This window comes from Kitasatospora sp. NPDC059827, from assembly GCF_042731675.1.
In the GTDB taxonomy this organism is placed as follows: Bacteria; Actinomycetota; Actinomycetes; order Streptomycetales; family Streptomycetaceae; genus Kitasatospora.
Genome location: NZ_JBHWIV010000009.1, coordinates 51251 through 108040, shown reverse-complemented (window position 1 = coordinate 108040; position 56790 = coordinate 51251). Strand labels below are relative to the sequence as shown.

47 protein-coding genes and 2 tRNA genes (1 of these 49 running past the window's edge) are annotated in these 56790 nt (G+C 73.6%); 20 read left to right on the top strand and 29 right to left on the bottom strand.

Annotated elements, in window-relative coordinates:
• Positions 1–292, bottom strand: the 5' portion of a protein-coding gene (locus ACFV8H_RS08475) for a hypothetical protein (protein ID WP_380397582.1). 140 nt of this gene lie to the left of the window's left edge; only the first 292 of its 432 coding nucleotides appear in the window; its start codon is at positions 290–292; its stop codon lies off the left edge, out of view.
• 229 nt (positions 293–521) lie between these two features.
• On the bottom strand, positions 522–1391 hold the full coding sequence (rsmI, locus tag ACFV8H_RS08470) for a 16S rRNA (cytidine(1402)-2'-O)-methyltransferase (RefSeq protein WP_380397580.1): 870 nt from the start codon (positions 1389–1391) through the stop codon (positions 522–524).
• Positions 1392–1496: 105 nt separating this feature from the next.
• Between rsmI and ACFV8H_RS08465 the strand changes: the two genes are divergently transcribed.
• Positions 1497–3302: a dolichyl-phosphate-mannose--protein mannosyltransferase gene (locus ACFV8H_RS08465; RefSeq protein WP_380397578.1), complete on the top strand. Its 1806-nt coding sequence runs from the start codon at positions 1497–1499 to the stop codon at positions 3300–3302.
• A gap of 213 nt (positions 3303–3515) precedes the next feature.
• Positions 3516–5282 carry a penicillin-binding transpeptidase domain-containing protein gene (locus ACFV8H_RS08460; protein ID WP_380397576.1) on the top strand — a complete coding sequence of 589 codons (1767 nt, stop codon included), beginning with the start codon at positions 3516–3518 and terminating at the stop codon, positions 5280–5282.
• A gap of 70 nt (positions 5283–5352) precedes the next feature.
• Here ACFV8H_RS08460 and ACFV8H_RS08455 read toward each other — a convergent pair whose 3' ends face one another.
• The 6 genes from ACFV8H_RS08455 to ACFV8H_RS08430 all read right to left on the bottom strand — a co-directional run bounded on the left by ACFV8H_RS08455 (position 5353) and on the right by ACFV8H_RS08430 (position 13192).
• A complete protein-coding gene (locus ACFV8H_RS08455) occupies positions 5353–6777 on the bottom strand; it encodes a glycosyltransferase 87 family protein (RefSeq protein ID WP_380397574.1) in 1425 nt (474 codons plus the stop codon).
• A gap of 143 nt (positions 6778–6920) precedes the next feature.
• Positions 6921–8408 (bottom strand): amino acid permease, encoded by a 1488-nt coding sequence (locus ACFV8H_RS08450; RefSeq protein WP_380397573.1) that lies wholly within the window; start codon positions 8406–8408, stop codon positions 6921–6923.
• 247 nt (positions 8409–8655) lie between these two features.
• A complete protein-coding gene (locus tag ACFV8H_RS08445) occupies positions 8656–10164 on the bottom strand; it encodes a penicillin-binding transpeptidase domain-containing protein (protein WP_380397571.1) in 1509 nt (502 codons plus the stop codon).
• Positions 10164–11501, bottom strand: a complete 1338-nt coding sequence (locus tag ACFV8H_RS08440; RefSeq protein WP_380397569.1) for an FtsW/RodA/SpoVE family cell cycle protein — start codon at positions 11499–11501, stop codon at positions 10164–10166. The genes ACFV8H_RS08445 and ACFV8H_RS08440 overlap by 1 nt, the downstream gene beginning before the upstream one ends.
• 165 nt (positions 11502–11666) lie before the next feature.
• On the bottom strand, positions 11667–12350 hold the full coding sequence (locus ACFV8H_RS08435; RefSeq protein ID WP_380397567.1) for an ABC transporter: 684 nt from the start codon (positions 12348–12350) through the stop codon (positions 11667–11669).
• Entirely contained in the window at positions 12350–13192 is an 843-nt protein-coding gene (locus ACFV8H_RS08430; RefSeq protein WP_380397565.1) for an ATP-binding cassette domain-containing protein, read from the bottom strand. Before ACFV8H_RS08430 ends, ACFV8H_RS08435 begins: the two co-directional genes overlap by 1 nt.
• 173 nt (positions 13193–13365) lie before the next feature.
• Between ACFV8H_RS08430 and ACFV8H_RS08425 the strand changes: the two genes are divergently transcribed.
• The 3 genes from ACFV8H_RS08425 to ACFV8H_RS08415 all read left to right on the top strand — a co-directional run bounded on the left by ACFV8H_RS08425 (position 13366) and on the right by ACFV8H_RS08415 (position 16099).
• Positions 13366–14688, top strand: coding sequence for a VWA domain-containing protein (locus ACFV8H_RS08425; protein ID WP_380397563.1), 1323 nt, complete (start codon positions 13366–13368; stop codon positions 14686–14688).
• Between the two features lie 2 nt (positions 14689–14690).
• Positions 14691–15569, top strand: a complete 879-nt coding sequence (locus ACFV8H_RS08420) for a peptidase (RefSeq protein WP_380397561.1) — start codon at positions 14691–14693, stop codon at positions 15567–15569.
• 71 nt (positions 15570–15640) lie between these two features.
• Positions 15641–16099 (top strand): universal stress protein, encoded by a 459-nt coding sequence (locus ACFV8H_RS08415; protein ID WP_380397559.1) that lies wholly within the window; start codon positions 15641–15643, stop codon positions 16097–16099.
• An 11-nt stretch (positions 16100–16110) separates the two neighbouring features.
• On the opposite strand, the gene ACFV8H_RS08410 is transcribed toward ACFV8H_RS08415, so the two are convergent.
• The 10 genes from ACFV8H_RS08410 to ACFV8H_RS08365 form a co-directional block, all read right to left on the bottom strand.
• A complete protein-coding gene (locus tag ACFV8H_RS08410; RefSeq protein WP_380397557.1) occupies positions 16111–17733 on the bottom strand; it encodes a DUF2079 domain-containing protein in 1623 nt (540 codons plus the stop codon).
• A gap of 40 nt (positions 17734–17773) precedes the next feature.
• Positions 17774–19015: a glycosyltransferase 87 family protein gene (locus ACFV8H_RS08405; protein WP_380397555.1), complete on the bottom strand. Its 1242-nt coding sequence runs from the start codon at positions 19013–19015 to the stop codon at positions 17774–17776.
• A 354-nt stretch (positions 19016–19369) separates the two neighbouring features.
• Positions 19370–19443 (bottom strand) — tRNA-Ala (locus tag ACFV8H_RS08400).
• 72 nt (positions 19444–19515) lie between these two features.
• The gene (locus ACFV8H_RS08395) at positions 19516–20520 is read right to left on the bottom strand and encodes a hypothetical protein (protein WP_380397553.1); all 1005 of its coding nucleotides are present in this window, start codon (positions 20518–20520) and stop codon (positions 19516–19518) included.
• Positions 20521–20670: 150 nt separating this feature from the next.
• Positions 20671–21255, bottom strand: a complete 585-nt coding sequence (locus ACFV8H_RS08390; RefSeq protein ID WP_375892754.1) for a GNAT family N-acetyltransferase — start codon at positions 21253–21255, stop codon at positions 20671–20673.
• 38 nt (positions 21256–21293) lie between these two features.
• Positions 21294–21812 (bottom strand): molybdenum cofactor biosynthesis protein B, encoded by a 519-nt coding sequence (locus ACFV8H_RS08385; protein WP_375892755.1) that lies wholly within the window; start codon positions 21810–21812, stop codon positions 21294–21296.
• 73 nt (positions 21813–21885) lie between these two features.
• A complete protein-coding gene (moaC, locus tag ACFV8H_RS08380) occupies positions 21886–22326 on the bottom strand; it encodes a cyclic pyranopterin monophosphate synthase MoaC (RefSeq protein WP_380397647.1) in 441 nt (146 codons plus the stop codon).
• Positions 22327–22487: 161 nt separating this feature from the next.
• Positions 22488–23822: a gephyrin-like molybdotransferase Glp gene (glp, locus tag ACFV8H_RS08375; RefSeq protein WP_380397551.1), complete on the bottom strand. Its 1335-nt coding sequence runs from the start codon at positions 23820–23822 to the stop codon at positions 22488–22490.
• 27 nt (positions 23823–23849) lie between these two features.
• Positions 23850–24770, bottom strand: coding sequence for a UTP--glucose-1-phosphate uridylyltransferase GalU (galU, locus tag ACFV8H_RS08370; protein WP_270144670.1), 921 nt, complete (start codon positions 24768–24770; stop codon positions 23850–23852).
• Between the two features lie 51 nt (positions 24771–24821).
• Positions 24822–25727 carry a GGDEF domain-containing protein gene (locus ACFV8H_RS08365; RefSeq protein ID WP_375892758.1) on the bottom strand — a complete coding sequence of 302 codons (906 nt, stop codon included), beginning with the start codon at positions 25725–25727 and terminating at the stop codon, positions 24822–24824.
• A 61-nt stretch (positions 25728–25788) separates the two neighbouring features.
• Between ACFV8H_RS08365 and ACFV8H_RS08360 the strand changes: the two genes are divergently transcribed.
• Complete coding sequence (locus ACFV8H_RS08360; RefSeq protein WP_380397549.1) at positions 25789–26379, top strand: 5-formyltetrahydrofolate cyclo-ligase; 591 nt, start codon at positions 25789–25791, stop codon at positions 26377–26379.
• A 136-nt stretch (positions 26380–26515) separates the two neighbouring features.
• On the opposite strand, the gene ACFV8H_RS08355 is transcribed toward ACFV8H_RS08360, so the two are convergent.
• Positions 26516–29236 carry a penicillin acylase family protein gene (locus tag ACFV8H_RS08355; RefSeq protein WP_380397547.1) on the bottom strand — a complete coding sequence of 907 codons (2721 nt, stop codon included), beginning with the start codon at positions 29234–29236 and terminating at the stop codon, positions 26516–26518.
• 357 nt (positions 29237–29593) lie between these two features.
• Here ACFV8H_RS08355 and ACFV8H_RS08350 point away from each other — a divergent pair, with 357 nt between their 5' ends.
• The 4 genes from ACFV8H_RS08350 to mscL all read left to right on the top strand — a co-directional run bounded on the left by ACFV8H_RS08350 (position 29594) and on the right by mscL (position 34263).
• Positions 29594–31078 carry a potassium/proton antiporter gene (locus tag ACFV8H_RS08350; RefSeq protein WP_380397545.1) on the top strand — a complete coding sequence of 495 codons (1485 nt, stop codon included), beginning with the start codon at positions 29594–29596 and terminating at the stop codon, positions 31076–31078.
• A gap of 361 nt (positions 31079–31439) precedes the next feature.
• On the top strand, positions 31440–32816 hold the full coding sequence (locus ACFV8H_RS08345; RefSeq protein ID WP_380397543.1) for an MFS transporter: 1377 nt from the start codon (positions 31440–31442) through the stop codon (positions 32814–32816).
• Positions 32817–32942: 126 nt separating this feature from the next.
• Positions 32943–33275 (top strand): FmdB family zinc ribbon protein, encoded by a 333-nt coding sequence (locus ACFV8H_RS08340; RefSeq protein ID WP_380397541.1) that lies wholly within the window; start codon positions 32943–32945, stop codon positions 33273–33275.
• 571 nt (positions 33276–33846) lie between these two features.
• The gene (gene mscL, locus ACFV8H_RS08335; RefSeq protein ID WP_380397539.1) at positions 33847–34263 is read left to right on the top strand and encodes a large conductance mechanosensitive channel protein MscL; all 417 of its coding nucleotides are present in this window, start codon (positions 33847–33849) and stop codon (positions 34261–34263) included.
• Positions 34264–34271: 8 nt separating this feature from the next.
• On the opposite strand, the gene ACFV8H_RS08330 is transcribed toward mscL, so the two are convergent.
• Together ACFV8H_RS08330 and ACFV8H_RS08325 are read right to left on the bottom strand one after the other, a co-directional pair.
• Positions 34272–34583 carry a hypothetical protein gene (locus ACFV8H_RS08330; protein WP_380397537.1) on the bottom strand — a complete coding sequence of 104 codons (312 nt, stop codon included), beginning with the start codon at positions 34581–34583 and terminating at the stop codon, positions 34272–34274.
• A 136-nt stretch (positions 34584–34719) separates the two neighbouring features.
• Positions 34720–35706 (bottom strand): sigma-70 family RNA polymerase sigma factor, encoded by a 987-nt coding sequence (locus ACFV8H_RS08325; RefSeq protein WP_375892770.1) that lies wholly within the window; start codon positions 35704–35706, stop codon positions 34720–34722.
• A gap of 425 nt (positions 35707–36131) precedes the next feature.
• Here ACFV8H_RS08325 and ACFV8H_RS08320 point away from each other — a divergent pair, with 425 nt between their 5' ends.
• On the top strand, positions 36132–36935 hold the full coding sequence (locus ACFV8H_RS08320) for a phosphatase PAP2 family protein (RefSeq protein ID WP_380397535.1): 804 nt from the start codon (positions 36132–36134) through the stop codon (positions 36933–36935).
• Positions 36936–37039: 104 nt separating this feature from the next.
• Here ACFV8H_RS08320 and ACFV8H_RS08315 read toward each other — a convergent pair.
• A tRNA-Arg gene (locus tag ACFV8H_RS08315) sits at positions 37040–37112 on the bottom strand.
• Between the two features lie 146 nt (positions 37113–37258).
• The gene (locus ACFV8H_RS08310) at positions 37259–39673 is read right to left on the bottom strand and encodes a D-alanyl-D-alanine carboxypeptidase family protein (RefSeq protein ID WP_380397533.1); all 2415 of its coding nucleotides are present in this window, start codon (positions 39671–39673) and stop codon (positions 37259–37261) included.
• A gap of 297 nt (positions 39674–39970) precedes the next feature.
• Between ACFV8H_RS08310 and ACFV8H_RS08305 the strand changes: the two genes are divergently transcribed.
• The 3 genes from ACFV8H_RS08305 to ACFV8H_RS08295 all read left to right on the top strand — a co-directional run bounded on the left by ACFV8H_RS08305 (position 39971) and on the right by ACFV8H_RS08295 (position 42341).
• Positions 39971–40723, top strand: coding sequence for a GPP34 family phosphoprotein (locus ACFV8H_RS08305; protein WP_380397531.1), 753 nt, complete (start codon positions 39971–39973; stop codon positions 40721–40723).
• Positions 40724–41271: 548 nt separating this feature from the next.
• A complete protein-coding gene (locus ACFV8H_RS08300; RefSeq protein ID WP_380397529.1) occupies positions 41272–42135 on the top strand; it encodes a helix-turn-helix domain-containing protein in 864 nt (287 codons plus the stop codon).
• Positions 42132–42341, top strand: coding sequence for a DUF397 domain-containing protein (locus ACFV8H_RS08295; protein ID WP_350505095.1), 210 nt, complete (start codon positions 42132–42134; stop codon positions 42339–42341). Before ACFV8H_RS08300 ends, ACFV8H_RS08295 begins: the two co-directional genes overlap by 4 nt.
• A 173-nt stretch (positions 42342–42514) precedes the next feature.
• On the opposite strand, the gene ACFV8H_RS08290 is transcribed toward ACFV8H_RS08295, so the two are convergent.
• Positions 42515–43630 carry an ADP-ribosylglycohydrolase family protein gene (locus ACFV8H_RS08290; protein ID WP_380397527.1) on the bottom strand — a complete coding sequence of 372 codons (1116 nt, stop codon included), beginning with the start codon at positions 43628–43630 and terminating at the stop codon, positions 42515–42517.
• Positions 43631–43924: 294 nt separating this feature from the next.
• Positions 43925–46531: a bifunctional FO biosynthesis protein CofGH gene (locus ACFV8H_RS08285; RefSeq protein ID WP_380397525.1), complete on the bottom strand. Its 2607-nt coding sequence runs from the start codon at positions 46529–46531 to the stop codon at positions 43925–43927.
• Between the two features lie 181 nt (positions 46532–46712).
• On the opposite strand from ACFV8H_RS08285, the gene ACFV8H_RS08280 reads away from it, so the two are divergent.
• The 3 genes from ACFV8H_RS08280 to ACFV8H_RS08270 are packed head-to-tail and all read left to right on the top strand — an operon-like array spanning position 46713 to position 50034.
• Positions 46713–48035 carry an outer membrane lipoprotein carrier protein LolA gene (locus tag ACFV8H_RS08280; protein WP_380397523.1) on the top strand — a complete coding sequence of 441 codons (1323 nt, stop codon included), beginning with the start codon at positions 46713–46715 and terminating at the stop codon, positions 48033–48035.
• Positions 48036–48038: 3 nt separating this feature from the next.
• Positions 48039–49082 (top strand): ABC transporter ATP-binding protein, encoded by a 1044-nt coding sequence (locus tag ACFV8H_RS08275; RefSeq protein ID WP_380397521.1) that lies wholly within the window; start codon positions 48039–48041, stop codon positions 49080–49082.
• Positions 49069–50034: an ABC transporter permease gene (locus ACFV8H_RS08270; protein ID WP_380397519.1), complete on the top strand. Its 966-nt coding sequence runs from the start codon at positions 49069–49071 to the stop codon at positions 50032–50034. The genes ACFV8H_RS08275 and ACFV8H_RS08270 overlap by 14 nt, the downstream gene beginning before the upstream one ends.
• Here ACFV8H_RS08270 and rarD read toward each other — a convergent pair.
• Positions 50024–50965, bottom strand: a complete 942-nt coding sequence (gene rarD / locus ACFV8H_RS08265; RefSeq protein WP_380397517.1) for an EamA family transporter RarD — start codon at positions 50963–50965, stop codon at positions 50024–50026. The two genes, ACFV8H_RS08270 and rarD, sit on opposite strands and share 11 nt — an antisense overlap.
• 178 nt (positions 50966–51143) lie before the next feature.
• Positions 51144–52037: an SDR family oxidoreductase gene (locus ACFV8H_RS08260; RefSeq protein WP_380397515.1), complete on the bottom strand. Its 894-nt coding sequence runs from the start codon at positions 52035–52037 to the stop codon at positions 51144–51146.
• 110 nt (positions 52038–52147) lie between these two features.
• Here ACFV8H_RS08260 and ACFV8H_RS08255 point away from each other — a divergent pair, with 110 nt between their 5' ends.
• The gene (locus tag ACFV8H_RS08255; RefSeq protein WP_380397513.1) at positions 52148–52567 is read left to right on the top strand and encodes a winged helix-turn-helix transcriptional regulator; all 420 of its coding nucleotides are present in this window, start codon (positions 52148–52150) and stop codon (positions 52565–52567) included.
• Here the strand turns inward: ACFV8H_RS08255 and ACFV8H_RS08250 are convergent.
• A complete protein-coding gene (locus ACFV8H_RS08250; protein WP_380397511.1) occupies positions 52554–53366 on the bottom strand; it encodes a TetR/AcrR family transcriptional regulator C-terminal domain-containing protein in 813 nt (270 codons plus the stop codon). The genes ACFV8H_RS08255 and ACFV8H_RS08250 overlap by 14 nt on opposite strands.
• 42 nt (positions 53367–53408) lie before the next feature.
• On the opposite strand from ACFV8H_RS08250, the gene ACFV8H_RS08245 reads away from it, so the two are divergent.
• Positions 53409–53600: a DUF6011 domain-containing protein gene (locus ACFV8H_RS08245; protein WP_380397509.1), complete on the top strand. Its 192-nt coding sequence runs from the start codon at positions 53409–53411 to the stop codon at positions 53598–53600.
• Positions 53601–53620: 20 nt separating this feature from the next.
• Here the strand turns inward: ACFV8H_RS08245 and ACFV8H_RS08240 are convergent, their stop codons facing one another.
• A complete protein-coding gene (locus tag ACFV8H_RS08240) occupies positions 53621–55651 on the bottom strand; it encodes a tetratricopeptide repeat protein (protein WP_380397507.1) in 2031 nt (676 codons plus the stop codon).
• Between the two features lie 277 nt (positions 55652–55928).
• Here ACFV8H_RS08240 and ACFV8H_RS08235 point away from each other — a divergent pair, with 277 nt between their 5' ends.
• On the top strand, positions 55929–56654 hold the full coding sequence (locus ACFV8H_RS08235; RefSeq protein WP_380397505.1) for a chitinase: 726 nt from the start codon (positions 55929–55931) through the stop codon (positions 56652–56654).
• Positions 56655–56790: the final 136 nt, after the last annotated feature.

The following is a 56790-nucleotide window of genomic DNA, read 5'->3' as shown; positions in this document are numbered from 1 at the left end:
GGCCCTCGCGCATGATCCGGACGGTGTGTCCACCGCAGCCCGGGCAGGTCGGCTTGAGCAGCGGGGACGGCACCCGGACACCGTTGGCGTGGTACTCGAACACGATGTGACCGTCCCGGGCCACGTGGTGCTCGATGTCGTACGCCTGCTCCCAGCCGTACCCGCAGCGCAGGCAGGCGAAGGAGTAGGCCTCCCGGACGGTCTCGACGGGAGTGTGCGCCCGCCCCGCCAGGCCGGGGGCGTTCAGCGCGTTGCCACTGCGGGGGCTACCGATCGTGTCGCTCATAGCCAACTCCCAGTGCCCGTCGGGCGCTCGCCCGGCTGGGTCTTTCCGTTCAAGGAAATGCCCGTACCGCCCTGGCTGACGCCCTTCTTGTGAAGACTTGGATGCGGGTTGGCGAGCCCTATACAAAGGGCGCGTCGGGAACCGGAATCCGGGGTCGAACCTTCATCGCAGCGGGCGTTTAGCCGGGCCTTCCCTCCAAGGTACGACTCCCCGCCCGCCACGCAACCCCCGGAATTCACCCCTTTTTCAAAGCCCCTTCCACGGCTTCCCGCTTCGCCGCGACGACCGCGTCGAAGACCTCCCGCTTGGGCACGGACAGTTCGACCGCGACCGCCGCGATGGCCTCCTTGCGCCGCTCCCCGGCCTCCTCCCGGACGGCCACCAGCCGGGCCAGCTCGGCCGGGGTCAGCTCCTGGGGCGCGGCCGGCGGGGCGCCCGCGACCACGACGGTGATCTCGCCCCTGACGCCGTCCGCGGCCCAGGCCGCCAGCTCGCCGATCGGCCCGCGCTTGACCTCCTCGTAGGTCTTGGTGAGCTCGCGGCACACGGCGGCCGGGCGCTGCGGCCCGAAGGCGTCCGCCATCGCGGCCAGCGCCTCGGCGATCCGGTGCGGCGCCTCGAAGAAGACCATGGTGCGCGGTTCGGCGGCGACGGTGGCCAGCTGCCGGGCCCGGTCGCCGGTCTTGCGCGGCAGGAAGCCCTCGAAGGTGAAGCGGTCGACCGGCAGGCCGGACAGCGCGAGCGCGGTGAGCACCGCGGACGGCCCGGGCACGGCGGTGACCTTGACGTCGGCCTCGACGGCGGCGGCCACCAGCCGGTAGCCGGGGTCGGAGACGGACGGCATCCCGGCGTCGGTGACCAGCAGCACCCGGGCGCCGCCGAGGAGCGCCTCGACCAGTTCGGGGGTGCGTCCGACCTCGTTGCCCTCGAAGTAGGAGACGACCCGCCCGGCCGGGGTCACCCCGAGGGCCTGGGTGAGCCGGCGCAGCCGCCGGGTGTCCTCCGCCGCGATGACGTCCGCCGTGGCCAGCTCGGTGAGCAGCCGGGGCGGGGCGTCCGAGACGTCGCCGATGGGGGTGCCTGCGAGAACGAGTACTCCTGTCACGGGCCCCATCCTCGCAGCTCCGGGCCGCCGGGGCGTTTGGTGACGATTCGGTCAGCTTCCGAGGGACCGGTCACACGTACGAGGAGCGCCCCTACGATGTGGCGGATGAACGGCGACACGGCGGCGCAGACGCCCACGGGTACGGACCACTCCGCGCGGGGCGGTGTCGGCCTGCCGTCCCCCCGCTCACCGGAGTCACCCCGCTCCCCGGAGTCACCCCGGACACCCGCGCCCTGGCGGGAGCGCCTGGCCGGCTTCGGCTACCGGGCCCGACCGACCGGCACGCTCACCGAGCGCCTCGTCCCGCCGTTGCCGGACGGCCCCGGGGTGACCCGGCCCGACGTCGCGCAGTCCCCGCTGCTGCTGCGGCTGGGCCTGCGGCTGCCGCAGGGCCTCTGGTACTTCCTGTGCCGCTGGTCCGGCTGGCTGGGCCCGGTCGCGGTCGCGGTGTTCGCCGGGCTGCTGCGGTTCACCGGCCTCGGCCAGCCGCACGCGATCATCTTCGACGAGACGTACTACGCCAAGGACGCCTACGCGCTCTGGCACGGCGGCTACGAGATCAACTGGCCGGAGGACGCCAACACGACGATCATGACGCCGGGCGCGGCCGTGCCGTACCGCTCGACGCCGTCGTACGTGGTGCACCCGCCGGTGGGCAAGTGGATCATCGGCGCGGGCGAGCAGCTGTTCGGCATGAACCCCTTCGGCTGGCGGTTCGCGGTGGCCCTGCTCGGCACCCTGTCGGTGCTGATGCTGGCCCGGATCGCCCGCCGGATGTTCCGCTCCACCCTGCTGGGCTGCGTGGCCGGCCTGCTGCTCTCGGTGGACGGCCTGCACCTGGTGCTCAGCCGGACCGCGCTGCTCGACCTGGTGGTGATGTTCTGGATCCTCGCCGCCTTCGGCTTCCTGGTCCTGGACCGGGACCGCACCCGGGCCCGGCTCGCGGCGAGGCTCGGCGGGGTCGAGGACGCGGTGCTCGCCCAGCGGCTCCACCTGGGCTGGCGCCCGTACCGGATCGCGGCCGGCGTCTGCGTCGGCCTGACCTGCGCCACCAAGTGGAGCGGCCTGTACGTCGCGGCCGCGTTCGGCCTGATGACCGTGCTGTGCGACGTCGGCGCCCGCCGGCTGGCCGGCGCCCCGCGCCCGTACCTGGCCGTGCTGGCCCGGGACGTGGTGCCCGCCTTCGTGTCGGTCGTCGTGGTCTCGGTCGCGGTCTACGTGGCGTCCTGGTGGGGCTGGTTCGCCAGCAGCAACGCGCCCGGCCAGGGCGGCTGGGGCCGGGACTGGGCGGTCGGCCGCTCCACCGACTACCCGTGGATACCCGAGGGCCTGCGGGCCCTGTGGCACTACCACTCGACGGTCTACGAGTTCCACACCCACCTGACCGACCCGCACACCTACCAGTCGAACCCGTGGTCCTGGCTGGTGCTGGGCCGCCCGGTGTCCTTCTACTACGAGTCCCCCAAGCTCGGCCAGAGCGGCTGCACCGTCGCCGACTGCGCCCGCGAGGTGCTGGGCATCGGCACCCCGCTGCTCTGGTGGACGGCCCTGCTGGCGCTGGTCTACTGCCTGTGGCTCTGGGCCTTCCGCCGGGACTGGCGGGCCGGCGCGCTGCTGTGCGGCCTGGCCGCCGGCTACCTGCCGTGGTTCCTCTACCAGCAGCGGACGATCTTCCTGTTCTACGCGGTGGTCTTCGTCCCGTTCCTGGTGCTCGCCGTGACGATGCTGATCGGCGCGCTGATCGGGCCGGCCGGCGCCTCCCGGGACCGCCGGATCATCGGCTCGGCCGCGGCCGGACTGCTGGTGCTGCTGATCATCTGGAACTTCCTGTACTTCTATCCGCTGTTCACCGGGCAGACCATCCCGCTGAGCGACTGGCGCGCCCGGATGTGGTTCAACAGCTGGATCTGAGACCCCCCGTGACCAGCGGCGGAAGCGTCCGGGGAGGGCGCGCACACGGTCCCCCTCCAACCGTCCGAACCCGTCCACAACACGTACCAGATCCGTCACAAGTCCCCGGCGTTTCGTCGGCGCACCGATCCGCCCTGCCTAGGGTGGGGGGAGTACCGCGTTTCCGGCCCCGCCGGTTGCGCCCGGCCGCGAGACCCCTGGGGGATTTGCACCATGCGCAGTGGCGCGAAGATCGGCATCATCACCGGCGTGTCCATCGCCGTCCTCGCGGGCGGTGGCTACGGGGCCTACAGCCTGATGGGCGGGTCGGACTCCTCGTCCGGCGACAAGAAGCCCCGCACGGTGGTCGCCGAGCCGCCCACGGCCGACCAGGCGGCGAGCGGTGCGAAGGACTTCCTGGCGGCCTGGACCTCCGGCGACATCGCCAAGGCGGCCTCGCTGACCGACGACCCGGCCGCGGCCACCACGGCGCTGACGGCCTTCAAGGACCAGGTGAAGCCGAGCGCGCTGACCCTGTCCCCGGCCGGCCCGGCCACGCCGCAGGCCTTCGCCTCGGCGACCGGCACCCCGGCCCCGGCCAAGCCGACCGGCGCCGCCTCGGCGACCCCGTCCGCGGGCGCCACCGCCGGCGCCACCGACTCGCCGTCCGCCGCCGCCTCCCCCTCCGGGCCCACCGGCGTGCTGATGGGCTTCAAGGCCCGCGCCGAGTTCGCCGGCACCAGCCGGGTCTGGGACTACAACGGCTTCCTCGGCGTCGTGAAGATGAGCGACAACACCCCGGCCGTGCACTGGGCGCCCTCGGTGATCCACCCGCACCTGTCCGGCAACGAGACCATCGCCACCCAGCAGGTCTTCGCCCCGCCGTCCACCGTGGTGGACCGCAACGGCAAGGCGCTGCAGGGCGCCTCGCTCACCCCGGCGCTGATGGCCACCCTCCAGGACAACGCCCACAAGCTGCTGCCGCCGGACCCGAACAAGGACCAGGACGCGGGCAGCGCGGTGGTGATCACCGACCCGGCCGGCAAGACCGCCGCGGACAAGCTGTTCACCATCGTCGAGCCCAAGCCCGGCAAGCCGTTCAAGGTGACCATCGACAACACCCTCCAGGCCGCCGCCGAGAAGGCGATGACCGACCTGGGCGGCAAGCAGGGCTCCATCGTGGCCATCGAGCCCAGCACCGGTCAGGTGCTGGCCTTCGCCAACGCCCCGGCCACCGGCCAGAACCGGGCCTTCACCGGCCTGCTCGCCCCGGGTTCGACGATGAAGATCGTCACCTCGACGGCCCTGCTGGAGTCCGGGCTCACCCCGGACAGCAACGTGGCCTGCCCGGAGAAGAGCAGCAACCCGGTGGCGATCCCGAACGACTTCCCCGGCGCCTTCCCGGACTACTCGCTCCAGAAGGACTTCATGGTGTCCTGCAACACCGCCTTCATCAACCAGGGCCTGACCAGCCTCAAGCCCGAGACGCTGTCAGGCACCGCCAAGGACGTGTACGGCATCGGCCTGGAGTGGAAGACCGGCCTGCCGAACGCCGACGGCAAGATCCCGGCGACCCCGGGCAGCAAGGACGAGCAGGCGATGAACTACATCGGCCAGGGCAAGGTCCAGATGAACCCGCTGGCCATCGCCTCGATCACGGCGACCGTCCAGAGCGGCGCGTTCAAGCAGCCGATCCTGGTCGCCGGCCTGCCCCAGCAGCAGGCGGCCCGGCAGATCTCGCCGGACGTCGCCGCCAAGCTGCGCGCGATGATGAACGCCACCGCCGTCGGCGGCACGGCCAGCCAGGTGATGGCCGGGATCACCGACAACGCGGGGGCCAAGACCGGCTCCGCCGAGGTCCAGGGCGCGTCCACCACCAACAGCTGGTTCACCGCCTTCCGCGGCAACCTCGCGGTCGCCGCCGAGGTCCAGGGCGGCGGCCACGGCGTGGACGCGGCCGGCCCGGCCGTGGCCTCGCTGCTCAAGTCCGGCAACAAGTGAGCGCCTGAGTCCGGTACGCGAGGAGCCCGCCACGAACGACGTGGCGGGCTCCCGTGCGTGCGGGCCCCGCTCAGCTCCTCGGCAGGGCGGGCCGCGGCGCCTCCGGCGCGGGCCTGGGCGCCACCGGGCGCCGGCTGCTCCAGCGCCGGGCCGCCAGCCGGGGCCAGATCACCAGGACGGCGGGCAGCGCCAGGTACCCGAACCGCCCGGCCGGGGCGAGCGTGAAGGCGATCGCCAGCCCGGCGGCCAGCAGGTCGGCGGCGGCGATCGCGGAGACCGGCGGCCGGGCCACCAGCCAGATCGCCACCCCGACCAGGGCCAGGGTCATCAGCGCGAGGGAGACGGTGTGCCCGGTCGGCCCGAAGCCGGCCAGCACCTTGCCGGGCAGCGGGCTGCCCGCCGGGGTGCGGATCGCGGTCATCCCGAGCGGGAAGCGCACCACCTGGTCGCGCAGCGCCTGCGGCTGGGTCAGGACGGACGGCAGCAGCACCGCCGCGCTCACCCCGGCCCCGATCAGCGCGGTACGGGCGGCGGGCCGCCGGCCGTACAGCCGCCACAGCAGCAGGACGGCCACCGGCAGGGCGGGCCAGGCGGTCCACTTGAGGCTGCAGGCGAGGGCGAGCACCAGCCCGGCGGCGACGGTGCGGTCCCGCTCGGCGAGCGCCATGGCCAGGCAGCAGACCCCGATCAGCGGCAGGTCGACGCCGCCGACCACCAGGGCCAGCGCTATCAGCGGCGAGGCGGTGAGGACGGCCAGCGGCAGCAGCGGCGCGCGATGGCCGTCGGTGCCGGGCCGGGTGGGCCGGAGCAGCCGCCAGGCGGCCAGCAGGCAGACCACGAAGGTGAGGGCGAACCAGATCCGGGCGTCCCCGGCGACCCGGGCGAAGGCGGTGGAGCTGCCGAGCAGTTGGCGCGGCAGTCCGAACAGCGACATCGCCGGGAGGTAGGGGTTGTAGTCGGTGACCACCACCGGGTGCGGGAGGTAGACGTCGCCGGTGGTGAGCATCAGATGGGCCGAGCGTTCGACCACCATCACCTCGGACTGGTGGCGGCCGGTCACCGCGAGCAGTCCGAGCGGCGCCAGCACGGCCCCGAGCAGGGCGACCACGGCGGCGGCCTCGGCCGCGAAGCGGCGCGGCAGGGTGAGGCAGAGCAGCCCGGCGACCACGTAGGCGGGGGCCGCGACCAGGCCCCACAGCCGCTGGTTGGCCAGGTCGGAGACGAGCGGGAAGGCCGCGGCCCAGCCGGCCGCGACCAGACAGCCGAGCAGCTGCACCCAGCGCAGCGAGGCGAGCCGGGAGGGATTCCACCGAACGGGCGTGGGCGGGAAGGTGCTCTCACCACGCTGGCGGGGGAACGGGCGGCCGGTGGAGCCCGTCGGCGGCCGTCCGGGTCTGGCCGGCGGTTCGGCGTCGATGGTCGGGGCCGGCGTTCTGGAACGGCCGGTGAAGCGGCCGCGCGGGCGGGAGAAGCCGGGCGTGCGGGTGCTCACCATGGTGGAAGGTTATGGCGGCGAACCGGGCCCTGTCGCCACCGCCTCGGGCCCCGATCGGGACGCTACGCGCGTAGGGCCGCCGGGTGTCGTACCACGCGGCGGCCCTTCACGATTGGATAACGGCCCGGCGGCCGACGCCCTGGTCAGCCGGTGCCGGTCCCGCTCGGGACGGCCGGCTGCTCGGCGCGCTCCAGCCGGGAGTGCTTGACGCTGTAGCCGAAGTAGACGACCAGGGCGACGGCGAGGGCGATCGCCCCGGCCCGGAAGGTGTCGGCGTGCAGGCCGGTGATCAGGTAGACGCAGAAGCCGACGCTGAGCAGCGGGACGACCGGGTAGCCGGGGACCTTGAAGCCGCGCGGCAGGTCGGGCTGGGTGCGGCGCAGCACGATCACGCCGATCGAGACCACCGAGAAGGCGATCAGGGTGCCGAGGCTGGTGATGTCGGCCAGCACGTTCAGCGGGATGAAGGCGGCCAGCGCGCCCACGCCGAGCCCGACCACCAGGGTGTTCCAGACCGGGGTGCCGGTACGCGGGGAGAGCTCGGCGAAGCGCCTGGGCAGCAGGCCGTCGCGGCCCATCGAGTAGAGGATGCGGGTCTGCCCGTAGATCACCACCAGCGTGATGCTGAAGATCGAGACGATCGCGCCGACCGCGAAGATCATCGCGGGCCAGCTCTGGCCGGTGATGTCCTGGAGGATCTGGGCGAGCCCGGCCTCCTGGCCGTCGAACTTCTGCCACGGCTGGGCGCCGATGCCGGCCAGCGCGACCAGGATGTAGAGCAGGGTCACCACGACCAGCGAGATGATGATCGCCATCGGCATGGTCCGGCGCGGGTTCTTGACCTCCTCACCGGCGGTGGACACGGCGTCCAGGCCGATGAAGGAGAAGAAGATGCTGGACGCGGCGACCTGCACGCCGCCGATGCCGAGCGGCATGAACGGGGTCAGGTTGCCGGAGTGGAAGCCGGTGAGCGCGACGCCGATGAACAGCAGCAGGATCACGATCTTGACCGCGACCATGGCGGCGTTGACCTTCACCGACTCGCTGACCCCGCGGATCAGCAGGAAGCAGACCATGGCGACCAGCAGCAGCGCCGGCAGGTTGAACCAGTGGGTGCTGTCCGGCGCGCCGGACAGCCGCTCGGGGATCTTGAACCCGAAGGCCAGGTCGAAGAACTTGTTCAGGTACTCGGCCCAGGTCACCGCGATCGCCGAGGCGGAGACGCCGTACTCCATCAGCAGGCAGATCCCGACGCCGAAGGCGACGCCCTCGCCGAGGGTCGCGTAGGCGTAGGAGTACGAGGAGCCGGAGACCGGGATCGCGGAGGCCATCTCGGCGTAGCAGAGCGCGGTGAGCCCGGCGGTGACCGCGGCGATCACGAAGGACAGGATGACCGCCGGACCGGCCGACGGCACCGCCGTGTTGAGCACGAAGAAGATGCCGGTGCCGATGGTGGCGCCGATGCCGATCGCGGACAGCTGCCAGAGCCCGATCGAGCGGCGCAGGTGGATGCCGGAGCGGCCGCCCTCCTCGGGTGCGCCGGCCGGAAGGCCGTGGCCCTCGCTCTCGGCGAGCAGGGTCGAGACGGGCTTGCGGCGCAGCAGACGCGCACCGAGGGTGTTGCTGGCCAAAACTGCTGTCCTTCTGGGCGGGGGAGGGTGTCCTGGTGGCCGGTCACTCCGAGTACTGGGGGGTGACTTCGGGGACCAACCGAACAAACATGGGACAGTACCCGGCAAAGACGCCAGTGTCGCAAACAAACAATACCGATCCGCGCATTGTACGAATCGGCGCACCAGAGCTCACAAACCAGACGCTTCGCACACGGCGGATCTTCCGGGCGTCGGATAAAAGACCAGGTCAGCACCCCTGCCCGGGTCAGCGGCCGAGCACCGCCCGCATCACCGAGCGGGCGATCGGGGCGGCCAGCGCGCCACCCGTGACGTCCGTGGCGTCACTGTCCGCGACCACCACCGCCACCGCGACCGGCGCCACCGCGGCCGAACCGGCCGGCGCGGCCCAGGAGATGAACCAGGCGTACGGCGTCCCGCTGTTCTCCACCCCGTGCTGGGCGGTACCGGTCTTGCCGCCGACCACCGCCCCGGGGATCCGGGCGTTGCCGCCGGTGCCGTTCTCCACCACGTCCGTCATCAGCTTCCGCAGCTGCCCGGCCACCGCCGGGGTCAGCGCCTGCCGGTACACGGCCGGCCCGCGCACCTCGACCACGGTGCCGTCGCCCCTGGTCAGCCGGTCCACCAGCCGCGGCCGCATCACCGTCCCGTCGTTGGCGACCCCGGCCGCGACCATCGCCATCACCAGCGGGGTGGCCGCGGTGTCGAACTGCCCGATCGAGGAGAGCGCCAGCTGCGCCGGGTCCATCGCGGTGTCGACGTTCGACCGGGCCGGGCGCACCGGCACGTCCAGCTTCGGGTCGTTGAAGCCGAAGCCCTCGGCCGTCGCCACCAGCCTCTCCAGGCCCGTCCGCACCCCCAGGTGGCCCAGCACGCTGTTGCAACTGGCGGTCATCGCCGCGTCCAGCGACAGCCCGGGCCGGTCGCAGGCCGCGCTGTCGTTCACCAGCGGCGTGGTCGTCCCCGGCAGCACGTACGGGAAGGGCGCGTCGGTCGGCGCGTCCGGGTCGGTCACCACCCCGGCCGCCAGCGCCGCGGCGGCGGTGACCACCTTGAAGGTCGAGCCCGGCGGGTAGGTCTGGCGCAGCGCCCGGTTGAGCATCGGCTGGTCGGGGTCGGCCTGCAGCCGGTTCCAGGCCGTCTGGTCGGCCCCCGCCGAGCCGGCGAAGTCGCCCGGGTCGTAGGAGGGGGTGCTGGCCAGCGCCAGGATCCGCCCGGTGGCCGGCTCGATCGCGACCACCGCGCCCTTCTGGTCGCCCAGCCCGCGCACCGCGGCCTGCTGGGCGGCCCGGTCGATCGTGGTGAGGACGTTCCCGCCGGGACTGCGCCGGCGGGTGAGCGCGTCCCGGAGCGACCAGCCGGTCAGCCGGCCGTCGGTGCCGTTCAGCAGGCCGTCCTCGGTGCCCTCCAGCTGGCTGTTGCCGTACGCCTGGGAGGAGAAGCCGGTGACGGCGGCGTACGTCGTCCCGTCGGCGTAGGTGCGCTTGTAGGCGTACCGGCCGCCGGTGGGCCGGGAGCCGGTCACCGGCTCCCCGTCGACCAGGACGTCCCCGCGCGGACGGGCGTAGCGCTCGACGACCAGCCGCTGGTTGGCGCTGTTGCGGTCGAGGTCCCGGGCCTCGAAGACCTGCACCCGGGTGGCCTGCACGCACAGCGCGCCGACCAGCAGCAGGCAGAAGGTGGCCGCCCGGCGACCGGTGACCGAGATCCCGGGCAGCCCCTGCGGCCCGTTGCCCCGCGGCCCGAGGCCGGCCATCACCGCACCTCCGGCGCGGGGACCGGCCGCCGGGCGTCGTCGCTCATCCGCACCAGCAGCGCCACGATGATCCAGTTGGTCACCACCGACGAACCCCCCTGGGCGATGAACGGCATCGTCATCCCGGTCAGCGGGATCAGCGCCAGCACCCCGCCCGCCACCACGAACACCTGGAGGCCGACGATCGCGGCCAGCCCGATCGCCAGCAGCCGCCCGAACGGGTCGCGCAGCGCGATGCCGGTCCGGAAGCCGCGCGAGACCAGCACCGCGTACAGCAGGAACACCGCGAACAGCCCGGTCAGGCCGAGCTCCTCGCCGATGGTGGCGAGGATGAAGTCCGACTTGGCGGCGAAGCCGATCAGCACCGAGTGCCCGTCGCCCAGCCCGGTGCCCAGCTCACCGCCCCAGGCGAAGGCGAACAGCGACTGGGCGATCTGGTTGGCGCCCCGGCCCGCCGCGATCGATCCCAGCGGGTCCAGCCAGTCCACCACCCGGCTGTGCACGTGCGGCGAGAGCCAGCCCACCGTCACCGCGCCGACCGCCGCCAGGCCCAGCCCGATCGCGATCCAGCCGGTGCGCGCGGTGGCCACGTAGAGCATCACCACGAACAGCCCGAAGTACAGCAGGGCCGTCCCGAGGTCGGTCTCCAGCACCAGCACCCCGACGAAGGCCGCCCAGATCAGCAGCACCGGCCCGAGCACCCGCCCGCGCGGCAGCTGCCAGCGCCAGACCCGGCGGCCGGTGAGCGCCAGCGCGTCCCGGTGCACCGCGAGGTAGGCGGCGAAGAAGACCGCCAGCAGGATCTTGGCGAACTCCCCCGGCTGGAAGGACAGCGGCCCGACCACGATCCAGATCCGCGAGCCGTACACCGGCGGGAAGAGGATCGGCAGCACCAGCAGGACCAGCGCCAGCAGCGCCCCGACGTGGGCGTAGCGGCGCAGCCGCCGGTGGTCGCGCACCAGCAGCAGCACGGCGGTGAACAGCCCCACCCCCAGGGCCGACCAGAGCAGCTGGGTGGAGGCGGCCTCCCGGCCGGGGGTGGCCCGGTCCAGGCGGTAGATCACCACCAGGCCGATCCCGTTCAGCAGCACCGCGATCGGCAGCAGCAGCGGGTCCGCGTACCGGGCCCGCAGGCGGACCGCACCGTGCGCCGCCAGGGCGAGCACGCCGAGCGCCGCCCCGTACTGGGCGGCGTCGGCGGGCGCCCGCCCGTCGAGGTTCACCCCGACCTCGACGTAGCCGAACACGGCGATCAGGACGGCGGCCAGCACCAGCACCAGCTCGGTGGTGCGCCGGGGCCGCACCGGCCGAACCGGCCGGGCCGCGGATCTCGTCACGGCGGAGGGTGTCGCCACGGACCGTCCTGGGGGAGGCGGGAGTCGAAGGGGTCGACCGGGTCCGGACACCGGTGCCCCGGTTCGTCACCCTAACGAGCGCTATCCATATTTATCGGCTCTTCGCCACGGTGTGTCCGCCTTTGCCGCGATCGCACCCACCGCACCTCACTCCGGCCGCCGCCCGGCCAGCACCGCCGCCCCCGCCCCGAACACGGCCAACAGCACGACGGAGAACAGCAGTTCACCCCAGGGCACGGCCACCCGCCCGGTCCGGGCCGCCGTCACCACCCCGCGCACCGCCGCGTTGGCCGGCGAACCCGGCAGCACCAGCGCCGCCGCGGCCGACCCCAGCGCCGCCAGGATCCCGTACGGCGAGCGGACCAGCACCGGACGGTTGCCCAGCACCCCGGCCGACGCCCCCAGCAGCACGCAGACCACCGAGGCCACCAGCCCGGCCAGCAGCGCCCGGCCGACACCCGGCTCCCGCCCCGCCCCCGGGTCGGCCACCGCGCCGCCGACCCACCACAGCGCCGCCACCTCGCCCACCGCCAGCAGCAGCCCCGCCGTCACCGCCGCCAGCAGCGCCCCCAGGTGCACCCGCACCGGGCCCGCCACCGCCACCAGGCAGGCCCGCGAGGCCGGCGGCTCGGCCGTCAGCACACCGCGCACGCACCAGGCGCTCACCGGCACCAGCAGCCCCGCCCCGAACCCGAGCCCGCCCAGCAGCGGATCCCCCGGCGTCACCCCGACCACCAGCACCAGCGCGAACGCCAGGAACGGCGGCAGCCAGGCGTGCGAACGCACCAGCAGCTCCAAGTGGTACCGGGTCAGCGCCCCGACCTGCCCCATCACCCCTCCTCCCGCCGGCGCACCGCCAGCACCCGCAGCGCCGGGCGGCTCAGCAGCAGGCCCCGCAGCAGGGCGTCCGAGTGCCCGGCCGGCACCTCCAGCCGCACCGCCGTACCGCCCAGCGCGGTCACCACCGGCGCGCCGGGCAGCCGCTCCGGCAGCGGGGCACCGTCCGCCAGGTCCACCTCGACCTCCACCACCGGCCCGCCGTCCACGACCGGCACCGCCTCCCCGACCGGCCGCAGCCCGCCGTCCGCGCCCACCCGGTAGGCGGCGCTGGTCCGCCCGGCCAGCCGGGCCGGGTCGTGGTCCACGAACAGCACCGTGCCACCCGCCGCCGCCCGCTCGGCGGCCGCGTCGTCCAGCACCGCCCGCGCCCGCGGGTCCAGCCCGGTCCAGGCCTCGTCCAGCAGCAGCACCCGGGCCTCGGCGATCAACGCCTGCACCACCGCCACCTTCTGACAGGTGCCCTTGGACAGCCGGCTCAACGGGGTGCCCGCCCGGTCCGCGATGCCGAACCGGTCCAGCCACTGCCCCGACCGCCGCCGCGCCTCCCCCGCCGACAGCCCGTGCACCCGGCCCACCCGCACCAGGTACGAGGCCGCGTCGAACGGCAGCGCCGGCGGGAAGCGCTCCGGCACGTACGCCGCCGCCCCGGGCCGCACCACCCGGCCGGTGCTCGGCCGCTCGATCCCGGCCGCCAACCGCAGCAGCGTCGACTTGCCGCTCCCGTTCGCCCCGGCGATCCGCACCAACTCCCCCGGCCCGACGACCAGTCCGACGTCCCGCAGGATCCACCGCCCGCCCCGCCCGTACCGCTTGCCGACCGCGGTCAGCTCCATCCGCACCCCGCCTCCATCCGGTCCCCCGAAGGCTATCCGGCGCGGGTAAGGCCGACGTCAGCACCGCGTCCGGCAAACCCTGCCCCGCACGCCGGAGTTCACGCCGGGGCGGGCGGGTGCACCGCCCGGTCCCGTTTGGCCTTGACGAACTGATGATCCCTAGGATCGGCCGGGTGAATACCGGACGACGACCGAAGACCAGGCTCGGCAGCCTGCTGGCCGCCCTGGCGATAACGGGCGCCTCGCTGCTCCTCGGCCTGCCCGCCCACGCCGACGAACCATCAGCCGGCGCCTCCCCCGCACCGAAGGAGGCCCCCAAGGTCGACCTGATCCTGGACGTCAGCGGCTCCATGAACACCGCCGACATCCAGGGCAAGAGCCGCATCTCGGTGGCCCAGAACTCACTGAACGAGGTGATCGACGCCCTGCCCGCGGAGACCGAGTTCGGCATCCGCACCCTCGGCGCCACCTACCCCGGCAACGACAAGAACATCGGCTGCCAGGACACCAAGCAGCTCTTCCCGGTCGGCAAGACCAACAAGGTCGAGGCCAAGACCGCGGTCGCCACCCTGCGCCCCACCGGCTGGACCCCGATGGGCCTCGCCCTGCGCGGCGCGGCCCAGGACCTCGGCAAGGGCGACGCCACCCGCCGGATCGTCCTGATCACCGACGGCGAGGACACCTGCACCCCGCCCGACCCGTGCGACGTCGCCCGCGAACTCGCCTCCCAGGGCATCCACCTGGTGGTCGACACCCTCGGCCTGGCGCACGACGACAAGACCCGCCAGCAGCTGCTCTGCATCGCCAACGCGACCGGCGGCACCTACACCGACGTCCGCACCCCCCAGCAGCTCACCGACAAGGTGAAGCAGCTGGTCGACCGCTCCAACGACACCTACACGGTGACCCCGTCCAAGACCGCCGGCACCGACAAGTGCGAGAGCGCCCCGGTGCTCACCCCCGGCGTCTACAGCGACCGGGAGAAGTTCTCCGAGCACCGCGTCTACAAGGTCCCGGTCAAGTCCGGCCAGGAACTGCGCGCCTCGGTCAGCGTCGGCCTCGACCGCGCGGTGGCCCGGGACTACGGCGTCCTGCTCCAGGCCACCAGCGCCGCCGGCCAGGAACTGGTCCGCGGCACCGACGCCGGCAGCGCCCGCGCCGACGTGATCTCCACCGGGCTGCGGTGGTCCACCGACGACTCCAAGGGCTACGTCACCGCCAGCCCCACCACCTCCGCGAAGGACAAGCCGGACACCACCGTCTGCCTGGTGGTCAGCAACTCGCTGGCCCCGCAGTCCGGCGTCCAGGCCGACCCCGGCATGCCGCTGGAGCTGACCGTGGACCTCGCCTCCGCCTCGCCCGCCCCCGAGGGCGCCGCCATGGGCCTCGGCCGCGGCTGGATCCTGCTGCTCACCCTCACCCTGGCCGGCCTGGTCCTCGGCCTGCTCGCCGGCTGGATCGCACGCTGGCGGATCGCCGTCTGGCGGGAGAACTGATCATGCGTACGACGATCCGCGGCGCCCTCGCCGCCCTCGCCCTGCTGCCCGCCCTCGCGCTGGGCGCCCCGGCCGCCTCCGCCGCCTCCGCCGCCTCGCCGTCCCCGACGGCGACCGCGAGCGGCACCCCGGCCCCGGCCACCAAGGCCGGCACCTCCTTCCTGACCGCGGTCAACCTCTCCCCCGGCCAGGACGCCGATGTCGCCGTCTCCACCGGCGACTACCTCTACTGGGCGTTCGGCGCCTCCGAGGGCCAGACCCCGACGGTCAGCCTGACCGTCAACCTGGCCCCGGCCGCCGACCGGCACGGCCCGCAGACCTGGAGCGTCGAGGTCTTCGACGGGCTGCGCCGCCGCCAGGCCTGCACCGCCGGCACCCAGAACGCCACCGGCGACCAGAACACCACCTCGCTGACGCTGAACTGCACCCTGCGCGAGGTCCGCACCTGGGCCGAGCCGTGGTCCGGCGACCCGCTGCCCGGCACCTACTACGTCCGGCTCTCGGTCACCGACGCCCCGCAGCCCGACCTCGGCCTGGCCGCCACCACCCGGCTGCACGTCGCCGCCAAGGGCAACGCCGACAACGCCCAGCCCGAGGGCGGCGAGCTCAAGGCGCCGCTGGTCCCGCCGGCCGGCGGCGGCGCGAGCACGGCCCGGGCCGCGGCCCCGGTCGCGGAGCAGGACCACTGGTACACCGGCTGGTTCTCCGGCTGGAACAGCCGCTGGTACTGGACCATCGGCGGCGGCTTCCTGGCCGCCCTGGCCGGCATCCTCGGCTACCACCTGACCCGGCACCCGCGCGGCCACCGCCCCGGCCACCACGGCGGCGTCCCGCCCCAGGGCTCGCACCACCAGCACGGCCACTACGCCGAGCGCCCGTAGTCCCGGCCCCACCCGTCGAGGGCCGGCCGGACACCTTCCGGCCGGCCCTCGAACGCGTCTACGATCGAAGGGTGCAGCCGCGCGGCCGGATCGTGGTCGGCGTGGACGGCTCCGCCCCCGCCCGCGCCGCGGTCCGCTGGGCGGCCCGCCTGGCCCGCCGCACCGGCGGCCCGCTGGAGGCGGTGGCGGTCTGGGACTTCCCCTGCCTGTTCGGCGAGCACGGCCTGGTACCGCCGGCCCTGGACGGCTTCGAACCGGAGCGCCGCGCCGCGGAGATCCTCGACGAGGCGGCCGCGGACTGCGGGCTCAGGCTGGACTGCGGGCTCCGGCTGGACCGCCGGCTCAAGGCCGGGCCGCCCGGGCCCGCCCTGGTCGCCGCCGCGGCCGGCGCCGCCCTGCTCGTCCTCGGCAACCGCGGCCACTCCACCCCGCCGGACGCCCCGCTGGGCACCGTCGCCCAGTACTGCCTGCACCACGCGCCCTGCCCGGTGGCCGTCGTCCGGGCGGACGGTGCGCGGACCGGCCCGTGACGGTGCGCGGATCAGCCCTTGAACAGGTTGTGCCCCACGTCGGACGGCACCTCGTCCTGGACCGGCTTGCTGCCCGGCCCCGGCACGTGCTCGCCCGGGACCGGCTGGTCGCCCTCGCGGTGCAGCAGCACCACCCCGTCCTCGGCCCAGAGCTGCCGGTACCCGTGCGCCAGCAGCAGCTGGATCCGGTCGGCCTGCTCCTTGTCGGTCTTGAAGGGGAAGGACCGCTTGTCGGAGCGGGTCAGCACGTACTCGCGCCCGCGCGGCGTCCCGTCCACCAGCACCACGTCCGTCCGGGCGGTCAGCCGCGGCGCGATCTGGTTGTCGGCCTCCACCGAGGCGCCGTCCGGGATCAGCGCGGCCGCCCGGACCAGCGCGGCCTCGCTCGCCCTGGGCTCCCAGGAGGACGGCACGGCCAGTTGCAGCAGCCCGATCGGCACCGCCGCCACCAGCGCCACCCCGACCGTGCCCAGGCCCAGCAGCCGGGCCCGTCGCCGGGTCCGCTCGGGCCGCCCGGTGCTGCTCAGCCGGCCCAGCACCTCGAGGCTCGCGGTCAGCAGGACCGGCCAGAGCATCGAGTCGTAGTGCCGGGCGATCGACCAGTGGTTGGGGTTGCTGGAGAGGATCCGTTCGGCCAGCAGAGGGAGCAGGCACAGCACGGTCGCCGAGCGCAGCGGCAGCAGGAACACGGTGCCGAACAGCCAGAGCAGCAGCAGCGGCTTCAACGGCTGGTCGAAGGCGGTCTGCACCAGCAGGAAGGGGTTGTGCAGCAGGTGGGTGACCGCCTGGCCGCCGTCGTCGCCGAGCACCTTGTAGTTCCAGTAGTAGCCCGGCTCGCCGCCCATCGCCGGGATCAGCCACTTGATCGCCACCGCCGAGGCGACGGGGCCGCCGAGCAGCAGTCCCAGTCCGGTCAGGCGCCCCGCGCGGTCCCCGGTGCGGCGGGTGCGCAGCAGCAGCACCAGCCCGTACGCGCCGACCAGCAGGCCGAGGTCCTCCTTGGTGCAACACAGCAGCACCGCGGCGAGCACCACCGTGCCGTAGCGGCGGGCCAGGCCGCGCTCCAGCATCAGCAGGGTCAGCGGGACGGCGAAGGCCACCTCGTGGAAGCCGACCCGGGAGGCGACCAGCAGCGGCCAGCCGAGCGCGTAGACCAGCCCGGCCAGGTCGGCGGCCCGACGGGCGGTGCGCGGCTCGGCGGCGGCGAAGGAGTGCGCGGCGATCCGGCGGATCAGCGGCACCCCGAGCGCGAACAGCAGCGCCTGCCCGATGATCAGCGAGCGCGGGTCGTCCCAGATCCAGTACAGCGGCGCGAGCAGCGCCAGGACCGGGGAGAAGTGGTCGCCGAGCAGCGAGAACCCGGGCGGGAACTCGTGGTGGTAGTACTTCAACGTCGAGACCGGCAGCCCGAAGTGGGCGTAGCCGCGCACGCCCTGGTCGAAGATGCCGAGGTCGAAGCCGCCGAGCGAGACGGAGAGCCAGCCCTGCATCCCGATGGCGCACATCACCGCGAAGCACAGCAGGCTGAGCAGCACGGTGCGCCGGGCGGGCGGGCCCAGGACGGCCGCGGCCCGGCGGGCGGCGGCGGGTACGGCGGCCCGGGTCGTCGGCGGGGTCGCGGTCTGGGTGGTCACGTCGGCTCTGGTCCGTCTCTGGTCCGTGAGGTCCGGTCCGTCAGGTCCGGTTGCTCAGGGCGGGGTCGCGGTCGCGGTCGTCGTCGTGCTTGCGGTCGTCGTGGTCGTGGTCGAGCTTGGCGCCGAGCAGCGCCCAGGCGCCGGCCGAGGCGTCCACGGCCTGCCGCCGGGCCCGGTACAGCCGCAGGCCGATGACGACCAGGACGGCGACCGCCAGCGGCGGGTAGATCGAGCCGGGCAGCTGCCAGTACCAGGCGACGCCGCGGCCCCAGCGGTGCGGCACGGCCCACATCACGTGGGAGAGGAACACCGCCAGCGTCACGCCGAGCAGCACCCGCCGGCCGGCGCTGCGGGCCTCCGCGGCCAGCAGGGCGATCAGCGGGAGGCACCACACCCAGTGGTGGGTCCAGCTGATCGGCGAGACCAGCAGCGCGGTGAGGGCGGCGCAGACGCCGCCCCAGGCGTCGGCCCGGCGCAGCACCCGGGCGGATCGCCCGGCGAGCACGGCCACCCCGAGCCCGAGCGTGGCGACCAGCGCGGAGGCGATCAGCCCGACCGTGCCGGGGTCGTTGACGTCGAGCAGCCGGCAGACGGCCCCGCGCAGCGACTGGTTGTCGACCAGCACGGTGACGCCGACCCGGCTCGGGTCCCACAGGTACTTGGCCCAGAACCCGTACGAGGCGTCCGGCAGCACGGCGCAGCCGACCAGGCCGGCCGCCAGGAAGGTGGCGATGGAGACCAGGGCGGCCCTGGTCCGGCCGGTCAGGAACAGGTAGACGGTGAACAGCCCCGGGGTGATCTTGATCGCGGTGGCGAGGCCGATGCCCACGCCCTTGGACCGGCTGCGGTCCGGGCGGGTGAGGTCCCACAGCACCAGGCAGAGGATGCCCAGGTTGACCTGGCCGTACTGGAAGGTGGTGTAGACCGGCTCCAGCCAGACCGCGAGGCCGGCGGCGAGGACGGTGGCCGCCGTCCGGTAGCGCCGGGCGGGCCAGCCGACCAGCTTGAGCGACAGGTGCACGGCCAGGCCGAGCAGCGCGTAGTTGCCGAGCGTCACCAGGATCCGCAGCGGGCTCACGTCGAACCAGGTGCTCGGCACGAACAGCATCGCGGCGAACGGCGGGTAGGTGGCCGGGAGGTCCCAGCCGGGCAGCCGCATCGCGTACAGGTCGTCGCCGTTGACCACGGCCTGGCCCTCGGCCCGGTAGACGAGCATGTCGACCATGTTCGCCCCGTGCAGGTGCCGCTGGAGGACGAAGGCCGCCACCGACACCACGGCCACGCAGGCCGCCGCGATGGTCCAGGAATTCGGTCTTCCGCTCGCCGGGCCGCCCTCGGGCCCCTCCGGGTCCGCCTGTCGCGTCCACCGTGTCAGACCGAACTCGCGCACCGCGATGGCACCCCGTTGAGATAGACCAGATCGTTCCCTCGTCACCGTCTGGGCCCACCCACCATAACCGACCCCTCTGAGAGTCCCCTGGGCCCGGAAGCACAACGAATTCCGCCCGGCGAGGGCGTTGTGAGCTCGGTCACGGAGCGGACGGCCCGGGGCTTCCGGAGCGTCAAAACGCGAAATCCCGCCGGGAGTTGAACTCCCGGCGGGATTTGCTGGGCCGGTCGGAACCGGTCCGTTGGGTGGAGCTGAGGGGATTCGAACCCCTGACCCCCTCGATGCGAACGAGGTGCGCTACCGGACTGCGCCACAGCCCCAACGAGAAGAAACTCTAGCACCTTTCGGAGGGGGTCCGTGACCACCCCCCTGGTCGGGGGCGGTCACGGCGGTCATTCGTTGGCCGCGCGGGGGCGGGACTGCGGAGCCGGGGCTTCGGCGTACTGGTCGAACAGCGGGGTGGTGCGGGACTCGGCGGGCCGGCCGGCGGTCCAGGTGCCGGGGGCCGAGAGGTCCAGCCCGCGGGAGACCCGGGGGGCGACCGGCGCGGTGACGTAGGTCGGCAGCGGGACGGGCACCGGCTCCCAGGAGTCGGGGCCGGCCGCACCGCGCTCGCGCATGCCGTCGACCCACTCCTCGTGCTCGGTCGCCTCGGCCACCGCGGAGGCGGAGGGCACCGCGACGGTGGCCTGCTCCGGATCGGCGGCCAGCCGCAGGTGCGGACGGCGGCCGGAGCGGTGCCCGGCGGGCGCGGGCGGGGCGTCGTCGTCCGGGGCGGGCGCCTCGACCGTCGGCCGGTCGTCCGCCGGGGCCTCGGCGCGCTGGCGCTCGCGCTGGCGCAGCCGCTCGGCCGCCTGGGCGGCCCGGTCGCGGTCCAGCTTCACCTCGTACCGCTGGCGCTCCAACTTGCGCAGGTGGCCGATGTAGAGGGTGAGCAGGACCGCCGGCACGGCCGGGACCCAGAGGAAGGCCAGGCCCGCCACCGCGGCGACCACCGCGCCGAGCGCGAAGGCCAGGAAGAGGGCGGTGACCATCCGGCGCCGACGGGCCAGCAGCAGCGCCCGGCGCTCGGACCCGACCTGCCGTACCGGGGCCGGTCGTTCGGCCGGCCGCTCCACCGGTGGTTCGGGCTCCCGCACGGCGGGGTCGCCGGAGTCGGCCGCGTCCCGCTCGGGGGGGCCGTCGCTGCTGTGCTCGTCGTCACGCGATTCGTCACCCAGGGCCCGGGCTGCCCGTCGCTCCAGCGCCGAACGCCCGGCCAGCAGGCGGATGGCGGTGCTGAAGCGTTCCGTCGGGCGCGCCTCGTTGAGTTCGTCCTGCCTGCGGAGCCACATGGGCACCAGATAGGCGGCCCAGGCCCCTACGATGACGGCGTAGATAAGGCCGCTACTGCTCACGATTCACACCGTACGGGCGACGGGGAAGGCCCGGCAGCAATTTGGCGCGGCGTGTCGTGTGATCAAGCTGATTCTCCGACTATTTTGCCGGTGTTTGTGACGGTCCGCCACCGGGCCGATGCCATATCGATATTTCTTTCGAACAAATATTCAATTACGTGGCTCGCGGCCGGAACTGAGCGCCCGCCAGCGTTCCAGCATCCCCTCCGGGACCTCCTCGGCGGTCAGGGCGTAGACCAGGTGGTCCCGCCAGTCCCCGTCGATGTGGAGATAGCGCGGGCGCATTCCCTCCGCACGGAAGCCGAGCTTTTCCACCACCCGTCGGCTCGGGCCGTTCTCCGGGCGGATGCAGACCTCGATCCGGTGCAGTCCGAGGGTGTGGAAGCAGTGGTCCACCGACAGCGCCACGGCCGTCGGCATGATGCCCCGGCCGGCCACCGCCTCGTCGATCCAGTAGCCGACGTTGGCCGAGCACATCGAGCCCCAGGTGATCCCGCCGACGGTCAACTGGCCGACCAGCTGGCCCTTGTGGAGCACCACGAAGGGCAGCATCCGGCCCGCCGAGGCCTCGCCGCGCAGGAAGCGGACCATCTGCCGGTAGGTCGGGCGGGGCCCGGCGGCCTGGCCGGCCGGGCCGGGCGGCACGGTGGCCTCCCAGCGCCGCAGCCAGTCCCGGTTGCGGCGGCTCACCTCCTGCCACTCGCGCTGGTCGCGGGCCCGGATCGGGCGCAGCACGACCTCCCCCTCGTGGAGTTCTACCGGCCAGCCGGCGTTCAGTGCCCTCTCCTCGATGCTTCGGTCCCGGAAGCCGGTGCGTCGGGCCGGGGGTGGTCCCCGCCGCCGAGCTGGTCGACGGCGTGCGCGAGCAGCGGCTCCAGGACGGCCAGACCGTCCTTGACGCCGCCGGTCGAGCCCGGCAGGTTGACGATCAGGGTACGTCCGGCGAGCCCGGACAGCCCGCGGGAGAGCGCCGCGGTCGGCACCTTGTCGCGGCCGTACGCGCGGACGGCCTCGGCGATGCCGGGGACCTGCCGGTCGATCACCCGGGCGGTCATCTCGGGGGTGAGGTCCATCGGCGAGATGCCGGTGCCGCCGGTGGTCAGCACCACGTCGTAGCCGGCGGCGACGGCCTCGCGCAGGACGGCCTCGACCGGCTCGCCGTCCGGGACGACCCGCGGGCCGTCGACGGTGAAGCCCATCGCGGTCAGGCCCGCCACCAGCAGCGGGCCGCCCTTGTCCTCGTACACCCCGGCCGAGGCCCGGTTGGAGACCGTCACCGCGAGCGCCTTCATGCGCCCACCTCGCTTCGCTCGGCAGGGGCATTCGCCCATCCGCACCTCTTGACGGCTCGCTCGCTCCGCTCGCTCACGCCGGGACCTCCGGTGCGAACCAGTCGCCGCTCTTGCCGCCGGTCTTGCTGAGCACCCGGACGGACTCGATGCTCGCGCCCTTGTCGACCGCCTTGACCATGTCGATCACGGTCAGCGCGGCGACCGTCACCGAGGTCAGCGCCTCCATCTCGACACCGGTGCGGTCGGCGGTCCGCACGGTGGCGGTGATCTCGACCGCGTCGTCGCCGACGGTGAGGTCGACCTCGACGCCGGAGACCGCGATCGGGTGGCAGAGCGGGATCAGGTCCGGGGTCCGCTTGGCGCCCATGATCCCGGCGATCCGGGCCACCGCGAGGGCGTCGCCCTTCGGCACGCCCTCGCCGCGCAGCAGCGCCACCACCCGCGGCGAGACCCTGACCCGCCCGGCCGCGACGGCGGTGCGCGCGGTGGTGGCCTTCTCGGAGACGTCGACCATCCGGGCGGCGCCCCGGTCGTCGACGTGGGTGAGGCGGTCGCCGGGATTCGGTGTCGTCACGGGTAACTCCAGGGGCGCGCAGGTCGAATACCGCGCTACCGTACCGCTCCGCTCCCGCCCGCTCGCCTTCGGGCGCTGCTGACCCGCCGCCCGCGGAACGCTCAGGAGTCCAGCAGCACCACGTCGACCTCGCTGCCGGCGGGCAGCTCGGTGACCTCCTCGGGAACGGTGATCAGGCAGTTCGCCCGGGCCAGCGCCCCGACCAGGTGCGAGTCGGCGGCGCCCACCGGCCGCACGGTGCCGTCCGCCGCGTACCGGCCGCGCAGGAACTGCCGGCGCCCGGCCGGGGAGCGCAGCGCGGACGGGCAGAGCGCGCGCACCACCGGGCGGTGGACGTCGCTCGCGCCCAGCATGGTGCGGATCACCGGGCGGACGAAGAGCTCGAAGGAGATGTAGGCGCTCACCGGGTTGCCCGGCAGGGCGAGCAGCGGCACCCCGGCCGCGCCGCCGATCCGGCCGAAGCCCTGGGGCTTGCCGGGCTGCATCCGCAGCTTGCGGAAGTCGACTCCCCCGTAGGACTCGAAGACCTCCTTGACCACGTCGTACGCGCCGACGCTGACCCCGCCGCTGGTGACGATCAGGTCGGCCCGGCCGAGCTGCTCCTCCAGCACGGCGCGCAGCCGGTCCGCGTCGTCGGGGACGGCACCGACCCGGTAGGCGATGGCGCCGGCCTCCTGGGCGGCCGCGGTGAGGGTGAAGCTGTTGGAGTCGGAGATCTGCCCGGGCCCGACCGGCTCGCCGGGCTGGACCAGCTCGCTGCCGGTGGAGAGCACCACGACCCGGGGCCGCGGGCGGACCTTCACGGTGGCCCGGCCGATCGCGGCGAGCAGGCCGAGCTGGGTGGGGCCGAGCCGGGTACCGGCCTCCAGGACGGTGGTGCCGGCGGCGACGTCGCTGCCGCGGCGGCGGATGTGGGCGCCCTCCGCGACCGGGCGCAGCACCCGGACCTCCTCGTCCGGCACCGGCGCGGTCATCGCGGCGGCGGCCGTCCCGGTGCCGGTGCCGCCGTCGGTCCACTCGACCGGGGCGACCGCCTGGGCGCCGGGCGGCACCGGGGCGCCGGTCATGATCCGGGCGGCCCGGCCGGGGCCGACCTTGGGCAGGTCGCCCGCGCCGGCCGCGATGTCGCCGACCACGGCGAGCACCGAGGGGTAGGCCTCGGTGGCGCCCCGGGTGTCGGCGGTGCGGACGGCGTAGCCGTCCATCGAGCTGTTGTCGAAGGGCGGCAGGTCGCCCTCGGCGACCACGTCCTCCTCCAGCCGGCAGCCCTGGGCGTCGAGCAGCTGGAGCTCGATCGCGGGCAGCGGGCCGACCGCGGCCAGGACGTCGGCGCGGTGCTCGTCCACCGTCCAGAAGCGAGGAGCCGCCGGTGCCCGGTCCGCGGACCCGTCGCAGCAGGCTGCGGGGGTGGTGGTGTGCTCCGTGGACCGGGTCATCGGCGGCTCGCTCTCTGTGTCGTGAGATCAGTCCTGCAGCTCGGAACCGACGAACTCCCGCAGCCAGGAGCGGAACTCCGGGCCCAGGTCCTCGCGTTCGGCGGCCAGTCGGACGATAGCGCGCAGGTAGTCGGCGCGGTCGCCGGTGTCGTAGCGGCGGCCCTTGAAGAGCACGCCGTGCACCTGGCCGCCGGCCTCGGCGTCGCGGGTGGTCAGCTCGCGCAGGGCGTCGGTGAGCTGGATCTCGCCGCCGCGGCCGGGCGGGGTCTCGCGCAGCACGTCGAAGACCAGCGGGTCGAGGACGTAGCGGCCGATGACGGCGTAGTTGGAGGGCGCCTCGCCCGGCTCGGGCTTCTCGACCAGGTCGGTCACCTGGAAGACGTCCTCGCCGAAGCCGTTCGCCTTGACGGCCGCGCAGCCGTAGAGGTGGATCTGGGAGGGGTCGACCTCCATGAGGGCGACGACCGAGCCGCCGAGCTCCTGCTGCACCTCGATCATGCGGGCGAGCAGCGGGTCGCGCGGGTCGATCAGGTCGTCGCCGAGGAGGACGGCGAAGGGCTGGCCGGCGACGTGCTGCTCCGCGACGGAGACGGCGTGGCCGAGGCCCTTCGGGTCGCCCTGGCGGACGTAGTGCATGTTGGCCAGCTCGACGGACTCGCGGACCCGGCGCAGGCGGTCCTCGTCGCCCTTGCGGACGAGCAGCTCCTCCAGCTCGTAGGCGCGGTCGAAGTGGTCCTCCAGCGCGCGCTTGTTGCGGCCGGTGACCATCAGTATGTCGGAGAGGCCGGCGGCGGAGGCCTCCTCGACGACGTACTGGATGGCCGGCTTGTCGACGACGGGCAGCATCTCCTTCGGGGTGGCCTTGGTCGCCGGGAGGAAGCGGGTGCCCAGTCCGGCCGCGGGTACCACGGCCTTGGTTACCGGAATACGGGAGGTGGTCGTCGTCATGCGTTTACCTTACTCAGGCACGTTTTCGCCCGGCCGAGCGCGGTCGGGCGGCTAGGACAGCACGTCCCGGGGCACGGCCACGGTGGCGGGCGTATGGGAAGCGACCGGCTGGGCCAGGGGGTCCCCTCCGGTACAGGCCGACAGACTACCCGGCTTTTCCGAACGGTCACGTTCGGGAGTCGGCGCCCGCTCCGGCCCGGATGCGGGCTGCTCACGGGGCCCGGCGGGGCGGCCGGGGCCCGGTGCCAGCCGCCAGCAGTCGCCGCCGGCGCGGCGGGCGGCGGCCAGGGCCCCGTCGGCGGAGCGCAGCAGGACGGCCGCGTGGGCGCCGTCCTCGGGGAGCACGGCGATGCCGACGGCGGCGGTCAGGCCGTTGCCCCCGGCCGGACGGGGCGCCCGGGTGCCGGAGGACCAGTCGAGCAGCAGGTGCCGGCGCACCGACCAGACCAGCCGCTCGGCGACCTGCGCGGCGCCCTCGGCGCCGGTGTCCGGGAGCACCACCAGGAACTCCTCGCCGCTGTAGCGGCCCAGGGTGTCGGCGCGGCGGATCTCCATGGCGAGCCGCTGGGCGAGGTCGCGCAGTATCGCGTTGCCGCGGGCCCGGCCGTGCTCGGCGAGCACCGCGTCGAAGCCGGCGATCTCCAGCAGCAGGACGGCCAGCGGGCGCGGGCCCTCGGCCTGGCCGGTGTGCTCGGCGCGGCGGGCCCGTTCGATCTCCCGGTCCAGGGTGAGCTGCAGGTGGCGGTAGTTCCAGACGCCGGTGAGCGGGTCGCAGGAGGCGGTCCGCTCCAGCTCGGCGCAGCGCTCCTCCAGTTCGGCGATCCGGCCGGTCAGCCGTTCCCGGTCGGCGGCCGCCCCGGCCCGCTCCCGGCGCGCGCGCAGTCCGAGCACGGTGGCGCCGGCCAGCGCGGGGGCGCTCAGCGCGGCCAGGGCCTGGACCAGCAACGGGGTGGACAATCGGGGCGCCCTTTCGCGTGTCAGGCTCTGCGCGTCACGGTTTTCGGACGTGGAGGATCCGGTGCACAACGAGAAGAGCGACCTGAGGACACGGCTGTTGACGCGGCGCCGCGCACTCACCGCCGAGGGGCGCGCGCGGGCCGCGCTCGCGCTGGCCGGACACGCGCGGGAGCTGGCCGCGCCGGGCAGCACGGTGGCCGCGTACGTGTCGGTGGGCGCGGAGCCCGGGACGCGGCCGCTGCTGGACGCGCTGCGGGAGAGCGGCGTCCGGGTGCTGCTGCCGGTGCTGCTGCCCGACAACGACCTGGACTGGGCCGAGTACGCGGGGCCGGCGGCGCTGGCCGCGGCCGGGCGCGGGCTGCTGGAGCCGGTCGGGCCGCGGCTCGGGCCGGAGGCCGTCACGGGGGCCTCGGTGGTGCTGCTGCCGGGCCTGGCGGTGGACGCCGCCGGGCTGCGGCTGGGCCGCGGCGGGGGCAGCTACGACCGGGTGCTGGCCCGGCTGGAGCGGGCCGGGGCGCGGCCGGTCCTGGCGGTGCTGCTGTACGAGCACGAGCTGCTGGAGCGGGTGCCGGCCGAGCCGCACGACCTGCCGGTGGACCTGGCGGTCACGCCCTCGGGGGTGCGGGCGCTCGGCCGGGACGGCGGCGGCTGAGACCGCGGCGGCTGAAACGGCGGCGGTCGGGACGACGGCGGTCGGGACGACGGCGGTCGGGACGGCCGCGGCTGAAACGGCGGCGGCCCCGCTCTCCCCAGGAGGAGGGCGGGGCCGCTCGGGCTCGGGACGGGCCTCAGCCCGTGGTGAGCACCAGCTTGTGCTTGGTGGCCTTCTCGACCGCGTCCGGCGTGTAGGCCCAGGTCAGCAGCTTGCCCTTGAGCCAGAGGTCGGTCTGGTCGTTGTAGTTCTGGTGGAAGGCGTGGCCCGAGGCGCCGCCGACGTTGACCCAGCGCGAGGAGTCCAGGTCGTTCAGGTCGACCACCATCCGCATCGACGGGATCCAGTCCACCTGGTAGCCCGCCGCCGCGTTCCAGCCGGCCGCGTCGACCGCCGCCGAGCCGCCGGAGAGGCGGTACGGGCCGCGGTTGAGCAGCTTGTGGACGAGGCCGGAGGCGATCGAGGAGTTGTCGGTGCCGAGGGTCTGCTCGCGCAGCTCCAGCTTGTGCAGGCGGCCCCAGCTCCAGGTGGAGATGTCCTTGCCGAGCAGCGAGGTCAGGTCCTGCCGGGCGTTCTTCATCGCCTCCTTGAGCAGGTTGTCCAGGCCCTTCTGCTCCTTGTGGTCGGAGTCGATGTACGTCCACCAGGAGCTGTCGGGCTTGTCGAGCTGGGCGCGCACGACCTCGGTCCAGCGGTCGCCGCCGTCCGGCTGGGCCTTGCTCGGGTCGCGGGTGCCGCACTGGGTGACGATCTTGCTGGAGCTGTCCGGCTTGGTCGGGTCGTCCTGCTGGCGCACCAGCAGGCAGTTGTCCTTGGCCCGGATGTCGGCCGGGAACTTCTGCCCGAAGGCCAGGCTGAGCAGGTTGCGCCAGACGCCGTTGTAGTAGGCGGCGGCGGCCGAGTCGGCGTCCTGGTGGAAGTTCCAGTCCTTGAGCAGGTCCTGGGCCTCGCGCACGTAGGGGTCGTCGATCCGCTGCTTGAGCAGCAGCGGGACCAGCGTCTTGGCCATGATGCTGGTGTTGTCCAGCTGGAGGGTCTGCATGTCGTCCGGCGAGATCTTGCCGTTGTTCTTGAGCAGGCCCTCGATCTGGTCGGTGATCTCCTTGGCCCGGGTGCCGTACTCCCAGTCCTTGGTGAGGCTGTACTTGTAGCTCGGGTCCACCACGGCCTGGTTGGCGGTGACGATGTAGCCGGCCGCCGGGTTGAGGCTGTACGGCAGGGCGGTGAAGGGGACCGGGTCCGGCTTCCACTGGTACGAGGAGTCCCAGCCCGGGGCCGGCATCGAGCCGTCGCCCTTGCCGCGCACCGGGATGACGCCCGGGGCCTGGTAGCCGATGTTCTTGCTGTCGGCGTAGATCAGGTTCTGCGCGGGGACGGCGAAGTCCTTGGCGGCGGCGCGGAACTCGTCCCAGTTGCGGGCCCGGTCCAGTTCGAAGACCGCGTCCATGGTCCTGCCCGGGCTGAGCGCCGTCCACTGCAGGGCGACGCCGTAGCCGCCGGTGCCGCGGTCGGGAGCGGAGCTGCCGTTGGGGGCGTACTTGCCGACGTTCTGCTGCTCGGTGCTGACGTCCGAGATGAGCGGGGCGCCGGTGCGGGTGGTGCGGACGGTGATGGTGCGGTCCTCGCCGCCGGCGACCTTGATGGTCTCCTTGCGGAGGTCGAATTTCTCGTCCTTGCCGTCCACCTGGTAGGTGTCCGGGCCGGTGACCTTCTCCAGGTAGAGGTCGGTCACGTCGGCGCCCAGGTTGGTGAAGCCCCAGGCTACGTCCTTGTTGTGGCCGATCACCACGCCGGGCATGCCGGCGAAGGTGAACCCGGTGACGTCGAACTGGCAGGCCGGCGAGGCGGTCCGGCAGTGCAGGCCCATCTGGTACCAGACCGAGGGCAGGCCGGGGCCGAGGTGCGGGTCGTTGGCCAGCAGCGGCTTGCCGGTGGTGGTGTGCGAGCCGGCGACCACCCAGGAGTTGGAACCGATGCCCTGGCCGGGGCGGCCGAGCAGCTGCGGCATCCCGTCGATCCGGTCGGTGAGGCCCTGCAGCAGCGCCTTGGTGGTGGCCGCGCCCTGGGCGGTGCCCGCGCCGGGGGCGGCGCCGGCGGGGGTCGAGCCGTCGGCCGGACGGTAGGTGTCGCCGTTGACGGTGCCGGTCTTCACGATCGTGCCGTTGCGGGCGTACGGGTAGTCCGGGTACAGCTCGGCGATCTTGTCCGGGCCGAAGTCCTGGGCCAGCAGCGAGCGGTCGATCTCCTCCTGGAGGTTCCCGGAGAGGTTCCAGGCCATCGCCTTGAGCCAGGCCACCGAGTCGACCGGGGTCCACTGCTCGGGCTTGTAGCCGCTGTTGACCGCGCCGAGCATGGCGTACTCCAGCGAGGCCTTCTCCCCGCCGGGGTGCTCGGCGAGCCAGGCGTTCACGCCGTCCGCGTAGGCCTGGAGGTACTTCTTGGTCTCCGGCGAGAGCTTGGTGTCGTACTCCTTCTGCGCCACCTGCCGCCAGCCCATGGTGCGGATGAAGGAGTCGGTGTCGACCTGGCCGTCGCCGAACATCTCGGACAGCCGGCCCGCGGTGATGTGCCGCCGGACGTCCATCTCCCAGAAGCGGTCCTGGGCCTGGACGTAGCCCTGGGCGCGGAACAGGTCCTCGCCGGTGTCCGCGTACAGCTGCGGGATGCCGTTGGCGTCGCGCTTGACGTCGACCGGCGCGCTCAGGCCCGCCACCTTGACCGTGCCGTCCACCTCCGGGAAGGAGGCGCGGACCGCGGTGACCCCGCGGTAGCCGCCGTAGCCGACACCGGCCACCAGCAGCACGACCAGCACGATCACGATCAGACGGGCGCGCCGGAACTTCTTCGAGCGGGGCATCTGGGTCCTTGCGGTCCTGACTTCGGGGCGGGCGGGCGTGTCCAGGGCCTGGGGCCGTGACAGGGCACCACATTAGGCCGAGTCGGACGGCCGGCGTGCACGGGGGACGCTCCCGGCGGGATCGGAGGCGGTCAACGGGCGGCCCGGAAGGGGCTGGTGGGCGCCCCGAGGGCACGCACGGCGGGCGCGACGAGGAAGGAAGTAGGCAATGAAACTAAAGATATGGCAAAATGTTAGACTGAGTAACGATCCGCAACAGGAGCATTGACGACTTCTTAACGGGTCGACGGTCCGGCACCGCCCGGCCCGGCACCACCTGACACCCCGCCCGCCCATGCCTGCCCGAGGTGCCACTGCGTGAACGTCGCCCACCTGAACCAGCTCCTGCTCGAAGCCTCCGTGATCCTGCTCTTCGCAGTGGTCGCCGTCCGGTTCTCGACCCGATCAGGGCTGCCCAGTCTGCTGATCTACCTCGGGATCGGCGTGGCACTGGGCCAGAACGGGATCGGCGTCACCTTCAACAACGCCGAACTGACCCAGGTGCTCGGCTACGCGGCACTCGTGGTGATCCTCGCCGAGGGCGGCCTCAAGACCAGTTGGCGCGAGGTCAGACCGGCCATGCCGGCGGCCACCGTGCTGGCCACCGTCGGCGTCGGCGTCAGCGTCTTCGTCACCGCGGCCGGCGCGCACTGGCTGGTCGGCCTGGACTGGCGCACCTCACTGCTGCTCGGCGCGATCGTCTCCTCCACCGACGCCGCCGCCGTCTTCTCGGTGCTGCGGATGGTCCCGCTGCCGCACCGGCTCACCGGCCTGCTGGAGGCCGAGTCCGGCTTCAACGACGCACCCGTGGTCATCCTGGTCGTCGCCTTCGCCTCGACCGGCGAGCTGGACTCCTGGTACGTGCTGCTCGCCACGATCGCCGCCGAACTGGCGATCGGCGCCGCGGTGGGCCTGGCCGTCGGCAAGCTCGGCGCGTTCGCCGTCAAGCACGTCGCCCTGCCGTCCTCCGGCCTGTACCCGATCGCCGTGGTCGCCCTGACCGTGCTCGCCTACGCCGGCGGCGCGCTGCTGCACGGCTCCGGCTTCCTCGCCGTCTACATCAGCGCGGTGATCCTCGGGAACTCCAAGCTGCCGCACGGCCCGGCCGTCCGCGGCTTCGCCGACGGTCTCGCCTGGATCGGGCAGATCGGGATGTTCGTGCTGCTCGGCCTGCTCGCCTCGCCCGAGACCATGGGCGACGCGGTGGTCCCCGCGCTGGTGGTCGGCGGGGTGCTGGTCTTCCTCGCCCGGCCGCTGTCCGTGGTCCTCACGCTCACCCCGTTCAAGGTGCCCGTCCGCGAACAGGCACTGCTGAGCTGGGCCGGACTGCGCGGGGCGGTGCCCATCGTCCTCGCCACCATCCCGGTGGTCTCCGGAGCCCACAAGGCCGACGACGTGTTCAACATCGTCTTCATCCTGGTCGTGGTCTTCACCCTGCTCCAGGGCCCGACCCTGCCCTGGATGGCCAAGCGGCTGCGGATCGGCGAGGGCGCCATGGGCCAGGACCTCGACATCGAGTCCGCGCCACTGGAGAAGCTGCACGGGCACCTGCTCTCGGTCACGCTGTCGCCGACCTCCCGGATGTCCGGCGTGGAGATCAGCGAGCTGCGGCTGCCCAAGGGGGCAGCGGTCACCCTGGTCGTGCGGGACGGCAGCTCCTTCGTGCCGGACAAGGCGACGATGCTGCGCGGCGGGGACGAGCTGCTGGTGGTCACCACGGACGAGGTCGGCGAGGCGGCCGAGCGGCGGCTGCGGGCCGTGGACAAGGGCGGCAAGCTGGCGGGGTGGCTGAACGGGCGCTGAGGCGCCGCCGGGGCGGCTGGGGGGTGGCCGGGGAGCCGGACGCCTCGGGTTGCTTGGGTGGCTTGGGTGACTCAGGCGGCCTGAGGGGCCTGGGTGGCTCGGATGTTCTGGGTGGCCTGGCGGGATCTACGCGCGTAACTGTATGGTGGTACGACCACGCCGTATGACTACCGTTAGAACACCCCCAGCATCTGCCTGACGCAGAGTTGGCGCGACCGCTCGGCGGCCGCGGTCCGGCCCCGGCCCACCAGGCCCGGCCGGCCCGGTATCTACCCCGGTCGACGCGCGAGAGGACGACTCTCGGCGCCGTCGGGGCCACCCCATGCCCTGCCGCGCTACCAGGCAGCAGGAAGGACCGACCGTGACGGCCCGCCGAACGGTCGAGACCACCGCGGACAGCGCTCCGGACACCGCGGACAGCACCCCGAACAGCGCGACCACCGACGCCGCGACACCGGCCAAGGTCGGGTACGGCGCGCTGCTGCGCACGCCCGGAGCCTGGACCTTCCTGGCCCCCGCCTTCATCGCGCGCATGCCCTACGCGATGCTCAGCATGGGCATCCTGCTCCTGGTCAAGGACACCCACGGCTCCTACGGCACCGCGGGCACCGTCACGGCCATCGCCGCCGTCGCCCAGGCCCTGATCGGCCCGCAGACCGGACGGCTCGCCGACCGGTACGGGCAGGCCGCCGTCCTCGTCCCGACCGTCGTGGTGCACGCGGCCTCGGTCGGCCTGCTGATCGCGCTGGCGCTCGGCCACGCGCCCGCCTGGAGCCTGTTCCTGGCCGCCGTCCCGGCCGGCGCGAGCGTTCCGCAGATCGGCGCGATGGTCCGGGCCCGCTGGATCGCCACCATCGGCGCCGAGGGCGCGTCCGCCTCCGCGTCGGCCAAGGTGAGCACCGCCTTCGCCTTCGAGTCCGTGACGGACGAGTTCACGTTCGTGATCGGCCCGATCCTGGCCGCCAACATCGCCACCTCGGTGAACCCGGCCACCGCCCTGGTCGTCGAGGCCGCGCTGACCTTCGTCGGCGGCCTGGTCTTCGCCGCCCAGCGCCGCACCGCACCCGCCCGGATCACCCCGGAGCCCGGCGTCCGGCGCGCCTCCGCACTGTCCTCCCCCGGCGTCCGGCTGCTGGCCGGGGTGATCCTCGGGGTCGGGGCCGTGTTCGGCGGCATGCAGGTCTCGGTGAACGCCTTCGCCGACTCGGTCGGCCAGCACGACGCGGCCGGCACCGTGTACGGGATCTTCGCCGGCGGCTCGATGGTCGCGGGCGTGCTCTACGGCGTCATCGCCTGGCGGCGGGCCGTCCAGCAGCGGATGGTGGTCAGCTACGCGCTGCTGGTGGCGGGCTGCTCCACGCTGTGGGCGATGCCGAACCTGGTCACGCTCTCGATCGCCGCGCTGGTCTGCGGCCTGGCCATCGCGCCGACCCTGATCAGCGGCTACACCCTCGTCGAGACCCTGGTCGAGGACGGGGCCAAGACCGAGGCCTTCACCTGGCTGACCGGCGCCATCGGCCTGGGCCTGGCGGTCGGCTCGATGGTGGCCGGGCGGCTGATCGACGCCCACGGGCCGTCCGCCGGGTTCCTGGTGCCGCTGGTCGGCGCCGGGCTGGGTGTCATCGCGCTGGTGTCGCTGCGGCACCTGCTGGTGGCCCCGGGCGGGTCGGGCCGCGTGGTGGCCTCCTCGGCCGACCTCGGCGGCGCGGCACAGCTGGTCGGTGCCGCGAAGGGCTGAACGCGCGGTCGTCGGTGACTCGGTACCGGCTCATCTCACACCGGATTCGCTGGACTGATCCAACGGAATACCGCATCATTGACCATCGTTAGCACTCATCAGGCGAGAGTGCCAGGAGGAAGACAAGTGCCCACGTACCAGTACCAGTGCACCGAGTGCGGCAACGGCCTGGAGGCGGTGCAGAAGTTCACCGACGAGGCGCTGACCACGTGCCCCGACTGCCAGGGACGGCTCCGCAAGGTCTTCTCGGCCGTGGGCGTCGTATTCAAGGGCTCGGGCTTCTATCGGACCGACAGCCGTTCGTCCTCCAGCAGCTCGGTGGGCTCAGGATCGTCCTCCGGCTCGTCGACCGGCTCCTCGACGTCGTCGGGCTCCGGCTCGGCCGGCTCGTCGTCCGGTTCTTCGAGCATGTCGAGCTCGTCCAGCTCGTCCAGCAGCCCGGCCCCGGCCGCCGGCTGACCTCGGTCTCACGGGAAGGCCCGTCGGCCCCGCTCCACGCGGGGACGGCGGGCCTTTTCGCGCGTTGCGGCGGGTCTTTCGCGCGCTGGGCGGGCCCCTCCGCGCGCCGCCGTCAACTTCCGGAATCGAAATAACTCGTGCGGGTGTACGAAGTTGTCCACAGGGGCGGGTTTGTCCACAGGCTGTGGGAATCGGCTTCCGGAGCACAGCGAGAACGCGCAAGGTGTGGGACACCGAGCAAGACCCGACCGAGTCCGGAGGTGTCCCGATGACGACCACGACCTTGCCCCTCCCGCTGCCCGCCCCCTCCGTACCGCCCCGGCGGGAGGTGCCGAGCTTCCCGCCGATCCGGCGCGGCTGCGGCGGGTGGCACCGCTGGCGCCGGGCCGTCCGACGGCGGGGCGGGGTGCCCGCACTGGTGCTGCTCGCGGCGGCCGCGGCACTCGCCTCCGGGCCCGCGCGGGCCGGGCTGCCACCGCCCCCGGGCGGCGCCGTGGGCCGTACGGGTTGTCAATCCGGGCCTCCGGAAGATCACCCGTAACCAGGCGACGACTTCGTCGTTCGAGGCGGCATGAAAGGCTTCAAGGAATTCCTGCTGCGTGGAAATGTCGTCGAACTCGCCGTCGCCGTGGTCATCGGCGCGGCCTTCACCAACATCGTCAACGCCTTCGTCAAGGGCGTGATCAATCCGATCGTCGGCGTGTTCGGGACGAAGGACCTGGCGTCCTACAGTTCCTGCCTCAAGGGGCCCTGCGAGGTGAGCGCCACCGGTGAGGTCACGTCCGGGATCCTCATCCTGTGGGGGTCGGTACTCAGCGCCGTCCTGCAGTTCCTGATCACCGCCGCCGTCGTCTACTTCGTGCTGATCGTGCCGATGAACCGGATGGCGGCCAAGCGCAAGAGCGTCGCCGAGGTGGCGGCCGAGGCCGAGGCCAAGGAGGTCCAACTGCTGACCGAGATCCGCGACGCGCTGGTCGTGGCGCGCTAGGAAGTCCCTCAGTCACCGTGGTGCGGCGGGCGCTGGCTCAGGTACCAGTCCAGCCCCCGCCCACCGCCGGCACCCGCCCCGGGGCGATCGCCCCAGCCGGCGTCGGTGTCGTCCCGGGACTGCTGGTCCAGCGGGTCACGGAAGACCAGGCGGGCCTTGGCGGGGGTGGAGGTGGTGGAGGCGGGAGGGGTGGTGGTGGGAGGGGAGGAGGCGGAGGGTGGGAGGGAGGGGGAGGGAGGGGCGGGGGTGGCCCCCCGCGCCCGGTCCCGGCCCTGTTCGCGCCCCGGTTCCTGCGCCTGCCCTTGTTCCTGCTCGCTCATCTCATCCACTCCCCTGCTCGCGGTCCGACCTGTCCTTTCAGCGTAGAAGCCTCGCAAGGCTTCCGACGACATGCGCCGGCCCGGGTGCGGAGCACTCCGCACCCGGGCCCGGGTGGTCGACCTCGGCCGCCGGCCGTCAGGCGGCCTCGAATCCCGCGTGGTCGGCGATCTTCTTGAGCTCGGCCAGGGCGTGCTTCTCGATCTGCCGGATCCGCTCGCGGGTGAGGCCGTGCTGCTTGCCCACCTCGGTGAGGGTGCGCTCGCGGCCGTCCTCCATGCCGTAGCGGGAGCGGATGATCGAGGCGGTGCGGTCGTCCAGCCGCCCGATCAGGCCGTCCAGCTCCTCGCGGCGGAGCATCACCATCACGGCGTCCTCGGGGGACGTCGCCCCGGTGTCCTCCACCAGGTCGCCGAACTGGGTCTCGCCCTCGTCGTCGACCGACATGTTGAGGCTGACCGGGTCCCGCGCCCAGTCCAGCACGTCCTTGATCCGGGCCTCGGTGGTGTCCAGCTCGGCCGCGATCTCGGCCGGCTCCGCCTCACGGCCCAGTTCCTTGGACTTCTCCCGCTGCACCCGGCGGATCCGGCCGAGTTCCTCGACCAGGTGCACGGGCAGCCGGATGGTGCGGGACTGGTCGGCGATCGAGCGGGTGATCGCCTGCCGGATCCACCACGTCGCGTAGGTGGAGAACTTGAAGCCCTTGGCGTAGTCGAACTTCTCGACGGCGCGCACCAGACCGGCGTTGCCCTCCTGGATGAGGTCCAGCAGGGGCAGGCCGCTGCGCGGGTAGCGCCGGGCGACGGCCACCACCAGGCGCAGGTTCGAGCGGATGAAGACGTCCTTGGCGCGCTCGGCGTCGGCGGCTATCGTCTCCAGCTCCTCGCGCGTGATGCCGTCGGGGAGCCGGCCGTCGGGGAGTTCGCTCTCCTCCAGCAGGTGCTGGGCGTACACACCGGCCTCGATCCGCAGCGAGAGCTCGACCTCCTCGGCGGCATCGAGCAGGGGCGTCCTGGCGATCTCGTCGAGGTACATACCGACCAGGTCGCGGTCGGCCTCAAGGTTGGTCGGGCGGGCCGCGCGAGTCCGGTCGGCCCTGTCGCGAACGACGGCACGGGTGGCCATGCTTGCTCCCTTTGCTGGTGTTGCCGAGGTCTGCCTGCCTGCCCCCCTGGAGGGCAAGAAGTGCGGGCCCCCAGGGGCTCACACGTAACGATCCAACGAACAGATTCCGGACAACATTCCCAAGTCGTTCAGATTCTTCCTCGTGATGCAGTATCCTGCCGGTTTTCACCACGGTTCTGGACACTCGGTGACCGCCCGGGCACCTCGGGTGCCCGTTCGCGACCGCTCGTGGAGCGCCTCTTCACCGACCGCACACGCAACCGTCGCCCATGGGTTGAACAGGCGAACGCTTGTGGACGTTCCCGCGCGCCCCCGGCTTCCGCCCGCGCCCGCCCCCCGGCGCACGCAGGTCCTCCGCACAAAAGATGCCGAATCGCTATCACTCCAGCTCCCGATCGGCACAGCGCACTGGGAAGGTGTCAGGCATGCACCTGACCAACAGCACGAGACCCGTCACCGTGCGTCATCGCCGCCTCCTTCGGGACGCGTCGGTCGCGCTGGGCTGCGCCGCGCTGTTCGGCCTCCTGGCGACGCTGGTGACGGGCCGCTGGCACCCCCTGCACGAGTTCGACCAGGACTGGATCGGCGGACTGCACTCCTACGCACGCGATCACCGGATCTGGACCGCCGCGGTGCAGACCCTCTCCGACATCGGCGGCCCGGTCACGATGCGTATCCTGCTGGGCTGTGCGGCCGCCTGGCTCCTGCTGATCGGTGCCCGGGTGCTGGCCGGCTGGGTGGCCGCCCAGGCGCTGGTGGGCTGGGCGGCCCAGTGGGCGCTCAAGCTGGCCGTCGGCCGGCAGCGGCCCGCCTTCTCCGACCCGGTGTCGCACGCGGGCGGCCCGGCCTTCCCCTCCGGGCACGCCATGGCCTCGGCGATCACCTGTGCCGTCCTGGTCGGCCTGGTCTGGTACCGGGTCGGCCGACGCGGCCGGACCGCCGCCTGCGCGGTGGCCGCGGTGACGGTGCTGACCATCGGCTGGACCAGGACCGCCCTCGGGGTGCACTGGCCCAGCGACGTACTGGCCGGCTGGCTGGCCGCCGGCGCCGTGCTGGGCGTCGTGACGGCCGTGATCGAACTCTGGCGGCCGGGCGCCCTGGCCCGGGACGTCCGACGGGTCAACTGGCGCACCAGGCCCAGGGTCCAGCGGGTCATCGTGCCGTCCGTCCGCATGCCGCGGGCCGACGAGCCGCTGGAGGACGGCGAGTTGGACGGTCCGGTCCGCTGATCCGCCCTCCCCGGGCAGCGCGGCAGTGGCACGCCCAGGGGGCGGGAACGCCGCAGGCCCTCCGCCCGGGTGGGCGGAGGGCCTGCGAACTGCGGTTCTGAATGTGCCCCAGGCAGGATTCGAACCTGCGACACCGGCTTTAGGAGAGCCGTGCTCTATCCCCTGAGCTACTGAGGCGTGGCCGGTCGGTGACCAGGCCGTTCACAGCGTACCGGATCAGGGGTCGGCCGGGGGTGGCGGTCCGGGAGGCGGGGGTGCCGGGGTCTGACGGGGGGACAGCGCGAGGGGAGCCGGGCGAGCCGGCTTCCCCCGCGCCGGGACGGTCAGAGCAGGCGCAGCAGGCGGGACTCGATGGACGGCGGGTTCAGGTCGCTCTGGAGGGCCACCCGGACCTCCGTCCGGCTGTCGCCCGCGCCCACGCGCAGCGTGCCGACCTCCTTGCCCGCCTTCTCGTTGTGGCCCAGGGCGGACGGGTCCAGGGTGACGGTGCCGGTGACGCCCGGGAAGCCGGGTACCACCAGGTCGTTGGTGGCGACGACCTGGACCTTGCCGCCGAGGCCGTCGTCCACGCTGGCGACCACGTCGCCCTTCTTCACCACGGTCTGGCCGGTCAGCCCGTTCTGCGCGGCCTGGATCTGCTTGCCGCTGACCTTGAGCACGGTCGGCAGGATGCCGTCACCGGGGTTCGGGCTGGTGGCCTGCTGGCCCAGGGTGACGCCGAGGATCAGCCGCTTCACGCCGCCGATCTCCTTGTAGGCGGCCCACATCAGGCAGCCGCCGGCCGGGGTGCTGGAACCGGTCTTGACGCCGATGACGCCGGTCTTCGGGTTGATCAGGTTGTTGGTGTTGGAGATCTTCGCGTTGTTGAACGTGGTGTCCGGGGTGGAGACGATCTGCCGGAAGATGTCGTCCTGCATGACCTGCTCGGCCAGCTTGAGCTGGTCCTTCGCGGTGGACTTGGTGTCCGCGTTGTAGCCCGCCGGGTCGGCGTAGGTGGTGTTGGTCATGCCGAACTTGGCCGCGGTGTCGTTCATCTGCTTGACGAACGCGTCCTCGGAGCCGGAGTGGAAACGGGCGAGCAGCCGGGCCACGTTGTTGGCGGACGGCAGCATCAGCAGTTCCAGCGCCTGGTACTCGGTGAGCTCCTGGTTCTCGACGAGCGTCACCCGGGACTCGTCGGCGTTGCCGGACTCCTGAGCGGCCTGCTTGTCCACCTTGATCTTGGGGCCGCTCTCCCCCTTCTTGAGCGGGAACTTCTGCAGGATCAGGTAGGCGTTCATCACCTTGGTGACGCTGGCGATCGAGGCCGGCGCCTCCTGACCCGAGGTGCCCAGGCTTCCGACGCCGACCACCTCGGCGGCGGACTGGCCCTTGGTCGGCCAGGCGAGGTCCAACTGGTCGCCGGCGAAGCTGAAACTGCCCGCGGTCGTCATCCGCAGCTTCGGGTCCGGCAGCGGGCGCAGCAGCTGGCCCACCACGAGCACGCCGAGCACCACGGCCAGGAAGGCCGTCCAGATGGTGACCCGCTTGAGCGCGCGGCGCAGCGGCGAGACCGGGCGGGCGTTGAGGGTGGCGAGCACCTCCATCGCCTCGGCGGTGTTCTCCGGCGAGGGCTGGGGCTCGGGCTGGGGCTCCGGAGTCGGCCGGGGCTCCGGCCGCGGCGGCACCTGCTGGGAGGGCAGCGGCTCGGGCCGGGGCAGCGGCGGGACGGGCGGCACCGGCCGCCGGTCCGGCTCGGGCAGCGGTGTCGGCGCGGGGGTGGGGGTGGGGGCCGGCTTCGGGGCCGGCCGGGGCAGCGGTTCGGGGGCCGGGTCCGGCTCCGGCAGCGGAGCGGGCTCCGGGGGCTCGGGGACGCTGCCGGCGGCGGGCGGCGCCGCCGGGGCCGCGGGGGTGCGGAGCGGGGCGGGCTTCTCCAGCTTCTCGGACCGGCCCGACTGCCCCGCCCCGCCCGAGCGCTGACCGGGCTGCCCGTTCCCGGTCAGTGCGAGGGGCGCGGTGGCGTCGGGGGTCTCGGAGGCCTCGGAGGTCTCGGAAGCTCCGGGGGTCTCGGGCGCGTCGGCCTTCTCCGGCTTCTCGGCCTCCGCCTGCTTCTCGGCCGTCGCCGCCTCATCGGGCCCGTCGGCTTCGTCGGCCTCGTCGGCTTCGTCCACCGTGTCGGCCCCGTCGGCCTTGCCGACCGGCTCCGTCGCCGCGGCGGTCCGGATGGCGAGACGCGGGTCGGCGACGGGCGTCCGCTCGGCGCCCCTCTTCTCGCCGTCGATCTCCGGCGCGTCCTTCTCCTTCTGCGCGCCGCCCCCGGAACCGCCCTCGTCCGAGGGCCTGCGCAGCTCCTCCGGCAGGCGCAGCGCGGTGGTCCGGTTGTCCACCGGCAGCCGCAGGGCGGTGGTGCGGTCGTCCGTCGGCAGCCGCAGCATGGTCGTCCGACTGTCCACATCCCGGACACGGAGCTCCACCGTCGGGCCGCCCTTGGTGCCCGTCTTCGGCCCGTCCACGGAGGAGTCGGCCGAGGTGCCGGCGGCAGTGTCGGCAGCGGTGTCGGCAGCGGTGTCGGCGGCGGGCGAGGCGTCAGCGGACGCGTCGGCGGCAGCCCCGGTCGAGGCGGCGGCCGAGGACCGGACGGCCCCGGCTGACGCCCCGGCAGCCGCCGCACCCTCCCGTTCGCCCTTCCGCTCGCGCTCGCGGTCCCGCTCCCGCTCCCGCTCGCCGTCCCTCAGCACCCTGTCGGGGGACTCGCCCACGTATCCCAGCCTCCTCAACGCCCGGCGGGGCACCGGCAGACCCGATTTCGGGAAGCCGACGCCCCGCCCCGTGTACCTGTACAGTCTCCGCCACCGACGGCCGTCCGGCCGCGCACACCCCGCCCGACCGGGGCTTATTGCCGCCGCACGGCCGCAACGCGGTCTGTTCAAGGGTCAGACGCCGGGCCCGAGGCCGCCGGTTCCGCGCCTTCACCGCAAGGTCACGATTCGGAGGCGTACTCGACAAGCCCGTGTGAGAGGCGTCACCCTGTCTCTCATCCACGCGGGGAGGCTTGGATGGGCAAGAGCCGCAGAACTGTTCCCGAGGAACTCTTGCTGCTCGCTTTGGACCCGACCACGGGTACCACGGCGCAGCCGCAGACCCTCGACCTCGGACTCGCCGGGGCCCAGCTCGTCGAGCTGTCCCTGGCCGGACGGATCGTACCGGAGGGTGACCGGATCGCCGTCGTGCTCGCACGACCGACCGGTGACCCGACCCTCGACCACGCACTGGAACTGCTGCGCCGACGCGGCAGTCCGGTCCGCGCGGCGCACTGGATCGGCGGGCCCCGGCTGGGGCTGCGGCAGACGTACCTGGCGCACCTGGAGCGCTGCGGCATGGTCACGGCCGTGCCGGGGCAGGTGTGCGGGGTGCTGCCGACGACCCGGTACCAGGCGTCCGACGACTGCACCAACGCCGCGATCAAGCAGCGACTGGACACCGCGATCCGCACCGGCGTGCCGCCGGACCCGCGGACGGCCGCGCTCGCGGCCCTCGCCCACTCGGTGGGGCTGGGCAAGCACCTGTACCCGGGCAACGAGGGCCGGTCCTCACGGTCGCGGCTGCGCGACCTGATCCGGTACGACCCGTTGGGCGGGATGGTCGCGCATGCCGTGATGGACGTGCAGAACGGCCTGCCGGCGCAGCAGAACCGTTCATCCCAGGGCCCTGGGGCCGGTTCCGGGGCCGCTTCCGGTCGCTCCGGTGCCCGTGCCGCGGGCCGGGCCCCGGGCGGGCGGGTCCCCGCACCGCGGGTCGGGGTGCGCTGACCCGGGCCGCCGGACCCGTACCGGGAGACGACCCGGGCGGCACGTCCGACGACCCGGACCACGGCGCGTCCGACCGAAGGTCCGAGGGAACGCCCGGCAGCGCGCGGCGCACCGTTCGTGCCCCTCGGCGGCGCTGAACGACCTTTCGCACTTCTCCGCACCACCAGGACGACCGGTTCCACCGGCACCACCGGCACCACCGGAGGCATCGGGAACACCGGAAGCACGAGAAGCACCAGGAGCACAGAGGGGCGGTCGCCCCGCGACGCAAGTCGCCCGGCGACCGCCCCTCTGCCGTTCCCGCAGGCCCGTGGGGGCCCACCGCAACTACCGGTTCGAGTCGCCGAGCCGCATTACCACCTGGGGGCTTCCGCTGTCTCACAGACGCGCTTTTCCGATGATCTGTTCTACCGCGCTGCTGTGATTCCCCGGCGCCGACCTGGCCCAAGGTGGCATGCTGCTCCAAGTCAGGGGGGTTGGTCCCAATGTCCGAAGTGTTCCGAGGGCTGCCGTTCCAACGATCACCAGAGGTTCGGCCGGAGGTCGACGTGTCCGCGAACATCAATCCCACCGTGCGCCGCCGACGCCTCGGCTCCGAGCTGCGCAAACTCCGCGAGGGCCTGGGGATGACGGCGGAGGAGGTGGCCGGCCGCCTGATGGTCTCCCAGTCGAAGATCAGCCGCCTGGAGAACGGCCGCCGCAGCATCAGCCAGCGCGACGTGCGCGACCTCTGCGACGTGTACAACGTGGCCGACGAGCAGATGCGCGGCAGCCTGATGGAGATGGCCAAGGAGTCCCGCCAGCGCGGCTGGTGGCACGACTTCAACGACATGCCGACCCCGTACAGCGTCTACATCGGGCTGGAGGCCGAGGCCTCCTCGATCCGCGCGTACGAGTCCTCCTTCATCCCCGGCCTGTTGCAGACCGAGCAGTACGCGCAGGCGGTGGTCGAGGGCACCCAGCCGGACACCGACGCGATCGCGGTGCAGCGCCGGGTCCAGGTGCGGATGAAGCGCCAGGAGCGCGTCCACGGCGAGAACCAGCTCGGCAGCCTGTGGACCGTCATAGACGAGGCGGCGCTGCGCCGCGAGGTCGGCAGCCGCGAGGTCATGGCCCGCCAGCTGCGGCAGATGCTGGAGCTGAGCCTGCGCCCGAACATCACCATCCAGGTGATCCCGTTCTCGCACGGCGCCCACCCCGGTATGACCGGGACATTCTCCCTGCTGGAGTTCCCGGAGTCAGCCGATTCCACGGTTGTCTACTTCGAAGGTGTGACGAGCGATCTCTACCTGGAGAAGGAGACCGATGTGCGCCGCTATACCGGTCTGTACGACTACCTGAGAGCGGCCGCACTCGGTGTCGCGGAGAGCCGGTCGCTGATAGCCGACATCGAAAAGGGATACCACGAATGAGCACCCCCGCCGAGCACGGAACCCGTTGGCGCAAGAGCAGTCACAGTGGAGGCCAGGGCGCCTGCGTGGAGATCGCCGGACCGGCCGCGGGAGCGGTCGCGGTCCGGGACTCCAAGGACCCGGCCGGTCCGCAGCTGCGCTTCTCCACCCAGGCCTGGAACGCCTTCGCGTCCGCTGCGGCGGCGGGGGCCTTCGGCGAGGTCTGAACGGGATCCGTGCTCGGCCCAGTTGCCCGTAGCGCTGTCCGTCGCCCCGAGCGGCGGCGGTCGGCGCTACGGGCAACTGTCGTTCCGGGGGCCGTCCTTCACGAAGGCGCCCTTCACCAACGCGCCCTTCACCAAGGCGCCCTACACGAAGGCATTAGCCGGAGCGCCCCCGTTCAGTGCGCCACCGGGTAGCGGACCGCCCAGTCGGCCCCCTCCGGGCTCTGCCGGTCGTGCAGTTCGGTGCCGTGCATCAGCTCCAGGGCGAAGTCGTCGGCGAGTTCGAGGATCGCGCCGCGCCCCTCCAGCCCGGCCACCAGGCCCGGCGGCAGCGCGGTGTCGCCGTGCAGCACCCCGAGCAGGTTGCCGCATATCGAACCGGTGGAGTCGCTGTCCCCGGAGTGGTTGACGGCCAGCAGCAGGCCCGAGCGGACGTCGTGGGCGACCAGCGCGCAGTAGACCCCGATGGCCAGCGCCTCCTCGGCGACCCAGCCCTCCCCCAGGGCCTCGACCCGCTCGGCGGACGGCTCGCCGGCCCGGACCGCGTCCAGTGCGGCGCGCAGCGCGGCGGTGGTCTCCTCGTGCCCGTGCCGCTCGGAGAGCAGGGCCAGTGCCAGGTGCACGCCCTCCTCCAGGGTGCCGCCGCGGGCGACGGCCTGGACGATCACCGCGAAGGCGCCCGCCGCGAGGTAGCCGGTGGGGTGGCCGTGGGTGAGCACCGAGCACTCCACCGCGAGTTGGAACACCAGACCCGGCTCCCAGGTGGTGAGCAGCCCGAAGGGCGCCGCCCGCACCACCGTGCCGCAGCCCTTGGAGTGCGGGTTCTTGGGCCGGTCCAGGGTGCCGAGGCGCTCGCCGTCCGGGCCGGTGAGGCCGGTCAGGCAGCCCTGGCCGGGGGCGCGCTGGGCGTACAGCCACTCCTCGCGGCCGAGCCAGCCGAGGTCGGGGCGGCGCTCGTCCGGGCCCCAGTCGCGCTGGGTGGCGGCCCAGCGCAGGTAGGCCAGGTGCAGGTCGGTGGGCGGGTGCCAGCTGCCGGTGTCGCGCCGGATGTGGGCGCGGATCAGGCCGTCCACGGTGAACAGGCTGAGCTGGGTGTCGTCGGTGACGGCGCCGGTGCGCCCGTAGGCGGGGAGGTAGCCGGTGACGCCCTGCGGGCCGTGCTGCGCCCGGATCTTCTCCAGGTGCTCGAACTCGACGCCGGCGCCGAGCGCGTCACCGATGGCACCGCCGAGCAGGCAGCCGCGCACCCGGCTGCGGAAGTCCTGCTGCTGGGCTCGTGACCACAGTGGCATCACGACGGGGCGCCTTTCGTCGGGGTCGGGGGCCGCGTGCGACACCACGGCCGCCGACGCGCCCTGGCACTGTACTTCGAAGGTTCGAACGGAAGGACGGCCTCCCACGGAGTCCGCCGCCCCCGTCCGGCCCCTGCCCGGCCGCCGCCCGGCCCCTGCCGGTACGGTCCCTACCCGCACGGCCCCTGCCCCGCCCGGCCCGCCACCCGCCCGTAACGGTCCCGCCCGGTCCCCCGACCGCCCGGTCCCGCCCGGCCGCCGCCCGTACGGCGGCCGGGGTTCCGGCGCCCGGCCTCAGTCCAGGACCGGCAGCAGCTCCGGCAGGTGCCCGTCCGAGGCGAGCGCCGCCGCCCGCCGCTCGGCGGGCACCTCGCCGTAGAGGGTGGTGCGCTGGCGGTGCGGGCGGCCGGCGGCCTCGGCGATCGCCTGGAGGTCGCGCACCGACTTGTAGCTGCCGTACGCCGAGCCGGCCATCCGCGAGATGGTCTCCTCCATCAGCGTGCCGCCGAGGTCGTTGGCACCGGAGCGGAGCATCTCGGCCGCGCCCTCGGCGCCCAGCTTGACCCAGCTGGTCTGGATGTTGGGGATGTGCGGGTGCAGCAGCAGCCGGGCCATCGCGACCACGGCGCGGTTGTCCCGGGCGGTCGGGCCGGGGCGGGCGATGCCGGCCAGGTAGACCGGGGCGTTGGTGTGAATGAACGGGAGGGTGACGAACTCGGTGAAGCCGCCAGCGCTGTTGGATTCGAGCGAGCGCTGCTGGATCTGGGCGAGCAGCCGCAGGTGCCCGAGCCAGTGCGCGGGGGTGTCCACGTGCCCGTACATCATGGTGGACGAGGAGCGGATGCCCAGCTCGTGCGCGGTGCTGACCACCTCGACCCAGGTCGCGGCCGGCAGCTTGCCCTTGGTGAGCACCCAGCGGACCTCGTCGTCGAGGATCTCGGCGGCGGTGCCGGGGATGGTGTCCAGACCGGACTCCTTGGCCCGCTGCAGCCAGTCGCGGATCGACAGGCCCGTCCTGGTGGCCCCGTTGACCACCTCCATCGGCGAGAAGGCGTGCACGTGGATGCCGGGGACCCGCTCCTTCACCGCGCGGGCGATGTCGAAGTAGGCGGTGCCGGGCAGGTCCGGGTGGATGCCGCCCTGCATGCACACCTCGGTGGCGCCCACCTCCCAGGCCTGGGCGGCCCGTTCGGCGACCTGCTCCAGGGAGAGGGTGTAGGCGTCGGCGTCGGTGCGGCGCTGGGCGAAGGCGCAGAAGCGGCAGCCGGTGTAGCAGACGTTGGTGAAGTTGATGTTCCGGGTGACGCAGTAGGTGACCTCCTCGCCGACCGCCGCCTTGCGGACGTCGTCGGCGATCCGGCACAGGGCGTCCAGGGCCGGGCCGTCGGCGTGGAAGAGCGCCAGCGCGTGGTCGTCGGTGAGCTTCGTCGGGTCGTCGGCGGCCACCGCCAGCGCCTCGCGCAGGTCCCCGGCGAGGCGCTCGGGCGCGCCCTTGGCCAGCACCTGCTCGCGCAGCACCTCCCAGTCGCCGTACACGTCCTCGAAGTCGGCCCGGCGGTCGCCGGTGCGGCCCTCGGTGTCGACGGCGGTGTGCAGGTCGGTCCGGCCGTACGACTCGGGCAGGTCCTCGGGCTCCTGCCAGGGGCGGCCCAGGACGGCCGCGTCCGGGTCGGCCAGGCCGGTGGCCGGGTCGGCCAGGGCGCGGACGTGCGGCAGCACCCGCGGGTCCAGCCAGGGTTCGCCGCGCAGCACGTACTCGGGGTAGACGGCGAGGCGCTCGCGCAGTTCGAAGCCGGCCGCGGCGGAGCGTTCGGCGAGGCGGTCGATCTGCGGCCAGGGGCGCTCGGGGTTGACGTGGTCCGGGGTGAGCGGGGAGACGCCGCCCCAGTCGTCGATGCCCGCGGCGATCAGCCGCTCGTACTCGCCGTCGACCAGGTTCGGCGGCGCCTGGAGGCAGGCGGTCGGGCCGAGCAGGTGCCGGGCGACGGCCACCGTGGCGACCAGCTCGTCCAGTTCGGCGTCGGGCATGCCGCGCATCGCGGTGTCCGGCTTGGCCCGGAAGTTCTGCAGGATCAGTTCCTGGACGCCGTGGTAGGCCCGGGAGACCTTGCGCAGCGCGAACAGCGACTCGGCGCGCTCCTCGTACGTCTCGCCGATGCCGATCAGCAGGCCGCTGGTGAAGGGGACGGAGCTGCGGCCCGCGTCCTCCAGCACCCGCAGCCGGACGGCGGGTTCCTTGTCCGGGGAGCCGAAGTGCGGGCCGCCGGGCTCGCTCCACAGCCGGGTGGCCGTGGTCTCCAGCATCATGCCCATGGACGCCGAGACGGGCTTGAGGCGCTGGAAGTCCGTCCAGCTGAGCACCCCGGGGTTGAGGTGCGGCAGCAGGCCGGTCTCCTCCAGGATCCGGATGGACATGGCCCGGACGTAGGCGACGGTGTCGTCGTAGCCGTGCGCGTCCAGCCACTCGCGGGCCTCGGGCCAGCGGTCCTCGGGCTTGTCGCCGAGGGTGATCAGGGCTTCCTTGCAACCGAGTTCGGCTCCGCGCCGGGCCACCTCCAGCACCTCGTCCGGGGACATGAACATCCCGTGCCCGGCCCGGCGCAGCTTGCCGGGGACGGTGACGAAGGTGCAGTAGTGGCACTTGTCGCGGCAGAGCCGGGTGAGCGGGATGAACACGCTCTTGGAGTAGGTGATGACGCCGGGACGGCCGGCCGCCTCCAGGCCGGCGTCGCGCACCCGGGCGGCGCTCGCGCACAGGTCGCGCAGGTCCTCGCCTCTGGCCTGGAGCAGGACGGCGGCCTCGGTCGGGTCGAGGGCCACGCCGTCCCGGGCGCGGCGCAGGGCGCGCCGCATGGCGTTCGCGGTCGGAGGGTTGCTTGCGTCCGTTGCGGTTCCGTCCATGGCGCGACCCTACGCCAGGGTGGTACGACGGGATGACCCAACCCTGAGGCCGTCTCAGGGTCGGCGTACCCGCCAGGTTCACCTCGAAGTGCCCCTGCAGGGCGATGACGTGGCGGCGGTACCGGCCTCTAATGGAGGTGCAGGGCCAATCGCACGGGTTCGTAGAGGAGTTGAGGACGCCATGACCAATGGGACGGCGGGGGAAGACCGTTCGGACGGCGGGGTGCCGTACCGCTCACGGCGGCGCACCCTGGTGCGGGTCGGGGTGCCGGTGGCGGTGGTCGCGGCGATCGCCGCCGGGGTCGGGCTGGTGCCGGCGCTGGCCGCCGACTCGCCACCGGACCTGCCGCAGCTGTCCGCCGAGCAGGTGGTGGCCAAGGTGCTCGGCTCGGACGCCCAGACCCTGTCCGGGACGGTCTCCGTCTCCACCGACCTCGGGGTGCCCAGCCAGCTGCTGGGCGCGGCCGCGGGCGGCCTCGGCGCGGCGGCCGGACACGGCGGCGGGACCGACGGCGGCGCGGGCGCGGACCCGCAGGCCAAGCTGCTCGGCCTGCTCGGCGGTGACCGGACGCTGCGGGTCGCGGTGGACGGCCCGGACCGTCAGCGGGTCGACCTGATGGAGAACATGGCCGGCTACACCCTGGTCCGCAACGGCGACCAGAGCTGGGCCTGGGACAGCTCGACCAACACCGCCCTGCACCTGACCGGGCGTCCGGCCGGGCCCGCCGGTCACACCGATCACACCGATCACGCCGGGAAGCCGAAGGGCCCGCTCGCCGGGGTGCCGACCACCCCGCAGGAGGCCGCGAAGCAGTTCCTGACCGGGAGTGCCGGCACCACCTCCGTCACCGTCGACGGAACGGCCAACGTGGCCGGGCAGAAGGCGTACCGGCTGAGCGTCAAGCCGACCCAGGTCGGCTCGACGATCTCCGAGGTGCGGATCTCGGTGGCGGCCGACAACGGGGTGCCGCTCGCGGTGGTGGTGAAGTCCACCGACGGCTCCACCGTGCTGGACGTGCACTTCACCGACGTGTCCTTCGCCGCGCCCGCCGCCAAGACCTTCGACTTCACCGTGCCCAAGGGCGCCAAGGTGACGGAGCAGAAGGCGGGTACGGCGGCCGAGGGCGCCCACGGCTCCCGCGACCAGGGCGCCCAGGGCGCCGCCGGCGGACAGGGCCCCGCGGGTGAGCGGGCCAAGGGCCACGACGGCGTGAACGTGATCGGCGAGGGCTGGACGGCCGTGGTCTCCACCCAGCTGCCCAGCAGCACCGGGGCGCCCTTCGGCGGCCCGCAGAGCGACGGCAAGCAGGGCAACGGCAAGCAGGGCAAGCACCAGAGCCGGTCGATGAACCCGCAGGCGCTGGTGAAGTCGCTCGGCAAGCCGGTCGGCGGCGGCACCCTGATCAGCACCAAGGTCGTCAACGTCCTGCTCACCGACGACGGCCGGGTCTTCGCCGGTGCGGTGACCCTGCCGGTCCTCCAGCACGCCGCCGGGGTGAACTGACGCATGACCGAGGCTCCCGTAACGGGGGACGTTACGGAGTCGGCCGGGGGTCCGGGCGCCGCGTCGCGCCCGGCCCCCGTTCCTTCCGCTCCCGAGGCCCCCCGTACCGACGACGTGATCAGGACCCGCGGCCTGACCAAGCGCTTCCGCGGCGGCCAACTCGCCGTCGACGGCCTGGACCTGGCCGTGCCGCGCGGCTCCGTGTTCGGCTTCCTCGGCCCCAACGGCTCCGGCAAGACCACCACCATCCGGATGCTGATGGGCCTGATCGCCCCCACCTCCGGCTCCGCCACCGTGCTCGGCGAGTCGATGCCGCAGTCCGTCGCCACCGTGCTGCCCCGGGTGGGCGCGCTGATCGAGGGCCCGGCGCTGTACGGCTTCCTCTCCGGCCGGGACAACCTGGTCCGCTTCGACGCCGCCGACCCGACCGCCGACCCGCGCACCCGCCGGCAGCGGGTCGGGACGGCGCTGGAGCGGGTCGGCCTGAGCGCCGCCGCCGGGAAGAAGGCCCGCGCCTACTCGCTCGGCATGAAGCAGCGGCTGGGCCTGGCCGCGGCGCTGCTGCAGCCGCGCGAGCTGCTGGTGCTGGACGAGCCGACCAACGGGCTGGACCCGCAGGGCATGCGGGAGATCCGGGCGCTGGTGCGGGAGGTCGCGGCGGAGGGCACCACGGTGTTCCTCTCCTCGCACCTGCTGGACGAGATCGAGCAGGTCTGCACCCACGCGGCCGTGATGTCCCGGGGCCGGCTGGTCGTCCAGGGCACCGTGGCCGAGCTGGCCGCCCGGGCCCAGGGCCGGCTGGTGGTCCGCACCCCCGACGTGGCGCAGGCCGCCGAGGTGCTGGCCGCCCACCAGGTGGGCGCGCTGGTGCCCGGCGAGGGCCGGGTCGACGGCGAGCTGGGCGCGAGCGGCGACGAGGCGCTGCCCAAGCTGTGCGCGGCGCTGGTCGAGGCCGGGGTCCGGGTGCACGGGTTCGGGCTGGAGCGGGGCACGTTGGAGGACGCCTTCGTGGCGCTGACCGGGGAGGGCTTCGATGTCGCGGGCTGAGGCTTCGGCGGGCGGGACGGCTACGACCGGAGCCGCCACGGGCGGAGCGGCCGCAGGCGGAGCGGCCACGGCCGGGTCGGCGGCGGGCGGGACGGTGCTGGTGGCCGGGCGGCGGCCGCAGACCGCGTCCGGGTTCCTGGCGCTGTTCCGCAACGAACTGCACCTGACCTTCCGCCGGATGCGCACCAAGGTGCTGCTGGGCATCCTGGCGGCGCTGCCGGTCCTGATCGGGGTGATCGTCAAGCTCAACACCGACAGTCCGCACGGCGGTGGCGGCGGCGCGCCGAGCTTCATCGCGCAGACCACCCAGAACGGCCTGTTCCTGGTGTTCACCGCGCTGGCGGTGGCCCTGCCGGTCTTCCTGCCGATGACGGTCGGCGTGGTCGCCGGGGACTCGGTGGCGGGCGAGGCGGCCACCGGGACGCTGCGCTACCTGCTGGTCGCCCCCGCCGGGCGGACCAGGCTGCTGGCCGCCAAGTTCACCGCCGGGCTGGTGTTCTGCCTGGCCGCCACCGCGGCGGTCGCGGTGACGGCACTGGCCGCCGGCGCCGCCCTGTTCCCGCTCGGCGAGGTCACCCTGATCTCCGGGGACACCATCGGCTTCGGCGACGCCCTGCTGCGGGCGGTGCTGGTGGCCGGGGTGGTCGCCGCCTCGCTGGCCGGGCTGGTGGCGATCGGGCTGTTCGTCTCCACCCTCACCGGCAGCGGCATCGCGGCGATGGCCGCGACCGTCGGGCTGGTGATCACGGTGCAGATCCTGGACGCCTTCCCGCAGCTGGACGCGGTCCGGCCGTTCCTGTTCACCCACTACTGGATGAGCTTCTCGGACCTGCTGCGCGAGCCGATGTACTGGGACGGCGTGTGGAAGGACCTCGGCCTCCAGGCCGCCTACGTCGCCGTGTTCGGCTCGGCGGCCTGGGCCCGGTTCACCAGCCGCGACATCAGCGCCTGACGGGTTCCTTGGCCGCCCCCGCACGGTCCGCCCGCACCTGGCGCAGCGCGTCCCAGGTGAGCAGCGCGAGCGCGGCCCACACCAGGGCGAAGCCGGCCCAGCGCGCGGGCGGCATCGACTCGTGGAAGACCGCGACGCCGATCAGGAACTGGAACACCGGCGCCAGGTACTGCAGCAGGCCGAGCACCGTCAGCGGCACCCGGACGGCGGCCGCACCGAAGAACAGCAGCGGGATCGCGGTGATCACCCCGCTGACCACCAGCAGCGCGGAGTGCCCCCAGCCGTACGAGCCGGCCACCGTGTGCCCGAAGGTGCCGCGCCCGCTGACCTCCAGGTAGACGAGGTAGCCGAGGGCGAAGGGGAACATGAAGGCGCTCTCCGCGGCCAGGCTCTCCAACCCGCTCAGCCCGACCTGCTTCTTCACCAGGCCGTAGGTGGCGAAGGAGAGCGCCAGGGTGAGCGCGACCCAGGGCAGCTGCCCGTAGGCGGCGGTGAGCACCGCGACGGCGGCGGCGCCGATGCCGACGGCCGTCCACTGCACCGTGCGCAGCCGTTCCTTGAGCACCAGGACGCCGAAGCCGATGGTGACCAGGGGGTTGATGAAGTAGCCGAGGCTGGTCTCCACCACGTGGCCGTTGTTGACGGCCCAGATGTAGACGCCCCAGTTGACGGAGATCACGGTGGCCGCGCCGGCCAGCATGGCGAGCCGGCGGGGCTGGCGCAGCAGCGGGCGTATCCAGCTCCAGTGCCGCTGGGCGACCAGCATCAGCACCACCGCGACCAGCGACCAGACCATCCGGTTGGCGAGGATGTCGTCGGCGGCGCCGGGCTCCAGCAGCGGCCAGAACAGGGGGAAGATCCCCCAGATCCCGTAGGCCGCCGTGCCGTACCAGAGGCCTCGGCCGCTGTCCTGCTGGGTCGTCTGTGGCATGGCCGAGTGCCCTCCCGCGCGCGCGAATATCGATGCGACGGTAGCGGGCGGGAGGGCGGGCTGTCATCTCCGTTTCCGGATTTTGGTCATGACATTGCTTGCATGCTGGACGGCTCCGGCGTCCTCGCCGGTCGGACTCCGGCGTCCGCGCCGGTCAGGGGCCTTTCAGGCGCCCGTGTCAGGCGCCGGTCGACCGGGCGGCCAGCGCCTCGCGGACGGACTGCGCCAGCGGGGCGGTCGGGCGGCCGATCAGCCGGGCCAGGTCGCCCGGGGTGCCGGCCAGCTCGCCGCGCGCGATGCCCGCGTCCACGTCGACCAGCGCCTCGGCGAAGCCCTGCGGCAGGCCCGCGCCGACCAGGACCTCCAGGTGCTCGGCCGGGGTGACGTCGCGGTGCGCGACCGGCTTGCCGGAGGCCTGCGCCAGCTCGGCGGCCAGCTCGGGCAGGCTCCAGGCGGTGTCGCCGCTCAGCTCGTACACCCGGCCCCGGGCGCCCTCGTCCTCGCCGTTGCCGCCAGCCGCGCCGTCGCCCAGCAGCACCGCGACCGCCGCGTCGGCGTAGTCCCGGCGCGGGGCGGTGGCCACCCGGCCGTCCCCGGCACTGCCGAGCACCACGCCGCGCTCGACCGTGCCGGCCGCGTCGCCCAGGTAGTTCTCGGTGTACCAGCCGTTGCGCAGGAAGGCGTACGGCAGGCCGGAGGCGAGGACCAGCTCCTCGGTCGCCCGGTGCTCGTCGGCCAGCCGGAAGGTGGCCGCCGCCGGGATGCTGGTGTAGGCGAGCAGGGCGACCCCGGCCGCCCGCGCGGCCTCGACCACGGCCCGGTGCTGCGGGATCCGGCGGCCGACCTCGCTGCCCGAGATCAGCAGCACCCGGTCCCCGGCGGCGAAGGCGCCGGCCAGGCTCTCCGGCCGGTCGTAGTCGACCACCCGGACGTCGACCCCGCGCGCGGCCAGGTCGGCCGCCTTCCCGGCGGAGCGGACGGCGACCGCCACCTCGCCCGCGGGGACCCGGGCCAGCAGGCCCTCGACGACGAGGCGGCCGAGCTGGCCGGTGGCTCCGGTGACGACGTACATGGGGTGCTCCTCTGGATGGGTTCCGACCTCGAATGGCCTCTGGCCTCGACACTCACCCTAGGGCTGGCACTAACCTTTCGAAAGTACGCACTTCGAAGTAGGGTACTGACATGAAGGTAAGCACCCTGCGCATGGTGGGCGGGGCACCGGTCGACGCGGTGCCGCCCCCGGCGAACGTCTTCGACCGGATGTGCCCGTCCCGGGGCGTGCTGGAGCACGTCACCAGCCGCTGGGGCGTGCTCGTCCTCGGCGCGCTGCGCGAGCGCGGCTACCGGTTCAGCGAACTGCGGCGGCAGGTCTCGGGGGTCAGCGAGAAGATGCTCGCCCAGACCCTCCAGACGCTGGAGCGGGACGGCTTCGTGCTGCGCGAGGCGCACGCGGTGATCCCGCCCAGGGTCGACTACAGCCTCACCCCGCTCGGCCGGGAGGCGGCGGAGCTGGTCGCGGCGCTCGCCCACTGGTCGGAGCAGCGGGTGGCCGCCGTGGTCGCGGCGCGCGAGGAGTACGACGGGCGGGCTACCGCTCCCTGATCAGGGCCTCCAGCCCGTCCAGCACCCGGGCCAGGCCGAAGGCGTACGCGTGGTCCGGGTCGTACGCGCCGCCGTGCGCCTCGCCCGCCGCGGCGCCGACCCGGGCAGCCACCGGGTGGCGCTCGGGGTCGAAGACCCGGGCCAGCAGCTCGGCGTTGGCCTGCCACCACTGGGCGTCGGTCATCGCGCTGTCCTGCTGGGCGGCCCGCTCGTCGGCGGCCATCCGGGCGCAGGTCTGGACGAAGCCGAGCAGGTGGGTCAGCGCGGCGTCCAGCTCGACGTCGGGCAGGCCGGTGCCCTCCAGGGCGCGCAGCTCGTACTCGTACTTGGCCATCAGGCCGGGGCCGAGCGGCGGGCGGCTGGTGGAGACGGCGGCGACCCACGGGTGGGCGCGGAACAGCGCCCGGTTGTCGTCCGCGACGGCGGTGGCCCGGGCCCGCCAGCCCGCGTCCGCCGGGGCGCTGCGGGGCACGGCGGCGTAGACGGTGTCGAGCATCAGGTCGAGCAGCTCGGCCTTGCCCGGCACGTAGGTGTAGAGGGCCATCGGGGACAGCCCCAGCTCCTGGGCCACCCGGCGCATGGTGACGGCCTCCACACCCTCGGCGTCGGCCAGGGCGACGGCGGCGGCGGCGATCTCGCCGGTCGACCGGGCCTGCCGGGGGCCGCGGCGGCCCGGCTTCTCCTCGGCGGTGAGCCCCCAGAGCAGGGCGAGGGTGCGCGCCGGGTCTCCGGCGCCGCTGCGGTCGGCGTTGGCGCGGTCGGCGCTCCTGCGGTCGGCGCCGCTGCGGTCGGTGGCCATGCGGAGGATCCTCCCACGGGAGGCGGCGGCTACCGTCTCCCCATGACCAGCACTGAACCGCTTCCCGGCACGGACACCACCCAGGTCCTCCGCCCCCGGGTCACCTGTCGGCGCTGCCACCGGCCGCTGCACGACCCGGAGTCGCGGATGCTCCGGCTGGGGCCGGAGTGCCGGGACCCGGCGGAGCGGGTCGCCCGGTTCGAGGTGGACCAGGAGACCCTGCCGGGCGTGTAGGGCGGAATGAGGAGGCGGGCCTAGGAGCGGCCGAAGAGGCGGCGCAGCAGGCCGGGGCGGGACCGCCCCGGCTCGGCCGGCCGCTGTCGCTGTCGCTGCGGGGGTTCGGGCACCACCGGGCCGGGTGCGTCGGCGTCCCCGGGTCCCCCGAGTCCCCCTGGTTCCCCGGGCCCCTCGGCGCCCTCCGGTCCCTTCGCGTCCTCGGCGGCCGCGCCGTCGCCGCCGTCCTCGCCGTCCCGGGCGTCCTGGGCCTCGGCCGCCGCCAGCAGTCGCCGGGCGAGCTCGCGGTCGGACCGCTCCACCCACGGCGCGGCCAGCACCAGGGCGCAGTACGAGCGCAGGATCGTCACCACCCGGCTGCGGCTCGCCCGGGCGCTGTAGTGCAGCCGCTGCCGCAGCAGTGCGGCGACGTCGGCGCGGGCGGCGGGGTGGGTCCAGCCGATCGCGACCAGGGCGAACCCGGCCGCCTCGACCACCCAGTCCTCCGGGCCGAGCAGCAGGTCGCGCAGCACCCGGCGGCGTTCGGAGCCCTCCCAGGGCTGGTCGGTGCGGTGGTGGGCGATGCCGAGGCAGGCGAAGGCCTGGACGGCGCGCACCCACAGCTCGGGCTGGTGGGCGAGCAGCGCGCGGCCGAGGTCGTCCTCGCGGGGCAGCGGCGGGTGGACCAGGACTCCCAGCAGCTCGTCCAGCGGGAGCCCGGCCAGCCGGACGGCGTGGTCGTAGGCGGCGGGGACGGTCGGCCAGACGATCTCGGCGGTGGCGCGCACGAGGTCGGCGCTGGCCGGGGCGGGCGCGGCGACGGCCGGGCGCGGGTCGGTGCCGTCCCAGGCCCAGATCCGGGTGGTGGGCTCGGTCAGCGGCAGCCGGGGGTCGGGCTCGCCGACGGAGCGGTAGGACACCGTGGAGCGCGGCAGGGCGAGGTGCACGGCCAGCACCGAGCTGGGCGGCTCGACGGCGGAGGCGGTGCAGTCGACCTCGGTGTCGCGTCCGGCGCCGGACGAACCGAGCACCTGGTGCAGCACGTTGACGGTCGCCTCGGTGGTGCCGGAGACCATCCCGAGCCAGGACTCCCGGTGGCTGAGCCGCTCCAGCAGGTCCTGGGCGTACGCGTGGTCGGGGTGGTCCCGGTGGTGGTCGGCGAGGGCGAGCAGGTGGACCGCCTCGCCGTCGACGGCGTGCCGCAGGCCGTACAGGGCGGGGCCGGCCTTGGGGTGCCCGGGTTCGGCGGCGAGGACGCGCTCCAGCCAGGGCATGCCCTCGGCGGGTCGGCCGAGGGCGCCGTACAGCTCGGCGACGTCCACGGCGAGGTAGCCGCTGGAGTTGCCCTCGGCCGGTGCGACCCGGGCCAGTTCGGCCTCCCAGACGGCGAGCGCGTGCTCGGGGCGGCCGTCGGCGCGCAGGGCGTTGCCGAGCATCACGGCGGGCAGGTAGTCGGGGGCCAGGCGGTGGGCCCGCTCGGCGAGTTCGACGGCGCGGGTGGTGGCGCCGAAGCGGCGGGTCAGGCCGGAGGCCATCGCCAGCAGCAGTGGGTGGTCGGGGTGGCGGTCCACCACGGCCCGCAGGAAGCGCTCGAAGGGTCGCACCGCGTCGGCGAGTTCGGTGGGCAGCGGGTCCGGCAGCGCTCCGGCTGCGCGGGCCACCGCCTGGGCGACGGCGTCCGGGTCGACCAGGGTGGGCAGGTCCTCGCGGGCGAGCCACGCGGTGTGGGCCCAGGGGCGGGCCGGCTCGTACTGGATCGCCGAGGCGAGCAGGCCGACGGCGGTGTCCCAGTCCCCGGCGGCGGCCTCCACGTGGGCGCGGCAGACGACCGTGCCCAGGTAGACCTCGCCGTCCAGCGGGAACAGTTCGCGGGCCGCGGCCGGGCCGCCGGTGGCGGCGCACAACTCGGCCAGGGCCTCGTGCAGTTCGGGCAGCTGGGGGTCGGCGAGGATGGCGTCGGCGAGGTGGTCGGCGGCGTGGTCGAGGTCGCCGGAGTCGATCGCCAGCCGGGCGACGGCCACCTCGCCCTCGGCCGCCAGCCGTTCGTCGCCGTCGTCGTCGGTGTGCGCCATGCCCTGTCCCCCGGTCGCGGTCGCGCGGTGTTCGCTGGTTCCTCGGTCCTCGTGCGCGGACGAGGTTATCCGGTGCGTATGACTGGCCGATGATCACCCCGCGACGGGCGTGGCGGACAACTGCCCCTCCTGCGACGACCCTTCTGATACGACCCTTACGAGTGGTTTGGACCCGAGAAGGGCTCAGGTCGGGGTTGGCGGCCACCACGATGGCTCCGGTGCTTCGAGAGCGAAGCACCTTGCGCTTCCCCATCCCCGACGAGCCTGACGAGGAACGATGAAGCCCTCCCGCACCCTCTCCGCACTCTCCGCACTCGCCGCAGCCGCCGTGCTGAGCACCCTCGCCCTGACCGGGCCGGTCGCCACACCGGCCTCCGCGGCGTCCTTCGTGGTCAGCGAGGCCCAGTTCAACAAGATGTTCCCGAACCGGAACTCCTTCTACACGTACAAGGGCCTCACCGACGCCCTGGGCGCCTACCCGAAGTTCGCCACCAGCGGCGACGACGCCACCCGCAAGCGCGAGGCCGCCGCCTTCCTGGCCAACGTCAGCCACGAGACCGGCGGGCTGCGCTACGTCGTCGAGCAGAACACCGCCAACTACAGCCACTACTGCGACGCCGGCCAGTCCTACGGCTGTCCGGCCGGGAAGTCCGCCTACTACGGGCGCGGGCCGCTGCAGATCAGCTGGAACTTCAACTACAAGGCCGCGGGCGACGCCCTGGGCATCGACCTGCTGCACAGCCCGAACCTGGTGCAGACCGACCCGGCCGTCTCCTGGAAGACGGCCCTCTGGTTCTGGGACACCCAGAAGGGCGCCGGCACCATGACCCCGCACGACGCCATCGTCAACAACCGGGGCTTCGGCGAGACCATCCGCAGCATCAACGGCGACCTGGAGTGCAACGGCAAGAACCCGGACGAGCGCAACGACCGGATCAACCTGTTCAAGCAGTTCGTCGGCGTGCTCGGCACCAGCGTCGGCGGCGGCAACATCTCCTGCTGACGCCGCCGCCGGGTGCCCGTGGAGTGGGAAGTGGGGCCCGCCGCCTTACCACACCGGGGGGCCGCCCGTCGAGGTGACGGTGTGAGTGGGGTCTGGGGGGCCGGTGGCTTATAAACAACAGACGCGGGCCCCGCAG

What these genes read in the sequence shown, in the direction of transcription:
- ACFV8H_RS08455 (WP_380397574.1), bottom strand. Translation starts at nt 6,777, where the DNA reads ATGGTGAGCACCCGCACGCCCGGCTTCTCCCGCCCGCGCGGCCGCTTC.
- ACFV8H_RS08235 (WP_380397505.1), top strand. Translation starts at nt 55,929, where the DNA reads ATGAAGCCCTCCCGCACCCTCTCCGCACTCTCCGCACTCGCCGCAGCC.
- galU (WP_270144670.1), bottom strand. Translation starts at nt 24,770, where the DNA reads ATGACGACGACCACCTCCCGTATTCCGGTAACCAAGGCCGTGGTACCC.
- ACFV8H_RS08285 (WP_380397525.1), bottom strand. Translation starts at nt 46,531, where the DNA reads ATGGACGGAACCGCAACGGACGCAAGCAACCCTCCGACCGCGAACGCC.
- ACFV8H_RS08250 (WP_380397511.1), bottom strand. Translation starts at nt 53,366, where the DNA reads ATGGCCACCGACCGCAGCGGCGCCGACCGCAGGAGCGCCGACCGCGCC.
- ACFV8H_RS08245 (WP_380397509.1), top strand. Translation starts at nt 53,409, where the DNA reads ATGACCAGCACTGAACCGCTTCCCGGCACGGACACCACCCAGGTCCTC.
- ACFV8H_RS08270 (WP_380397519.1), top strand. Translation starts at nt 49,069, where the DNA reads ATGTCGCGGGCTGAGGCTTCGGCGGGCGGGACGGCTACGACCGGAGCC.
- ACFV8H_RS08325 (WP_375892770.1), bottom strand. Translation starts at nt 35,706, where the DNA reads ATGGCCACCCGTGCCGTCGTTCGCGACAGGGCCGACCGGACTCGCGCG.
- ACFV8H_RS08430 (WP_380397565.1), bottom strand. Translation starts at nt 13,192, where the DNA reads ATGGAGCTGACCGCGGTCGGCAAGCGGTACGGGCGGGGCGGGCGGTGG.
- moaC (WP_380397647.1), bottom strand. Translation starts at nt 22,326, where the DNA reads ATGGTCGACGTCTCCGAGAAGGCCACCACCGCGCGCACCGCCGTCGCG.
- ACFV8H_RS08320 (WP_380397535.1), top strand. Translation starts at nt 36,132, where the DNA reads ATGCACCTGACCAACAGCACGAGACCCGTCACCGTGCGTCATCGCCGC.
- ACFV8H_RS08275 (WP_380397521.1), top strand. Translation starts at nt 48,039, where the DNA reads ATGACCGAGGCTCCCGTAACGGGGGACGTTACGGAGTCGGCCGGGGGT.
- ACFV8H_RS08460 (WP_380397576.1), top strand. Translation starts at nt 3,516, where the DNA reads ATGCGCAGTGGCGCGAAGATCGGCATCATCACCGGCGTGTCCATCGCC.
- ACFV8H_RS08295 (WP_350505095.1), top strand. Translation starts at nt 42,132, where the DNA reads ATGAGCACCCCCGCCGAGCACGGAACCCGTTGGCGCAAGAGCAGTCAC.
- ACFV8H_RS08240 (WP_380397507.1), bottom strand. Translation starts at nt 55,651, where the DNA reads ATGGCGCACACCGACGACGACGGCGACGAACGGCTGGCGGCCGAGGGC.
- ACFV8H_RS08465 (WP_380397578.1), top strand. Translation starts at nt 1,497, where the DNA reads ATGAACGGCGACACGGCGGCGCAGACGCCCACGGGTACGGACCACTCC.
- ACFV8H_RS08355 (WP_380397547.1), bottom strand. Translation starts at nt 29,236, where the DNA reads ATGCCCCGCTCGAAGAAGTTCCGGCGCGCCCGTCTGATCGTGATCGTG.
- ACFV8H_RS08420 (WP_380397561.1), top strand. Translation starts at nt 14,691, where the DNA reads ATGCGTACGACGATCCGCGGCGCCCTCGCCGCCCTCGCCCTGCTGCCC.
- ACFV8H_RS08330 (WP_380397537.1), bottom strand. Translation starts at nt 34,583, where the DNA reads ATGAGCGAGCAGGAACAAGGGCAGGCGCAGGAACCGGGGCGCGAACAG.
- ACFV8H_RS08445 (WP_380397571.1), bottom strand. Translation starts at nt 10,164, where the DNA reads ATGGCCGGCCTCGGGCCGCGGGGCAACGGGCCGCAGGGGCTGCCCGGG.
- ACFV8H_RS08305 (WP_380397531.1), top strand. Translation starts at nt 39,971, where the DNA reads ATGGGCAAGAGCCGCAGAACTGTTCCCGAGGAACTCTTGCTGCTCGCT.
- glp (WP_380397551.1), bottom strand. Translation starts at nt 23,822, where the DNA reads ATGACCCGGTCCACGGAGCACACCACCACCCCCGCAGCCTGCTGCGAC.
- mscL (WP_380397539.1), top strand. Translation starts at nt 33,847, where the DNA reads ATGAAAGGCTTCAAGGAATTCCTGCTGCGTGGAAATGTCGTCGAACTC.
- ACFV8H_RS08290 (WP_380397527.1), bottom strand. Translation starts at nt 43,630, where the DNA reads ATGCCACTGTGGTCACGAGCCCAGCAGCAGGACTTCCGCAGCCGGGTG.
- ACFV8H_RS08255 (WP_380397513.1), top strand. Translation starts at nt 52,148, where the DNA reads ATGAAGGTAAGCACCCTGCGCATGGTGGGCGGGGCACCGGTCGACGCG.
- ACFV8H_RS08280 (WP_380397523.1), top strand. Translation starts at nt 46,713, where the DNA reads ATGACCAATGGGACGGCGGGGGAAGACCGTTCGGACGGCGGGGTGCCG.
- rarD (WP_380397517.1), bottom strand. Translation starts at nt 50,965, where the DNA reads ATGCCACAGACGACCCAGCAGGACAGCGGCCGAGGCCTCTGGTACGGC.
- ACFV8H_RS08435 (WP_380397567.1), bottom strand. Translation starts at nt 12,350, where the DNA reads ATGGGGCAGGTCGGGGCGCTGACCCGGTACCACTTGGAGCTGCTGGTG.
- ACFV8H_RS08385 (WP_375892755.1), bottom strand. Translation starts at nt 21,812, where the DNA reads ATGAAGGCGCTCGCGGTGACGGTCTCCAACCGGGCCTCGGCCGGGGTG.
- ACFV8H_RS08260 (WP_380397515.1), bottom strand. Translation starts at nt 52,037, where the DNA reads ATGTACGTCGTCACCGGAGCCACCGGCCAGCTCGGCCGCCTCGTCGTC.